We start from the raw sequence: 57,671 nt of genomic DNA on the forward strand, positions 1-57,671 counted from the left end.
CTTGCAGCGCCAGGTTGATCCGCGGCGGTGGCGGCGGTGCGCCATACAGCCGGGCCAACCATGAATGACCAGGCACCGGTGAGGGCATGGCAGAGAGACGATCAGGCATGCGGAGGACTCCTTGGCTGCGCTGCGCCCGGGGCGGCGCGTGATGGAACACAGTATCACCGCCTCGTATTGCAAGCTCTGTGCCTTGCTGGTTCTTGCTTGTATTTGCCAGTGCGGCTCACCATAATGGAAGCGTGCCCTCCAGCACCGGGAGTCTGCCATGTTCAAGCACATTCTGATCCCCACCGACGGCTCAGAACTCTGCAATCTGGCCATTAGCAATGGTGTCAGCTTTGCCAAGGAGATCAACGCCAAGATCACCGGTGTGACCGTCACCATGCCCTTTAATTTTTTCGCACTGGAGGCCACGATGGTCGCCGAATGGATGGAGCGCTATGCCGAAGACTCCAAGACCCTGGCCGCACGCAAGCTCAGTGTGCTGAAGAGCGCGGCCGACCAGGCCGGTGTGGAGTGTGCGCTGGTGCATTGCGTCAGCGAGCAACCGTACGAAGAAATCATCAACACCGCACAAGACCAACACTGCGATGTGATCTTCATGGCCTCACACGGGCGGCGCGGCGTGCGCGGCCTGGTGATGGGGGGCGAGACGCACAAGGTGCTGACCCACACCAAGATACCTGTTTTGGTGTTTCGATAGGAGGCTAGGCGACCGACAAGGCGTTGGCGGGGGCCGGTTGGGTGTTGGCAAAGCCGTCCCAACGGTGGCCTTCGTCGAGGCTCAAGGTGGGAGCCAGGCCCAAGGGCATGGGCAGTGACAGTTCCGACATGAAAAATTTCCTGATTATGTTTTGCGGGCGCTCTGCTTTTTATAGCACCAAGTCTATATATGGCGAGGGCTATCTGCCATTTTTATAGGTATGTTCAGCCAATAACCCCGATTTGGGTAGTTTCACCCACCCAGGGCACCTGCTTACCAGGTCGCCGGAGCTGCCTTGCGCTTGCCGAAGAAGGCTTCGATGGCGTCGACCAGTTCACGTTGCGCGGCGTTCTCGGGCGGCTCCAGGGCGATGGCGGCCTTGACGATGGTCATCAGCGTCTGCTGGTGGTAGTCGCTGAACTTCTCGGCAGACTTCTCCAGCACCGCGGGCACCTCGCGCGCGTCGAGTGCACGGTGGCGCAGCAGGTGGCTGCTCAGAATCCACAGATTATTGGCCTCAGCCGCGTTCATGCTCATGTGCTGGCACAACAGCGCCAAGACGCCTTCCTTTTGCTTGCTGGTGACCACGCCCGAGGTCTGCACCGCGGCCAGGGCCAGCACACCCACCACGTCGACCGGGTGGTCCAGTGCATACAGCGGGGGGATGGTGGACTTTTGCTTCCAACGCAGGCGGTGGAAGAACGTGAAGGGGTTGAGCCAGCCAATGTCCACGCCGTTGCGCTTGAGTGCGCCCAGGGCGACGGTGATTGCGAGTACCAGGCCTAATAGCTCAAGCAAAAGTCCCATGCGGACGCCCCCTTCGTTGAAGAATTTGGGGCGGATTTTACCTGCCCGGTCTGGCAGGGCTTGGGCGACGGCTCCGGTCGCTACCGCGCATGGGGCACTGGCTGGCGCGCGGGCAGCAGCGGGAAGCGCCAGCCACACTGGTGGGCCACCACCGCCAGCAGGATCAGCACCATGCCAGCCACCTGGAGCACCGTCAGAGACAGATCAAATACCGCCACATCCACAGCAATGGCCACCAGCGGGTAGATGTAAGACAGCGCAGCAATGCGGCCCGCAGACAGGCGCTGAAAGGCGGCATACATCAGGTTGTACATCAGCCCTGTGTGCACCAAGCCCAGCGTCAGCAAGGCGGCCCAAGCTTTCCAGGCTAATGCATCGGCCGAGAAGCCAACCCAGGGCAACAGCAGGCCGGCCCCCAGCAGCAGTTGCAGGCCCGCGATCTGCGCTGGTGCAATGCCGCTCAGCTTGCGCGTCGCCAGCGTGGCCACGGCGTACAGCAGGGCCGCGCCCAGCGCCAACGCAATGCCACTGAGCAGTTGCATCTGGCTGCCACCGCCGCCAAAGTGCACACCGGCGGTGAGCGCCACGCCGGCCAGCGCCACCAGCAGCCACGGGATCTTGTGCCAGTCTGGCGCCTCGCGCTGCACCAGCGCCGCCAGCACGATCAGAAAGAAGGGCTGCACGTGGTAGACCACGGTAGACACCGCGATGCCGCTGAGCCGGTATGCGCTGAACAGAAACAACCAGTTCACGATCAGCGCAACCGCGCCCAGCAGCAGCCAACCCCAGGCCCTGCCCACCAAAGGCCGCCAGGCGCCTTGCCAAGCCAGCCACGCCAGCAAGGCGATGGCGCCGATCAGGCAGCGAAACCACACCACGGTCAGCGCACTTTGCCCGCTGGCGACCACGAACAGGCCTATCGTGCCCGACAAACCCATGGCGGCTGCCATGCGCCAGGCGCCGCCGCTGTGTTGCTTTTCCACCGGTCCCATGTTGCTCATGCCACACCTCCATTCGTGAGAGTAGTGTGATTCAATGCTTTTAGTCACACAATCATGCATATTTTCAAATAGCTATTGCTTTAGATTCAACAATAGAGACAGGACCAGCCCTATGGAAATGCTCAACGAAATGGCGGTGTTCGTGCGGGTGGTAGAGAGCGCCGGCTTCAGCGCGGCGGCGCGTCAGTTGCGCTTGACCACCTCGGCCGTCAGCCGCCATGTGAGCCGCTTGGAGGCGCATCTGGGTGGGCGCCTGCTGGTGCGCACCACGCGCTCGCTCAAGCCCACCGAACTCGGTGAGCAGGTCTATGCGGCCTGTGCACGCATGCTCAGCACGGCGCGTGAGGTGCACACACTGGCAGGCAGCTACAGCGCGCGGCCCAATGGCCTGGTCCGCGTGACGGCCCCGGTGGTGTTCGGCCAGGTGTGGCTGGCGCCGCGCCTGCCCGGCTTTCTGACCCGCTACCCGGATGTGTCCATCAACCTGAGCCTGGTGGACCGCACCGTGGACTTGGTGGACGAAGGCGTGGACCTGGCGATCCGCATCGCCCGCGAACTGAGCCCCGGCTTGGCGGCGCGCACGCTGTGCCCCATGCGCTATGTGCTGGTGGCCAGTCCCGACTACCTGGCACGGCAGGGCACGCCGGAAAGCCCGCAGGACCTGCCCCGCCATGCCTGCATCTACCTGGGCTACGGCGCCTTTGGTGACAGCTGGACGCTGCGCCACGGGGCTGAGACGGTGCTGGTCCGCGTGGCCACGCGCGCCCAGGTCAATAACAGTGCGGCCATCCTCGCCATGGTGGAGGCCGATGCCGGCATCGGTCTGGTGCCCGACTTCAGCGCCCACGCTGCGCTGACAGCCGGGCATGTGGTGCAGGTGCTGCCAGACTGGGACTTTGCCGAGCCCTACAGCGGCAGCGTGCACGCGGTCTACATGCCGGGGCCGCATCTGCCGCAGAAGACCCGGGCCTTGATCGACTACCTGGTTGAAAACCAATCGCTATCTTTGTGATAGCACACCAAGCATATTGGACGGGGGCTACTAGGACTGAACGCCCAGCATGGCATCCTTCAGGCGCCAGTCGGCGGGCGTGGGGCCCAGCCAGATGCTGAGAATGCCGTTGAAGAATTCGGGCTCCTTGAAGACCTCGTCCAGTACCTTGCCGCGGCTGGTCAGTGTGGTGCCCACGCCGGGTATCCAGTCGATGGACAGGCTCTCACCGGCCAGATACTTCTTTTGCCCCGACAGCATGCTGCCCAACTTGATCAGGCCCGGCACCAGTTGCGACATCTGGCTCTTGCTGGTGTTGTCGCCCAGGCCCCGGCTGAAAGTCTTGCCGATCTCGGCGCCGTCCACATCGCGCAAGAGCGTGATGCTGACGCGCTTGGGGCCGGGGGCCGCGTAGACCTCTTCCGGCGTGGCCACCTTTTTGCCCAGGTACAGCGCAATCACCGTGACCTTGAAGATGGACTTGTAGCGCACGCCGGCGCCATTGAGCACGAGCTTGCTGCCCGCCACCTCGGTGGTCTCCGGGATCTTGACGCCGGCCAGTTCGGACGGTGCGGCCATGCAAGCCAGCGACAGCATGCCGCTGGCCAGCGCGATGGCGGCCTGTGTTCTCAGGTTCATAGGTGTCTCTCCAGTGCAGTTGGGGTTGTGGGGCAATCAGGGTTCAGGACGTCGCCCAGCGGCTGTTGACCGGCCGCATGGCCTGCGCGGTGGCGACAGACAAGGCCGGCGGCACGGCCACGCCACGCAGGGCCGGCCTGCACAGCAGGTCGACCGCCGCTGCGCCGTGGGATGGGCTGCAGGCCAGCAGCCACTGCCGCACCTGCGCCTGCGCGCTTGCGGGCAAGGCCTGGTGGCGTGCCTGCAGTTGCTGTAAGCACCAGGCCCGGTAAGGGTGGACCGGCGCCGAGAAGGCCTTGCCATTGCACTGCCAGCTGACCGTGCGCTGCCCGGCATGCACGGCAGCGGCGTTGCGCTCCAGGTAGGGCAGGTATTGCGCACAGGCCATGGCCAGCAACGGATACAGCCCCGCCGACACCGTGTTTGGCAGCGCGCAGGCCTGCAGGCGGGCGGCCTGCAAATTCCACATCCGCGCTACCCATGCATGCACGGCAGGCGCCCTGCCGCGAAGGATGCGCGCAGGCGTGGGGTCGCTGGAGAAGTGGCGAAACATGGAGCCGAAGAGCCCAAAGTCCGCCTGCGTGGGGCGATCGCCCATCACAAAAGGCTTGTTGTCCGCCAGCGCGCACTCCATGGCCCCCAGCACCTGGATGTATACCGCCTCCACGGCTGCGGCATTGGCGCGGGTCACGCCTTCGCGAGTCATGAATAGGTGGCGCTGGCGCCATTGGATGAACCAGCGGCGCAGCAGCACCGGCAACCACACATCGCCCAGCATGCCGCGCGCCAGCCGGTCGCCCAGCAGGCGGGCATCGGGCGCGAATGCCCAGCGGTAGTACATGGCGGTCGGCCACAGCCACTCGTCGCCAAAGTCCTCCAGCAGGTGGGCCACAAAGCAGGTGGCCGGGTCGTCCGGGTAGATCTGCGGGCCTATGCGTTGGGCTTCGAAGTGGGCGATGATGGGCGTGGTGTCGGTCAGCCAGCGGCCGTCGGCACATTCGAGCTGCGGCATCTGCGCCACACCGGTGATGCGAGCGCAGCGCGCAAAGGCGCGGCTGTCCATGGCGACCAGCGCATAGGGCAGGCCCTTGGCGCGCAAATAGGCTTCGAGCTTGCCGGTGAAATACGAAAAGTCCAGCCCATGCACGCGCAGGGCCTGCTCCGGTGTCGGTGCCGGCGTCACCTCGAACAGTTCATCCTGCATGCGCTGGTCTCCTCACACTGGCATCCACAGTTACTTCACCTCAAAACATACACATATGTATTGTTTGTGCAATATAGCATGAAAGCTGAAGCCAGGGGAATCGGGACTTTTGAAAGGTGGTGACAGCGCAGAACAGGGGCTTCCACAGCAGCAACTACCAAATTGATAGCGCGATACATCCATTCCACGAGGGCTACCGGCAGTTTTCTCTCGTAAGGTAGAAAATCAGCCTCCAACAAACCCGTTATGGGTATATCGACCCTGCTTAACGGCTGGTGCCGCCATTGCCGCAGTTCGTCGCATGGCGGTGGTGGCCGCGCGGCGGGCTTTGGATACTGCGGGGCTTTGTTGCCTCCCGCTACACAACACCCCTACACGCCGCCATGACACACACCTACCCGCTTTGGACCCGACGCGCCCCGCTGTGGGCCGGCATGCTGCTTGCAATCGCGAGCAGCGCCGTCAGTGCCGCCACCCCCGCTACACCCGCCCCCGCAGCCGCGATAGACCATTACCTGCAGACCGTGTTCAAGCCCGATCGCCCCGGCGCAGCGGTGCTGGTTGTCCCGCACGGCAAGACGCTGTTCAACAAAGCCTACGGCCTGGCCCAGGTGGAGTTGCAGGTGCCCATGCGCACGGACACGGTACTGGCCATTGCCAGTGTCAGCAAGCAGTTCACCGCGGCCGCCATCCTCAAGCTGGCGGAACAGGGTGCGCTGGATGTGAAGGCACCCGTGACCCGCTACCTGCCACAAGCACCTGCGGCCTGGAGCACGGTCAGCATCGAGAACTTGCTGACCCACACCTCGGGGCTGGGCAATCTGTATGACGATGCGGCGTTCCGGGCGCGCGTGCGGGAGGACTTCACACCCGAGCAGTTGCTGTCGGTCGCGGCTGGCAAGCCGCTGCTGTCAGCGCCTGGCACGCAGTTCCGCTATGCGTCCATCAACTACAGTCTGCTGGGCTTGGTGGTGGAGCGCCAAAGCGGCAAGCCGTTTGATGCGTATTTGCAAGAGCAGTTCTTTGGGCCGCTGGGCATGGCGCACACCACGGGTCTGTCGTACACCGGTGTCGTGCCCGGTCTGGCCACCGGCTATGGTGAAGGCCCGTCACCGGTGCCGTATTTCAGCCCCAGCCTGGGGTTCGCGGCGGGTGCGCACCGGTCCACCACGGCGGATCTGGCGCGCTGGAACAAGGCCTTGTACGCCGGCCAGGTAGTCTCCAGCGCCAGCCTGCGCACGATGACGACGGCCTACCGCGTGGCGGATGGCAGCGACACGCACTACGGCTATGGCACGCGGCCCCACACCATGAACGGCCAGCCCTACATCCAAAGCAATGGCGACATACCCGGCTTCCATTCCGAGACGGTTTACCTGCCTACGGACGACCTGTATGTGGCCGTGCTCCACAACGGCGAAGAGGCCCGGCTGGACCCCATTGCCAAACGCCTGGTGCAATTGGCGCTGGGGCAAGCACCCCAGGTGCTGAAGCCCATAGCGCTGACGACCGCGCAAACCCGGGCCGTGCTGGGCCGCTACGCGCTGGATGGCCGCGAGCGAACGATTCGGCTGGACGACGAGGGCCGCATCGTCAGTGACGTGCCCGGCGCCACACCCAGCCCGCTGTCGGCGTTGTCGGACGAAGAGTTCTACTTTGACGAAGACCCGGATGCCCGACTGCACTTTGACCTGCGCGACGGCAAGGCCGCGGCGGTGACGCGCTACAACGTGGACCGTGCGCCCATGGCCGCATTCCCGCGCGCCGACTGATCAGTCTTCGAGGTTCTCGTGGTGCGCCACCGCGCCCTGCTTCCAATAGGCCGCAGCGCGGATGGCGTGGCGGTCATGGCCTTTCTCGTCGACCAGTATCTTGCGCAGCGCGGCCATCGCCGCGGCCTCGCCCGCACACCAGGCATAGCCCTCGCCGCTGGGCAGGGCCAGCTTGCGCACGGCGTCCAGCAGCTCCTGCGTAGTGTTTACCCATTGCAGGCTGAGTGCGGCGGCGGTCTTGAAGCTGCGGCGGTCGGTCGCATCGGGCATGTGCAAGACAGCCATCACGCGGCTGCCGGGCGGTAGTTCTTCCAGCCTGCGGGCAATGGCGGGCATGGCGGTGTCGTCGCCCACCAGCAGGTGCCAGTCGTAATCCACCGGGATGATGAGGGAGCCGCGCGGGCCGGCGATGGTGGCGCGGTGGCCGGGCTGGGCCCCAGCAGCCCATTGCGCGGCAGGGCCGTCGCCATGCAGTGCAAACTCCAGCGTCAGCTCACCGGCACGGGCGTCGAAGTGGCGCGGCGTATAGTCACGGCGCACGGGCTCGGCGTCGCCCACATCCAGCAGCAGCTTGATGTGGTCGTCGAAGGACGCGCTGTTGAAGTCGGCCAGAGATTCACCGGCAAAGGTGACGCTCTTGAAATGGGGGCTGATGGATGCGACGCGGACGACCTGCAGGTCGCGGCGTTTGATTTCGTGGCGCACGCGTTGCACGCGGCTGACAGCAATAGTAGGAGTGCTCATGCTCGTTTTTTGGTCAATAGTTGATAATGTCTTTTAATTATGCGCACATCAGTTGATAATGTCAACCAACCCGCAAACGCGAGTGATGAAGGCGTGCTGGAGATCGTTCACCATGTGATGCACCAGTACCGCGCGCAGCAGTTCCGCGTGCTGCGCGACGGGCCGCACGACATCACGCATATGGACAGCAAGGTGCTGGGCTACTTCGGCCGCAACCCCGGCGCCACGCAGAGCGATCTGGCACAGCACAGCGGGCGTGACAAGGCGCAGTTAGCGCGCTTGATCAAGGGCTTGCGCGACCGGGGCCTGCTGGAGGGCGAACCCGACCCCGATGACCGGCGCAACACGCGCCTGTCACTGACCGATGCAGGACAAGCCGTGCGACGTGCCTTGCAGCAGCAGGGCAAGCGGCTCAATGCCACAGCAGTGGCCGGTATGAACGCCACGGAGCGCGAGCAGTTGACCCAGTTGCTGCTGCGGGTGAGCCAGAACCTGGCGAAGGACTGACTACGCCCAGTCGGCCGCCATGGCCCGCACCGTGTCCAGTACGCGCTGCTTGCTGGCATCCATGCGCTTGCCACTGCGCCAGGCCACCATGACCTCCCACTCCGACACGGGCAGGTCTTGCAAATCCAGCTTGACGAGACGGCCTTCGCGCAGTTCGCGCTTGACGGCGACCTCGGGCATGAAGGTCAAAAAGCCGTGCTCCAGCGCCATCTCGCGCGCCGCGCTGGCAGGCTGCACGGTGTGGATGGGGCCGGGCACGGTGCGCAGGCCGCGCAGCAAATCGATCAACTGGTAGCAGCCATCACCCCACGACTGGGGGGCCAACTGCTCATTGGCAATAGCAGCCAGCGTCTTGGGCTTTGAGCGCGCCAGCCGGTGGCTGCGGTGCACCACGGCCACAATGCGCGAGCGCCAGATGCGTTCCATCTGGATGCCCGCCATGGGTGGGCACTTCAGCACAAAACCCAGTTGTGATTTGCCGGTCAGCAGCTCTTCCATGATGGCGGGCGAATGGTCGGTGCGGCAGCGTATCTCCATCGGCGCCTGGGCCAAAGCCACGAGGATGGGGCCAAACACCACCGAGGCCAATGACGGCAAGCAGGCCAGCGTGACCAGGGGCAAGGGCGGCGTGCGCTGTATGGCTTTGCGGCCCTGGTCTAGCACTGCGATGGCTTCTTTGGCGGCGGGCAGAAAGGCATCGCAGGCGGCAGTAGGCAAAGCGCCGCGGCGGTGGCGCTGGAACAGTTGCGCGCCGATATCGGCCTCCAACTGACTCACCCGCTGGCTTACCTGGGGCTGCGACCACCGCCGACGCGCGGCCGCCTGGCTGAAGCTGCCGCAGTCCACGATATCGACCAAGAGCTGCAAATCATCAACGCTGAGAGACATAAGAAAAATCTATAGCAAGTATTACGAGTTAGCGACTTCCATAATAACTGCCAACACCCCAGAATGGGATCTTTCACGCAGTCGCCGCAGGGCCGCCCCAAGGCGACGATGGCCCCCTCGGGGGGCAGCGACCCGCGTAGCGGCGGAGCGTGGGGGCAATACTTTTTGGGACAACATGGCTGCACAACGCGCGCGAACGCTGGGGCGTCGCTTCATCATGCTCGACAACCTGCTGGTGGTTGCCGGTTTCTTCCTCGTCTTCCCACTGATCAGCTTGCATTTTGTGGACCAGATGGGCTGGGCTGCCGCGGCGGTGGGCCTGGCCCTGGGCCTGCGCCAGATGGTGCAGCAAGGTTTGGGTTTGGTGGGCGGCTCATTGGCCGATCGCTATGGTGCCAAGCCCCTGATCGTGGCCGGCATGCTGTTGCGCGCGGCGGGCTTTGCGGTGATGGGTGTGGCCCACCACCCGGGTGTGCTGGTGTTTTCGTGCTTGCTATCCGGCCTGGGCGGCATGCTGTTTGACCCGCCGCGCAGCGCCATGATCATCAAGCTGACCCGCAGCCATGAACGCAGCCGCTTCTACAGCCTGCTGATGATGCAGGACAGTGCGGCTGCCATGGGTGGCGCGCTCTTAGGTACTTGGCTCTTGGGCTTTGATTTCTTTTGGGTGGCCATGGGTGGCAGCGCTGCGTTTGTGTTGGCGGCCTTGGCCAATGCCTGGCTACTGCCCGCCTACCGCGTGGCATCCACCCGCACGGCGCCCCTGGCCGCGATGCGCACGGTGCTGAGTGACAGGGCGTTCTTGGTGTTTGTGTTCACACTGAGCGGCTACTACGCGTTGGGTGTGCAGATCATGCTGTTGCTGCCGGTGACCATCAAGCAACTGGCGGGCACCGCGCAGGCTGTGAGTTGGATGTATGCGCTGGACGCGGTGTTGTCCCTCACGCTGCTGTATCCGCTGGCGCGTTGGGGCGAACGTTATCTGCGGCTGGAGACCCGCGTGCTGGCCGGTGTATTGACGATGGCCGTCAGCATTGCCGCAATGGCCTGGGTGCACAGCCTGCATGCGGCCTTTGTGATGCTGTCACTGTTCTTTGTGGGGTCGCTGATTGCCGAACCCGCACGCGAGGCCTTGCTGGCGCGGTTTGCTCAGCCCCAGGCACGGGCCAGCTACATGGGCATGGGCCGCTTTGGCCTGGCCATTGGCGGGCTGGTGGGCTACACCGGTGGCGGCATGCTGCTGGACCATGCGCGTGCGCTGAACCTGCCCGCCCTGCCCTGGTTGGTGCTGGCCCTGGTGGGCATGGTGACCTGGTTGGCGTTGTATTGGCAGTTCTCTGCGGCCCGCAGCGGGACAGGCCTCAAACTGCGCACCGCTTAACACCGCACACGGTCAGCGCGTCATGCGCACCGGGTGGATGGTGTCGATGAAGAACAGCACATCCCAGTTCACACCCAGCTTGCCCTGCATGCCGACTTCCAATGGATGCGAGGCGTATTCATACGTGAACTGCGGCAGCTCCACCGGAGCCGTCGCCGTGAAACCGGTCAGCCTGTGGCCCGCCTTGCTGAGACGCGCCTCCAGGCTGTCGGCAGGTATGGCGGGAATGTCCAAGGGCTGCATGGTGATGAAGTCCAGCAGCGTGCCCTTGGCCCCGGTGAACTGCACCACCTTGTAGGCCGGGCCCCAGTGCCGGTGCATGACCTCGCCGGCCTGCAGGTTCTGCGGTCCGCGCTGAAAGCCGCGACCTACGTGCACGGTGTGGGCCCAGACAACGGCCTTCTTGCCGGCAAACAATTGGTCGGCCAGCCAGATGGCATTTGCGCCCATCTGGTTGTCGCGCTGGTAGTCTTTGCCGCCGCTCCAGTAGCTGGTGGCTTGGGATTCCACGCTCTTCGCAATCTGGCACCACCACTGCGCGCCAAAGCGCGTGTTGTCACCACGGTCTGCGCACAGTTCTTTTTGCAAGGATGCGGACAGGCGGTAGAACGCCGCCTGCTTGTCAGCCGCCGGCGCTTCGCGCTGCATCTTGAACAGGGTCTGTGACAGCGCGCTGTAGTTCTGCCAGTCGGCACCTTCGGCCAGCTTGGAGTGGCGGCCTTGCAGGAACTTGGCCAGCCCAGACACCAGTTCATCCTGGCTCAACTGGCCCGAGTGCTGGCTGTCGATACCCGCGAGCAGCAGCGGCGTGCCGGCCGCCTTTTGCTGGTCCAGGTAGCGCAGCATGCCGCGGCCTTCGTCGCTCTTGGAGTACATGAAGAAGATATTGCCGGGCGCCATGTCGTCGATCTTCTGGCCTTGGTCCTGCCCTGCGGCCAGGCGGCCCGTCTCGTAGAAGCCGCTCTCCAGCAGCAGCACGTCAAAGCCCATTTTTTCGTGCAGGTACTTCAGCAGCCGCGTCTTCAGCAAGAACTCTTCGCGCCCGCCATGGGTTTGCTCACCCAATGCGACCACGCGCGCATCGCCAATGGCCGCGGCGAAGGCCTTGAGATCGCTGTCGTCGGTCTGGGCCGGGTCCACGCTGCGCACGGCCCAGGGTCGTATGGGCAGATCGCTTGCTGGCGCCGCCAGCGCGATAGATTGGGCAGCGCAGGCCAGCAGGGTTGCCCCCCAAAGTCTCCATTTTTTCATCGTCACTCCACCTTTTAAAGAACCACATTGATACCACAATGACGCGTATCGCCGTAGAAAGTTCAATTTTGGTGGGATTTTCTTATTTTGGTCCTACCACAATAGGACCAAAATTCAAAATAACTACAAACCGTCAGTCGAAGAACACCGCTTCGATGTTGTTGCCATCGGCATCCAGCAGGTAGGCTGCGTAGTAGTTGGGCGCATAGTCCGGGCGCAAGCCAGGGGCGCCGTTGTCCTTGGCGCCGGCCGCCAGCCCCTGGGTGTGGAAAGCCTGCACGGCTTCGCGCGACGCGGCCCGCAGGGCCACATGCACACTGGAGCGGGCCTGCGCACCGCTGGCGTGCAGCCACAGCGCCGGTGCGCCCTTCGGGCCGAAGCCGGCATAGCCCTCGCCTTCAGATTCCAGGCCGTAACCGAGTGGAGCCAGTAGTTGGCGGTAGAACGCGGTGCTGGTGGCCATCTCTTGCACGCGCAATCCAATATGGTCGAACATGGTGGGGGATCCCTTCGTGGTGTTGGTTGATGAAGGAGTCCATGCTAGACAGCGCGTGCGATGCGCGCTTGGAAAAAATTGCGGTCGCCTTGGGCCGCTTGGCGGTAGCCGCCGGGCGAGGTGCCGGCCGCACGGCCAAAGCTGCGTACAAAGTTGGACAGGTCGCCAAAGCCCACCGTGTAGGCAATCTCGGTGATCGGGATCTCGGGGTGGTGCAGCAGGCGCGCGGCCTCGCGCAGGCGGCAACGGATCAGGTATTGGTGTGGTGTGACCCCCAATACGGCGGAGAACACGCGCAGAAAGTGAAAGGGGCTCAGGCCTGCGCGTATAGCCAGACTTTGCAGGTCGATGGCGTCTGCCGCATGCGCATCGATCCAGGTAGCGGATTCGACTGCGCGCCGCCTGTCTGCCGCCGCGACAGAAGGGGATGCGCGTCGGTTTGCGCCCAGCACCTGCACAAAGCGGGCCGCCAGCGCCAGGCCAATCTCGTCAAACCCTAAAGCATTGCGCCCCAGCACCGCGGCCTGCGCCATCTCACCCAACACGACCAATTCGGGCAGGGCCGGCATGGCACCGGATTGCCAGGCATCTGCCTTACCTGTCAACTCATCCGCCAACTCGGGGGCCAAAAAGAAGGCCAGGCATTCATCGCCGCAAATGTGGTGGTCGTGTGTGCAAAGGTATTCGTCGCCGGGCTGGCCAATCAACAAGGAGCCGGGCACCAGCTCATGCTGCCGCCCGCGCGTATGGCAGCCAAAACTGCCGCGGCGCACATAGGAAATGGACCAGCCGGCATGCAGCTCGGTATAGGGCGCGTCGGCGGGCGTCGCATCACACACATACTCGACGGCAGTCACCGGTCCGGTGGACAGGGTTTGGGTACGGGGCATGGTCGATGCAGTATAGGAAGAAGTGGTTCGCCCGTCAGCCCAGCCGCGACAGCAGGTGCTGGGCATGCTGGCGCACGGCGGAGTTCAACGCTTTGGGTTTGACGATGTCAAAGTCCAGATGCAAGCGCGCCAGTTCGCGCGCGAACCAGTCCAGATCATCGGCCTGCGCATCCAGCCGGATGCGCCCCCGCTCCTGCGTGAGCTTGCCGATGCTGGACGGAATGGCCCTGCGCACCGCGGCCATGTCGGCCTGCACGAAATGCACGACGATGCTGTGCGTGCGCTGCAGCGCGGCGATGGATTCGCGCAGATAGTCGAGCACGCGAAAATCCGCCGGCATGCCAAAGGACTTGGGACAGGCCTGCACACCCTGCACCCGATCCAGGCGAAAGGAGCGCAGGCCGCGGCGCAGGTGGCAGTAACCCACCACATACCAGGCGCCATACAGGTAGCCCAAGCCGTAGGGATCGACCTCGCGCACGGTCACCGAGCCGTCGAGCGCGCAGTAGGTCAATGCGATGGTTTGTGCGGCGCTGGCGCATTGGGTGATCTGGGCAAAGAATTCACTGCCGCTTTGCGCCTGCGGCGGCAACAAGTCCAGTGAGACGACCGCATTCAAATCGCCAATCTTGCGTTTCAGCATCTTGGGCATCACGCGGTCCAGCTTGGCCTGTGCGCTGGCCACGGCCGGCGTCATGTCGCTCAAGCCCAGATCGCGCGCCACACGCAGGCCCACCGACAGCGCCAGCGTTTCGTCATTGTTGAACATCATGGGCGGCAACTTGTATCCCGGCATCAGCGCGTAGTGGCCATCGCGCCCGCGCGTGCTGCGAATGGGCACGCCAAAGTTCTCCAGCTCAACGATGTAGCGGCGCACCGTGCGCCGGTCCACGCCAACCAGCTCGGCCAACTGGGCGCCACTGAGGCTGGCGTGGGATTGCAGCAGTTCGAGCGCGGCCAGCACGCGTTGCAAGGGCTTTTCCATATGCGAATGGTACGCCCGATATAGGACAGATATCGACCTATATCAATCCTAGACTGCAGGCATTCAGCAACCAGCTACCCACGACACAAAGGCACACACCATGGCACCCGATCTCTGGCTCTACTTTTTGGCGGTACTCGCCGTCATCCTGCTGCCCGGCATGGACATGGCCTATGTCATGGCCAGCAGCCTCAGCGCCGGGCGGCCCGGCGCCGTCAGCTCGGTGCTGGGCATTGCCACCGGCGGGGCTGTCCATGTGGTGGCAGGCGCCACCGGCATAGCAGCACTGATGGTGTTATTCCCCCACCTGTCGCGCGGCATGCTGTTGCTGGGCACCGTCTACCTGCTGTGGGTGGGTTGGGGCATTTACCGCAGCGCCGATGCTTCTGCAGCGCCCACACCGAACGATGTAGCGCCGCCACCGCTGTCGGGTGCCACCATCTACCGCCGCGCCGTGACCACGTGCCTGCTCAATCCCAAGGCCTATGCTTTTACGTTTGCGCTGTTCCCAGCGTTTGTTCGCGCCGATACACGATCTTTGGTGGCACAGACGCTGGCCATGTGTCTTATCACCGTTGGTACTCAGATAGCGGTCTATGGTGCTGTTGCCCTGTTAGCCCTCAGGTCTCGCAGTTTCTTGCAAACACGCCAAAGCCTGATGGCGCGCGCCATGGGCTCCATGCTGATGGTGTGCGCCCTACTGACCGCCACGCAAGCCTGGACATCCCGCTAAGAGTTTGGGCGGTAGAGCGTTCTGCGCAGGTAAAGGGGGAGCCCGCGTAGCGGGCGGAGGACACGGAGCAGAACGCTCTGCCGCCCAAACTCCGCCAGGGCAGTCAGCTAGCAGGGTTTTCAACGAGAAGGATCGGGAAACACAACCCCTTGCAGCCCACCCTTGCGCTCGAAAGGCTTCCACTGCCCCTCCGCCTGTGCCAAACGATCAGCCACCGCCCACCAGGCCGTCGGGTTCAAGCCTAAGCCAATGTGGCTGGCATAAACCTCGATGTTCTCGGTGTGCGGATTGGCCTTGCTGGGCGCCTGCAGGCTGGCCTGCCAGGCCACCACGCCATCGGTACGCGTGTAGATGGAGGTCGTAGGCACGGGGGGTGCCGTGGGCAGGTCGAACAGTTCGGTTTCATGCTCAACCTTGCGCCCGCTCGTGAGTTCGTAGACGCGCCAGGCATTGGTGCTCTTGTGCGAACCTGAGAACGGTGTACCCAGCGTGATCACGCTGCGCACGCACTCCGGCAGTTCCTTGGCCAGCTCACGGGCGTATACGCCGCCCAGACTCCAGCCGATCAGGCTGACTTTACGGCCGCTGGCTTCGAAAGCCGCACGCACCTGGCGCCGCGCCTCTTGCAGCACACCGGCGCGAGGGCCGAAGTTGTGGCTCTGGTTCCAACCCGCCACGTCGTAACCCAGGCCTTGCAGGTAGCCGCGCAACGGCAAGGTGGAGGTATCGCTGGCCGACAAACCGGGGAACACAATCACAGAATGCCCGTCGCCAGCGGGCGCACACTGCAGCATGGGCCAAGCCGGAATCAGCGCGCCGAACTCCCAGGGCGCCCGGAGTTCCATGGCCATCAGCAATGCACTGGGGGCCGGAGGGTGGGAAGAAGAACGCTCGGTGTGTCTAGTCTCAGTTGCCATCTCGTAAAAAAGGTCAGGCCAGCTTGGCCTTCTTCCGTGCTGCTGTTGTGGTGGAGACAACAGTAGCAGTTTTTGCCGCAGAGGGCCTGCGTTTGGCAGCAACATTAGAGGCAGGCCTCTTGCTAGCTGTCGCTTTGGAGACTTTCTGCGTCTTGGCTGTACGGGTTACTACCGAGGGTGGCGGCTCTTTTGCGGTGGGAACCGGCACGGGCAACGCGAACAACTCCTTGCCCTGCTCAAATGCGGCCTGCAAGGCATCGGTCAGGTCATGGATCGCCGGGACCGCCTGCTTGTCCCCAATCAGGCCAAAGTCCACGCTGCCAGCATAGGTCTGGATCGTGATGTTCAGCGCCAAGCCGTGCGTGATGATGCTGACCGGGTAAAAGGTCTTCATGCGTGCACCGGCCAGGTACAACGGTACCGGAGGCCCCGGCACATTGCTGATGGCCACGTTGGCCACAGCCGGCAGGCGCTCCACAATGCCACCGATCGACACCGTTTTGAAGGCAATCTTGGCGACCCCTCCCACCAGCAAGGGCGCCAACAAGCCCGGGTAATTGGTCGGCAGCACACTCTTCAAGTTGGCCAAGGCAGTCTTGACCTTGGCGGTGGACGCCATGATGGCCTGCAATCGCTTGACCGGGTTGGCAATGTGCGAGCCCAGGTCGACCAGCGACATGGAGGCTTGGTTGTTCATCTCCTTGTTGCTTTCCTCACGCAAGCTCACCGGCATGGCCGCAATCAGCGGCTTCTTGGGCACGCTGGCGTGCTGTTGCAAGTAGCTGCGCAGCGCAGTCGAACACATCCACAACACGATGTCATTGAAGGTACCGCCTACGGCCTTGGCCATGCTGCGGCACTCCGCAAAGGGCACGCTGACGGTGGCAAATGTGCGGTGGCGTGTGATGGCCACGTTGAAAGGGGTCTTGGGCGCCAAAGACATGGGGGCCTTGGGCTTGAGCCGGGCCAGGCCCTTGGCCCCGGGGGCTGCAAACGATTGGTCGCCAATGGCACTGCGTAGGCTGGACGCGGTCTCAGGCAGGGACCGCGCGATCTTGGCGTATTGCGCCAGCGTGTTCGAGAACGCCGCGCCTATCATTTCGCCGATCTTCAGATCAGCCCGCGTGCGGCCCTTGCGCGCAGGGTCGGGTGGCGCCACCTCGCGCGGCACCGGCCCCAGGTCGAGCATGGCATTGGCCAGTACGGTGCCGCCCTTGCCATCGAGCCCAGCGTGGTGGATCTTGGAGTACAAGCCCACCAGGCGCTTGCCATCGGCGGACTTGATGTTGTCAAAGACATAGAACTCCCACAGCGGGTGTTCCCGGTCTATCAGTTGCCCATGCAGGCGTGCACAGCTTGCCTCCATCTGCCGCATGGTGAGCGCGGTACCCGGTACCTGGCGCAAGTGAAAGTGCAGGTCAAACTTGTCGTCCTCCACCCACAGGGGATGGCCCAGGTCAAACGGCATGAAGGCCAGCTTGCGCGTGAAGATGGGCGCCAGATGGATGCGCTTGGCAAGATGGTCATGCACAGCCTGGTAGAAACTGCCCTTGAAGCCATCGGGCAATTCATAGACAACCATGGAGCCCACATGCATGGGCATCTCCGGCGTCTCCAGGTAGAGAAAGGTGGCGTCCAGGCCGCTCAGGGTTTTCATGGGCAGTGATTCTCCTTGTGACAAGAGTAACTGCCCCCTGGCTGGGGCGCCACTAGGGTTTGTGCGCGTAGTTCATCATCAATGGAAATCTCTGCTGGTCGTGACCAGCTCGCCCAAACGCGGCGTCATGTCCACCAGCCGCTTGGCAATCACATGGCGCACCTGGCCACCGCTCTCTTCGTCGCGCTGCCATACGCCATACACCGCCAGCAGGCGCGAGCGGTAGACCTCGTGTCGAAAGCGCTCCTTGATCGCACGCCACACGATGACATTGACGCTGCCGGTTTCGTCCTCCAACGTCATGAAGATCACACCCTTGGCGGTCTGGGGACGCTGGCGCATGGTGACCAGGCCGCAGGCGCGCACCAGGCGGCCGTGCGGCAACGTGGCCATGTGGGCGGCAGTCAGCAATCGCTTTTGCGTCAACTCTTCGCGCATCAGTGCCAACGGATGCCTGCGCAACGACAGGCCCAGGGCAGCGTAATCAAACACCACTTCTTCGCCCTCTTCGGCGGCCGGTAGCAAAAGTTCGTCTTCATCGATAGGCACGCCCTGCAGCAGCGCGGGTGCGGGCTTCAGGGCCGAGGCATCCCACACCTGCTGGCGGCGGTGGCCGGACAGGGACAACAGGGCATCGGCGCTGGCCAGGGCCTTGAGGTCAATCTCGTTCAAAGCGCAGCGCAGGGCCAGATCCTGGGTGTTCGCAAAGGGGGCCGTGGCACGCTCGGTGGCAATGCGTTCGCCGACATCCTTCTTCAGGCCGCTGACCAGGCGCAGGCCTAGGCGGACGGCGGGTTGCTCCCCGGGTACGGGCTCGCAGCGGGGAGCAGCGCCCCTGCTTTCCAGCGTGCAATCCCAGTCGCTGTGCGACACGTCAGCGGGGCGCACTTCAATCTTGTGGCGCTTCGCATCCTGCACCAGTTGCGAGGGGCCGTAAAAGCCCAGCGGCTGGCTATTGAGCATAGCGGCCAAAAAGCAGGCGGGCTCATGCCACTTGAGGTAACAACTGATGTAGACCAGGAGGGCAAAGCTGGCGGCATGGCTCTCGGGGAAGCCATATTCACCAAAGCCTTCCATTTGCTTGAAGATGGCCTCGGCAAAGTCCTCTGCATAGCCGTTCTTCAGCATACCTTGGACAAAACGGTCGTGGAACTTGTGAACCCCGCCTGAGCGCTTCCAGGCCGCCATGGAGCGGCGCAAGGCATCGGCCTCGCCGGGCGTGAAGCCGGCGGCCAGCACGGCGATCTGCATCACCTGCTCCTGGAAGATGGGCACGCCCAGGGTGCGCTTCAACGCATCCTTCAAGGCATCGCTGGGGTACTTGACGTTATCGCGGTCCTTGCGCGCCTTCAGATAAGGATGGACCATGCCGCCCTGTATAGGCCCCGGCCGTACGATGGCCACTTCCACCACCAAGTCGTAGTAGTCGCGGGGCCGCAGCCGCGGCAACATGCTCATCTGCGCCCGGCTTTCGATCTGGAACACGCCCACCGTATCGGCGTTACAGATCATGTCGTAGGTTGGATCGTCGTCGCGCGGAATGTCCTGCATGCGCAGGGGCTTTGGCAACCCTCGCTTCAGTGTGACCAGTTCCAGGCAGCGGCGGATGGCACTCAGCATGCCCAGGGCCAGTACGTCGACTTTCATCAGACCAACGGCATCCAGGTCGTCCTTGTCCCACTGGATGATGGAGCGGTCTGGCATGGCCGCGTTTTCCACCGGCACCAGACGGGTCAGCGGCCCCTGGGTCAGCACAAAACCACCCACATGCTGGCTCAGGTGGCGCGGAAACTTCTGCAACTGGATAGCCAGCGACATCCATAACTCCAAGTGCTCCACGGGCGGCGGCGCACAGTCCGGGCCCAGGCTGCCTACGGCGTCTTGCAGGCGCTCCACCAGCACCTCACGGTTGTACATGCCGGGATGCTCCTTGGCCAGCTCCGTGATCAGCGCAGCGGGAATCCCCAGCGCATGCCCCACATCGCGCAACGCGCTGCGCGGGCGGTAGCTGATAACGGTGGCGGCAATGGCGGAGCGCTCGCGGCCATACTTGGCATAGATGTACTGGATGACCTCTTCGCGCCTCTGGTGTTCGAAGTCCACATCGATATCCGGTGGCTCATTGCGCTCGCGGCTGATAAAGCGTTCGAACAGCAGCGAAGTCTCCTCAGGATTGGCCTCGGTGATATGCAGGCAGTAACACACCACCGAATTGGCCGCCGAGCCACGCCCCTGGCACAGGATATCCTGGCTACGCGCAAATCGCACGATGTCATGCACCGTCAAAAAATACATTTCAAATCGCAGTTCGGCAATCAGCGATAGCTCCGCCTCTACGCGCTCACGGATGTCCGTGGGCATGCCTTGCGGATACCGCTCCAAGGCACCGGCTTCGGTGTAGTGACGCAGGGTCTGTGCCGGTGTCTGGCCTGGCAGCACGGCCTCCAGCGGGTAGTGGTAGCGCAGCTCTTCCAAACTGAATGCGCACTTGTCGGCAACCAACAAAGTATTGGCCAGCCACTCCGCCGGGTAGAGCGCCGCCAGCCGTGCCCGCGACCGCAGGTGACGCTCGGCATTGGCCTGCAGGGCAAAGCCGCACTCGGTCACCGGCCGGCCCAGGCCCACGGCCGTCAGCACATCGTGCAGCGGTTTGCGTGAGCGCACGTGCATGCGCACGCCGCCCGTGGCCACCAGGGGCAGGCCCGTGCAGTGCGCCAGTTGCTGCAAACGCGCACGCTGCAAGGCGTCGTCCATTCCCAGGCGCAACTCCGCCGCCAGCCAGACGCTTGAGGAAAACAGGGCGCTAGCCCTCGTCGATATTGCATATGCCGCTTCCATATTGATAGCGCCCGAAAACAGCAGTAGCACTTCGCAATCCAGCAGACTGGCCCACAAGGCCTGGTTCTTCGCGCCATGCCAACCCACTTGGTACTGCCCTTTGGGAGCGGAGCAACGGGCCGCACTGATAAAGGCGCACAGATTGCCCCAGCCTTGCAGGTTGCGCGCCAGCACGACTGCAGTGAAGCTGGCTGGGGCTGCAGCGGACCCCGCCTTGGCAGAAGCGGTGTGCAAGGGCACGACAAACTCGGCACCCAGCAGCAGCTTGAGCGTGGGCTCCTGCCCCCCTTTCTCCTTCGCCTCCGCCTTCATCGCCTTCAGCTGCGCATGCGCCCGCACCACGCCGGCCACCGAGCATTCGTCGGTAATGGCCAGTGCGTGGTAGCTCAGAGCTGCGGCGCGCTCCACCAGTTCTTCGGGTTGGGACGCGCCACGCTGGAAGCTGAAATTCGAGAGGCAATGCAGCTCGGCATAGCCCGGCGGGGAGGCGGGGGATTCCATTGATATGCTGTATATTTATACAGTATAGTCGCCCGCCTTAGCTTGTCAAATCGCTGGCGTGCTACCCACGTCCGGCGCCAAGATCACCTTGTTGCGGCCCTGATTTTTGGCCTGGTACATGGCCGCATCGGCGGCTTGCACCAGGCTGGCGGAGCTTTGCCCCTGCTTGGGTACACAGGATGCGACGCCGATACTGATGGTGACCACGCCCGCCACCGTGGCCTTGGCGTGGGGCATGCCCAGGGATTGCACGGCCGCACGTATGCGCTCCATGGCGGCGTAGGCTTCTGCGCCATTCAGACCCGGCAGCACCACCACGAACTCTTCGCCGCCATAGCGGGCCACCAGTTCGCCGGAGCGCTGCACGGAATGGCCCAGGGTCTGGGCCAGCATCTTGAGGCATACGTCCCCTGCCTGGTGCCCGTAGTGGTCGTTGTAAGACTTGAACTGGTCCACATCCAACATGGCGATGGCCAGCGGCAGACCCCGGCGGCTGGCGCGCTGCCATTCGGCCTCCCACTCCTGGTCAAAGCTGCGGCGGTTGGCCAGGCCGGTCAGTCCATCGGTGGCACTCAAGGCCTGCAACTGGCGGTTGGCGGCCTCCAGTTCGGCGGTGCGCTGGTGCACCTTGTCCTCCAGCTCGCGGTTGGACGCGGCAATCTCCTCCCGCAAGCGGGCCTGCTCGGCTACATCCTGGCGCAGCCGGCGCGAGAACATGGCGCCGACCCACAGCAGCAAGAGCAGAGCGCCAATACGCATAGCCTGCGCCAGCAGACGCAGGTGGTCGAAGTAGGCATCGGTGCGGGCCAACTCACCGGTCAGGGCACCTACGGCCGTCTCGGTATTGATCTCGTAGATTTTTTTGGCCAGCACATAGGAGTCGTCAAACAACGACTGACGAGCCTCTTTCCAACGCTCCTGCCGCATCAGCTTCAGGGCAGCCTCTTCGGTGACATGCAGCTTGCGGTGGTCTTCGATCAGGGCCGACACCTCTTCCGACAGGTTTTGCAGCCGGGTCTGCTCGCTGACGGTCTTGAGCGTGGCCTCCAGGTCCGCATTGACGGTGTCATAGCTGGCGGTGCGCAGCGTGTTTTGCTCCAACACCGAGATCACCAGCATGCTGGTCAGCTCCTGGTTGAGGCGCACCATCCGCTCCAGGCCGGTGTTGATCTCCAGGTGGCGGGCGTGCAGCACATCGTCCTGCATGTCTACGTAGGAGCCCACGCCCATGGTCAACACCAGGACCACCACCGCGACATACATATTGGTCGTGGACCGCATCAACGCGCTACTCCAACACCTTGTCCGCCTTCTTCAGCAGGTCTGCCGGCACGCTGACGCCCTGCGCGCGTGCCGCTTTCAGGTTGATGACCAGGCTGAATTTCTCCACCGGCCCCCAGGGAATGTCACCGGGCTTGACGCCCTTGAGCACCAACGCGGCCTTCTTGCCGGCCGAATAGCCCACCAGGAAATAGTCCATGCCATAGGCCGCCACGGCGCCGCGCGGCACGCTGTCCACGTCGCCCGCAAACAGCGCGATGCGGTTCTTGTCGCAGACCCGGGCAATGGCATCCAGTTGGGCCACCGTGGTGTTGTCGGATGTGATGGTGATGGCCTGCACCTTGCCCACCAGCGAGTTGGCAGCCTGCTCCACATCGGCACTGCTGGCCACGTGTACCTCGACCAGCTCCAACCCCAAGGATTGGGCAGCCGTGCGCATGGCCTTGATGTGGGTCACCGAATTGGCTTCGGCCGGGTTGTAGATCGTGCCCCACTTCTTGGCCTTGGGCACGAACTTGGCATAGGTCTCCATCTGCAGCAGCACCGGCCACATGTCGCTGACACCGGTTATATTGCTGCCGGTCTTCTTACCCGGCGCGCTGTCCTTGGGCACCACGCCGGCATCCACGGGGTCGCTGATGGAGGAAAACACCACCGGGATTTTCTCCATCACCTTCACCACGGCCTGGCTGGTGGGTGTGGCGATGCTGTGTACCAGGTCGACCTTGTCGCCCTCAAACTTGCGGGCGATGGCCGTGGCCTTGGCAAGGTCGCCCTGGGCATTCTGGCGGTCGTAGTGGATGTTGACGCCCTCCTTGAAGCCGGCACTGGCCAGGGCGGCTTCAAAGCCTTTCTCATCCGCATCCAGCGCCGCGTGGGACACGATCTTGGTCACGCCGATGCGCACCACGCGCGGGTCCGCAGCATATGCTGGCTGGAAGGCCTGCACCACCAAGACCAATGCCAGCCCTGCGTCACACAGCGCTCTGCGCCACATCATCCAAGCCGCCATAGGGACCTCTTTCATCGTCATGTGGAGGGGCGTTTGTGCTTTTACCTGCCCCTACTGGACAGGGCTGCGTCCATCTTACGCCGCTGTAGCCTTTGCGCAATGACAAATGGGGCCTGCTCGCCTATAGTGCGACTCTCCCCCATACAGACAGGAAAGCCGCCATGACTCCTTCCCACCGCTTGCGCCAGACCATGAACACCTACACCCGCGCTCTGGGCCTCGCTTTGGCACTGGCCTTGCAGGCCGGCAGCGCCTGGGCAGCTACCCCTGCCAACTCCCAACTCACGGCCGATACCAAAGCCGCGCAGGCCCGCTATGAATCCGACAAGAAGCTATGCAACGACGAGACCACGTCCAATGCCCGCCTGCAATGCCGACGCGACGCCAAGGCCGAATACGACCAGGCACTGGCCGCGGCCAAAGCCAAGGCTGGCGCAACACCCACACCTGCTGCGCACGCAGCGGTAGCGGCGCCCACTGCACCGGCGGCCCCTGCCGCACCTGCTTGCACCGACTGCGGCCGCGTGCTGTCCATTGCTGTCACCGAGAAGGCCGGTGAATACAGCGCCGTGGGCGTGATCGCTGGTGGCGCGCTGGGTGCGGTATTGGGCAACCAGGTAGGCGGCGGCTTTGGCAAAGACCTGGCCACGCTGGCCGGCGCCGCGGGCGGCGCCTATGCCGGCAAGGTCATCGAAGAGAAGATCAAGACCCACAAGGTCTGGACCGTCACCGTGGTCTATGCCAACGAAAGCAAGGCGAGCTTTGACTTCACCAACGACCCCGGCTTCCAGGTGGGGGACCGTGTGAAGAACACGGGCAGCACCATCGCCCGCATGTAAACCCGGCTGGCTACCGTTTCGCTTTACAGTCTTTTACACGCCGGGTGCAGAGACGTCGTCAACTACCGGTTTGGCGGTGTCGTTGTGCAGGGGTATCAACTCTCTGCTTCTTCTGAAAGGCACGCCATGCACTACAAAACCCTGACCGCTACCGCCCTCATCGCCGGCCTGTTTTCGGTAGGCGCTTTCGCCCAGACCGCCGCGCCAGCAGCGGCACCCACAGCCGCCGCATCGGCTGCCGCTGCCCCCGCCGCCAAATCCTCGGCGCTGGCTGCCGACAAGGCCGCAGTCAAAGCCGACAAGGAAAAATTGGCCAGTGACAAAGCCGCCAATGCATCCGCAGAGACCCTAAAGGCCGACCGCGCGCAATTGAAGGCCGACAAGGCCCAGGCCCGCAAGGACCGCGCCGCCGCCAAGGCTGCACGGGCCGCAGCCCGCAAGGCCAGCGCACCCAAGCCGGCCCAATAAGCCCTCGCCACAAGCCTCATTAAAAACCCCGCTCCGTTCCCACGGCGCGGGTTTTTGCATCAGGGGTGCCTGTGCCGCGCAGCGCGGCTCGCTCAATAGTGGGGCGGCAACTCGTGACCAGCCTGGCCCGGGTTGGACGCCGCGTGCTCGGGCATCTGCTGATGCAACTGGCGCACTTCACGCATCAGCCAATCAATTTCCTGCTGCTGGCGCACGATGACCTGATTCAACTGGTCCAGCAGGTCTTCGGCAAAGCTGGCCTTGATCTCCAGCTCGGTCAGGCGCTGGTCGGTGGTGTCGTCGTCGGGGGCTTGGTCCATGGTGCTATTGGACACCAAGTGGACGCCGACTTCGCCGACTAGGCTCCGTGGCGGCGCGCCTCGCGCAGCATGTAGAGGTACAGCCCTTCCACCTTGTCGCGCGCCCACGGCGTCTTGCGCAGGAATTTCAGGCTGGAGTTCACACTGGGGTCGTGCGTAAAACAGCGTATGGGAATACGCTGGCCCAGCTCGGCCCAGCCGTAGTGCGCGGCCAACTCCGTGACGATGGCTTCCAGGGTCTTGCCGTGCAAGGGGTTGCGGGGTTGGGCGCTTGTCGTGGTCATGGTGGTGCAGGCGCCATTGTCCTCCAACCGCTGGCTACACACCCCATAGCGCGTGCATGGCAGCGGCAAAGCCAGCATCGCCGCCACACTGTGCGGGGCTGCCAGCCACATAGACGGCGTCCAGGCGCGCATCGGGGCTGGAGAAGACCAGTGCATCCAGCATATGGTCGGCCGGCACGCCAAGGAGTGCAGATGACTGCGCATCCAGCACCGCGAAGTCGGCACGCTGACCCACGGCGATGCCGCCCAGTGCCAAACCGGTCGCATTATGGCCACCGCCGATGGCGCACTCCAGCAAGGCGGCAGCGCTGCTGAGCGGGCCCAGGGTCTGGGCGGCCACGTTGCGTTTACGCTGGGTCAAGCGCTGCGAATACTCCAGCAGACGCAGCTCTTCACTCCAGCGGCGGGTGACATGGCTATCTGAACCTATGGACCATGTGCCACGCACGGCCGCGTAGCCCGGCAGGTCAAACACGCCGTCGCCCAGATTAGCCTCGGTGGCGGGGCAGATGACGATGGACGCGCCGCGCTGTTGAACCCCTGCCAACTCGCCGGCCGTGGTGTGGGTGGCATGCACCAGGTTCCAGCGGGCGTCCACATCCACATGGTTCAGCAGCCATTCAATCGGCCGCTGGTGGGTATGGGCCAGGCAGTCATCCACCTCCTGCGTTTGCTCTGCGATGTGGATGTGCACGGGTAGACCACCGCGCTGTGCGTAGGCAGCCAGCTCGCGCAGGGCTGCGGGGTTGACGGCGCGCAACGAATGGATGGCCACGCCCACATTGATGCGGGCATCGTCCCCGGTGTGGGCTTGCACGGCCTCGACCACACGGGCAATGCTGTCGGGCGTAGAGGCAAATCGGCGCTGGTCTTCGCGCAGGCCGGCGGCGGTGAAGCCCGAGCGCATGTACAGCGTGGGCAGCAGCGTCAAGCCCATGCCCGTGCGCCGGGCCGCACGCACCAGGGCCAGCGACATCTCGGCTGGGTCGGCATAGGTCGAACCGTCCAGCGCGTTGTGCAGGTAGTGGAACTCGCAGACCTGGGTGTAGCCGCCGTTCAACAACTCGGCATAGAGCTGGCTGGCGATGGCTTCCAACTGCGCGGGCGTGACGCGATTGGCGGCCGAGTACATGCGGTCGCGCCAACTCCAAAAATCGTCGGACGCGGCAGCACCGCCGCTGCGCCGTTCGGTCAGGCCCGCAATGGCCCGCTGGAAAGCATGGCTATGGGCATTGACCACACCGGGCAGCACCGGGCCGCTCAGGCGCGTGGCACCAGCCTGTTCTTCGGTGGTGGCGTTGGCCTGCACCCGGCTCCAGTGGCCATCTGCGCCAACCTCCAGCAGCACATCCTTCGCCCAGGCGCCCTGCACCCATGCCTGGGGTGCCAGGAATTGCTTTGCTTCACTTTTCATAGCAATTGACGCAAGCTTCTAGAGAGCTGGAGACCATTTTCTTCAAAACCGGCTGGATACGAGAGGCCTGTGCAGCGTCGTAGGCATAGGGAGACACTTCTTGCATATAGAGGTGCTGGCACATCTCCAGCTGGATCGCATGGATGCCATGGGTAGGTTGGCCATAGTGGCGGGTGATGTAGCCGCCCTTGAAGCGGCCATTGAGCACCGTGCTGATGTGCGGATGGCCTGCGCAGGCTTGCATGGCGGCGTCAGCTATGCGCGCGTCGGCACTGGCACCGCTGGCCGTGCCCAGGCTCAGATCCGGCAGGCGGCCCTCGAACAACCACGGCAGCTCCGAGCGGATGCTGTGTGCATCCCACAGCAGTGCAAAGCCGTGCTGGGCTTTCAGGCGCACCAGTTCACCGGCCAATGCGCTGTGGTAAGGCTGCCAATAGGCTTCGCGGCGGCGCAGGCGCTCCTGTGCATGGGGCTCGTGGCCAGCCTGGTACAGCGGCTCACCGGTGAAGAAGCGCGTGGGGCACAGCTCGGTGTTGGAAGCACCGGGGTACATGGGCGCATCATCCGGCGGGCGGTTCAGGTCGATCACATAGCGCGACGTGGTGGGCATCAGCACGCTGGCGCCCAGTTCACCCAAGAAGTTGTACAGGCGTTGCAAGTGCCAGTCGGTATCCTCCACCTGCAATGCACGCGGCACGTAGTGCGCTTGCAGATCTGCGGGAATATCGGTGCCGATGTGCGGCATGCTGACCAGCAAGGGCACCGTGCCCCGCTGCAAGGTGTAGACCGGGTGTGGTGTGCTCATTGCACTGTTTGTCCCTTGAAAATGGTTTGTAGGCGGGGGTTGCTGCCCAGTGCATAACTCAGCTCGGCCGGGCGTTTCACATCCCACAGCACAAAGTCGGCGCGCTGGCCCGCTGCCAGTACGCCGCGGTCCTTCAATCCCAGGGCCGCAGCGGCGTGGCGGGTCACGCCGGCCAAAGCCTCTTCCGGTGTCAACCGGAACAGCGTGCAAGCCATATTGAGCATCAGCAGCATGGAGGTGCAAGGCGAGGTGCCAGGGTTGCTGTCGGTGGATACGGCCATGGGTACGCCATGCTTGCGCAGCAGCGCAATGGGTGGCAGCCTGGTCTCTCGCAGAAAGTAGAAAGCGCCGGGCAGCAGCACGGCCACCGTTCCAGCCGCGGCCATGGCCTGCGCACCTTCGGGCGACAGCCATTCCAGGTGGTCACAACTCAGGGCCGCGTAGCGTGCAGCCAGCTGCGCGCCGCCGCTGTCGCTCAATTGCTCGGCATGCAGCTTCACCGGCAAGCCCAGCGCCTGGGCCGCGGCAAACACGCGCTCCATCTGCGCGGTGCTGAAGGCAATGCGCTCACAAAAGCCATCTACCGCATCGACCAAGCCCTCGGCATGCAGGGCTGGCAGCATCTGCAGCACGGCCTCTACATAGTCATCGGTACGGCCGGCAAACTCGGGCGGCACGGCGTGCGCGCCCAGGAAGGTGGTGCGCACATCCACGGCGTGGTCGTGCGCCAAAGTGCGCGCCACGGCCAGGCATTTACGCTCATGCTCCAACGACAGGCCATAGCCCGACTTGATCTCGACCGTGGTCACGCCCTCTTGCGCAAGTTTGTGCAGGCGGCGGCCACTGGCGTGCTGCAACTCTGCCGCCGTGGCGGCGCGGGTAGCCTGGACAGTAGAGGCAATGCCACCGCCGGCACGCGCAATGTCTTCATAGCTGGCGCCATTCAAGCGCATCTCGAATTCATTGGCGCGGTCACCGCCATAGACCAGGTGCGTATGGCAATCAATGAAGCCCGGCGTGATGAGCGCACCGCCCGCATCGTGCTGCGCCGTGCTGCGCACCAGCAGGTCGGAAGGCAATGCCGAACGTGGGCCTACCCAGACCAAAGCTTCGCCATCCACGACCAACGCGGCATCGTCCACCAGGCCATAGGGGTGTTCCGCATCGGGCGCCATCGTGGCCACCCGGCAGTGGGTCCAAATCTCTAGACTCATGCCGACAACTCCATCCACAGTGCATGCTCACTCTGGATATGCACCGCGGCGGCTTTGGCCAGCGTGCGCCAGACCAACGTGCCGGCCGGCACGAACAAGTCCTCCGAGTTAAACCGGACGCTAGCCCGCGAATCCACTGCGTATATCGCTATCGTTTTATGAGCATTGGCCAGCACATTCAATTCGCCCCGCACCCGCACCATGCGCGCGGGCAGGCAGTTGTCGGCGACCATCAGGTTGAAATCCTGGGTAGGGCCGTCGAGCAGTTGGCAGTGGGTGCTGGCGCCGCCGTCAAAACACAGCACAGGCTCAGCCAGTGTCAACTGGTGCTCGCACACCACCAGGTCTTCGCTATCGGACGGGGTACGCACCGTCAGCGCCACGCCCGCGCCCTTGAGCACGGCAAACCAGCGCGTGATGCCGTCAAAGCGGGAAAACGGGCCACTGGCCGTGACCTCGGCCACCGACATGCGCCAGCGCCAGGCACCGTCGCCGGGCCAGGCCGCCAGTTCGCGGGTCAGGCCGCCGCCATTGCGCCAAGGGGTGGCCGTCACGTCGGCCAGATGGATGGTGCGCCAGGTCATAGTTGAAAATTCCCACTGAAGCTGTAACGAACACCAGGGTAGATCAAGCGGGCAATGCTGGCAACGCGGGTACCGCTGATAGTGCGGCGCGTCATCACCAGGCAGGGTGCCGTGGCGCTGATGTCCAGGGCCTTGGCTTCGTAGGCACTGGGTAAGGCTGCTTCAATGGAGTAGCTGGCCTCGGTCAGGGGCGCATGCTCCAGCAGGTAGTGGGTGGGGGTGGTCTGGGTCAGGTCGGCATCCAGGTAACCGGGGGCCGAGGCCGGGTTCACATAGCGGTCTTCAAACTGGATGGCCACGCCATCCTCCAAGTGCACCTGCACCGAGTGAAAAACCTTGGACCCGGTACGCACCTTTAGCGACTGCGCCAGGGCCGCATCGGCCCGAACCGTTTCGACCAGCAGCACGGTGGTGCTGTGGGTATGGCCGCGCTCCAGGATTTCCTCATGGATGTCCCGCACAGCCAAGGTGCTGGAGATGCGGTGCAACTGGGCCACCACCGTACCCGAACCCTGGACCCGGGTCACAACGCCTTCTACCGCCAACTCTTTGACCGCGCGATTGACGGTCATGCGGCTCAAGCCAAACTGCTGCTGCAGCGCGGCCTCGCTGGGCACCGCGTCACCGGGGCGCCAGACCCCGTTGTTGATCTGGGCCTTGACGAAGGCCTTGACCTGTTCGTAAGCGGGCAATGGATTCTGGGGCATAGGAGACAAATGGTCTGCTGGATTCAGCGGATTGTACAAGTTGTATAGACAACATGGTGCGGGGCAAACCCTTACTGCGGAATGCGCACCGTGAAGCAGGTGCCGCTGCCCAATTCACTCTCTACCGCGATAGTACCCCCATGGCTTTCCACCGCACGTTTGACAATGGACAGCCCCAGGCCCGTGCCGGGAATGTCGCCCACATTGGTGGCACGGTGGAAGTTGCCAAACAGCTTGGGCAATTCGTCTGCCGGTATGCCAATACCGCGGTCCTGCACCGTGAACACCAGACCCTGGGCGTCTCGGCTGGCGCGGAAGCTGGCCGCCTGGCCATTGGGGCTGTACTTGATGGCATTGGACAGCAGATTGCCCAGGATGTGGCGCAGCAGTTTTTCGTCGGCCGTAGCGGTCTCGGTGCCCAGCGTGTCGTCCAGCGTCAGTCGCTGAGCAGGCTGGCCGTCCGGGGACATGCAGGCCGCCAGCGCCTCGTCCGTCAGCTGCCTGCACAGCAGGGCCAGGTTCATGGACTTGGGCCGGTACTCCAGCAGATTGGCATCAGCCTTGCCCAGGGTCAGCACCTGGTCCAGCATGGCCACCATGCGCCGCGCGGCGGCTTCGATGCTGCCGAGCTTTTCGCTCTTTTCTTCGGCCGACAGGCGGTCGCCGTAATAGGACAGCAACTCATGCGAGGACAGTATCGTCGTCAACGGCGTGCGGAACTCATGCGAGGTCATGGACACAAAGCTGGACTTCAGCGCATTGAGTTCCACCTGCTGTGCCATCGCCAGCTCAAACCGCTGCTTGTCTTCGCGGTTGCGCTGCTGCAGCGCGTCCCGTGCCTCTTTCAGCGACAACTGGGCTTTGACACGGGCCAGCAGCAAGGGTGGGCTAATGGGCTTGGTGATGTAGTCGACTGCGCCCAGATCGAAGCCTTGCTGCTCGCCTTCTTCGTCCGACTTGGCGGTCAGGAAGATCACCGGTATGTCCTGGGTGGCGGGATCGGCCTTCAGGCGCCGGCAGACTTCGTAGCCGTCCAGCCCCGGCATCAGAATGTCCAGCAGAATCAAGTCGGGCAAGGCGGAGGCGGCAATCTGCAAGGCGTGCTCACCGTTGCTGCTGACCTTGACCTTGTACAACCCCCGCAGCAGCGCATTGACCACGGCCAGGTTTTCGGGTGTGTCGTCTACCGCCAGCACGGTCTTCAACATGGAGGAGGAGTCGGGAGATGTCATCGCTTGCTTCTTCCTGGGCGGGCACTCAATCGTTTGCAAGAACAGCCGCAGCCTTCTTGAATTCAAAATTCTGAACTGCCTTCTCCAGCAACGCAAATTTTGCATCACCCAGCGCCTGGCGCAAGGGTTGGGCATGTTCAACGACATACGACAACGCCTCGCCATCGTCTTCGGCCAGGTAGCGGGCCAGTTGGGCGCGCACCTGGTCCGCTGAGGCAGTGGCGGACGGGGCGGTACTGGCCGCTGCGTCGGGCGTACGCGTCGCCAGCGCATCGGCCACCGCACCCAGCCCCGCACGCAATTGGGCTTCAAATGCGGCGATGGCATCCGCCTGGGCAGAGCCCTGCTGTACGGACTGCTCCAGCACTGCAGCATGTGCCGACAGCGCCTGCAAGCCCAGATTTCCTGCAACCCCCTTGATGGTGTGCAACAGGCGCTCGGCACCGGCCTGGTCGCCACGGGCCCATAAGGCACGCAGGGTATCGGCCGCGCCAGTGTGGTGCTCGGCAAACTGGGCCAACACGCCCCTGTAGGCCGCCGCATTGCCGGCCATGCGGCGCAAGCCTGCCACCGTGTCCAGCAAGCCGCCGTCGGACGGTGCAACGCCTGCGGGTTCCACCGCCGGAACTGCTGTAACAGCTGACTGCACCACGCTGCGCCGGCACCAACGCTCCAGGGCACTGAACAGGGTGTCGGGATCGATGGGCTTGGTCACATGGTCGTTCATGCCGACCGCAAGGCAGTTGTCGCGCTCGCTGGCCAGGGCATGGGCGGTCATGGCCACAATGGGCAGGTCCGCAAAGCGGGGGTTTTGGCGCAAGCGGCGTGTGGCCTCGAAACCATCCATGACGGGCATCTGCAAGTCCATCAAGACCAGGTCGTAATACGCGTCATCGGCCTGTTCCAGCATCTGCAAGGCGATGGCGCCGTTGTCTGCCACGTCAACGCGCGCACCTACACTTTGCAGCAACTCGGTGGCGATCTGCTGGTTGATGGCGTTGTCTTCCACCAGCAGCACGCGGGCAGCCTGCAGATCCACATGCTGGGTAGACGCCGCGCGGGCCACAGCTTCGCCTTCGACATAGCCAAATATCTCCAGCAGGCCATCCACCAACGCAGACTGGTGAACGGGCTTGACCAGGAAGCCATCGGCCTGCACCTGCTGCGCAGCCGTGCGCACCTCGTCCAGACCAAAGGCCGTGACCATGACCACGGCAGGCGTCTTGGCCAAGCTGGTGTCGCTCTTGATGAGGCGGGTCGCCTCCACGCCATTGATGCCCGGCATACGCCAGTCCATGAACACGATGTCGTAAGCCCGTGCCGTGCCGGCCGCGCTCTTGACTGCCGCCACCGCCTCAGCCCCCGAGCCCACAGTGTCCACATCAAAGGGAATACCAGACAGCATGCCCAACAATATCTCGCGGGCGGCGGCGTTGTCATCGGCCACCAGAGCCCGCAGGCCATTCAAGGCCTGGGGAATCAACTGCTTCTTGACGGGGGCGCTGCGCGCCAGCGCAAACCAGCAGGTGAAGACGAAGCATGTGCCCTGGCCCGGCACACTGGTGGCAGCAATCTGCCCTTGCATCAAATCGACCAGTTGCTTGCTGATGGACAGGCCAAGGCCGGTGCCACCGTACTTACGCGTGGTGGAGCCATCGGCCTGCGAGAACGCCTGGAACAGCTTGCCCACCTGCTCCTGCGTCATGCCGATGCCGGTGTCTTGCACCGTGAACCGCAGTTGGGCCCGCCCTTCTTCGCGCGCCAGGCATTCGGTGCTGACACGCACCTCACCCGTATCGGTGAACTTGATAGCGTTGTTGATCAGGTTGGTGAATATCTGGCCCAGGCGCAGGGGGTCGCCTACCAGGGCCATGGGCACGTTGGGCGGCGTCTGGAACAGAAACTCCAGGCCCTTTTCATGGGCCTTGTACGAGGTGACGTTGGACACATTGGCCAGCACCTCGTCCAGACTGAACTCGATCTGCTCCAGCTCCAGCTTGCCAGCCTCTACCTTGGAGAAGTCCAGGATGTCGTTGATGATGCCCAGCAGTGAGGTTGCCGCCTTGTGCGCCTTGTTGATGTAGTCGCGCTGCTTGGCGTTCAGGTCGGTGCGCAGGGCCAAGTAGGACATGCCGATGATGGCGTTCATTGGCGTGCGGATCTCGTGGCTCATATTGGCCAGAAACTCGCCTTTCGCCTGGGTCGCGGTTTCGGCCACATCCTTGGCGGCCCGCAACTCTTCCTCCGCCAGGTTGCGACTCTCGTTGACCAACACCATCCACCAGGTCGCAATACTGGAGAACACCGCCAACGAGAAGAACAGGCGGTAGGCATAGTCCGCAATGGCGCCCGTGGCCGTGGGGTCCAAGGCTGCCTTGGCGGACGGCAGCGTGATCCACACCATGACACCGATCAACACCAGCATCACGCCCCACAGCAGCATGAAATTGGATACCCGCAGCGCGTTCTGGCGCGAGACGCCATTCTTGAACACGGTGCCCAAGCCAGTGGCCACCGCTGCGTGGTAGTAAGACAGCACGGGCTTCACCGCGGGCTTGCACTGGTCCTTGCAATTGGTCTCCAGCGTGCAGCACAGCGAGCAGATGGCGCCACCGTGGAAGGGGCAGTGCGCGCAATCGGTCATCACATAGTTCTGGTTGCAGACCTGGCACAACACCGTGTCTTGCGAACTGTGGGCAAAGGCGCTGTTGCGGGCAATGTAGTACTTGCCCTTGGTCAGGTAGGCAATCACCGGAGACAGCACAAAGGCTAGCACCGCAGCAATCAGCCAGGAGTAGGCCTGGGCATAGACGCCAAAGGCGCCGCTGAACGCGATAGTGGACACCACGCTGGCAATGACCATGCTGCCCACGCCCACCGGGTTCCAGTCGAACAGATGCGCCCGCTTGAACTCGATGATGGGCGGGCTCAGTTTCAGCGGCTTGTTGACGGCCAGGTCGGCCACCACGGCGCAGATCCAGGCCACGGCGATATTGGAGTACAGGCCCAGCACATTGTTCATGGCCTCGAACAGGTCCAGCTCCATCAGCAGCAGGGCGATGGCGCTGTTGAAGATCAGCCAGACCACGCGGCCGGGGTGCGCATGCGTGACGCGCGAGAAGAAGTTCGACCAGGCCAGGGATCCCGCGTAGGCATTGGTGACGTTCACTTTGAGTTCAGACACGACCACAAACAGTGTGCCGACCAGCAAGGCCGTACCGGGGTTGTCAAACACATAGCGGAAGGCCAGGTTGAAGAAGGCAATCGGCTCCTTGGCGTCCACAATGGAAATGCCCGCCAGCACTGCCAGGGCCGCCAAGAGCGCACCGCCCAATTGCTTGGCAAAGGCAATGACGATCCATCCCGGCCCACCGGCCAGGGTATTGACCCACCAGCTAGTCTGGTTCTCTTTCGTGCGGTCCGGCATGAAGCGCAGGTAGTCGACCTGCTCACCAATCTGCGCAATCAACGCAAAAGATATCCCCGCCGCGACGCCAAATTGCAAAGCGTCAAACCCCGCACCACCCGACACCTGCCCCTTGATTTGCGCCAGGGAGGCAAAGGCCGCGGGCTCGCGCGTCAGCACAAAATAGAACGGCAAAAACAGCAGCACCAGCCACAACGGCTGCGTCCATTTGTGCAGCCGGTTGATAGCCGTGACCCCATAAAACACGACCGGAATGACAACGACCGAGCAGACGATATAACCGGCCCACAGCGGCAAGCCAAAGCACAGCTTGAGCGCCTGCGCCATGATGGCCGACTCGATGGCCAGGAAGATGAAAGTGAACGAGGCGTAGATCAGCGACGTGAAGGTGGAGCCCACATAGCCGAAACCCGCAGCCCGGGTCAGCAAATCCATGTCGATGCTGTGCCGTGCCGAGTAGTGGCAGATCGGCAGGCTGACCGCGAAGATGATGACCGCAGCGAACACCATGGCCCACATGGCATTGCCAAAACCATAGTCCAGCAGCAGCAGTGCTCCTATGGCCTCGTACGACAGTGCGGAGTTGGTGCCAATCAGCGTGGCGGCCAGCGTGCGCGGCGACCATTTGCGAAAGCTGGCCGGCGAGTAGCGCAGCGCGTAGTCTTCAATCGACTCATTGGCGACCCACTGGTTGTAGTTGCGGCGTGAACGGTTGATGACGTGTTGCGGCATCGGCGCGGGCTCCTTTGTACACCCACAGTGGACCACTTTTTTGGCGGCTCAGGAACGCAAAAAAACCTGGGGTTAACCCTCTATTGCACAAAGTTGTATAGACAACTACACTACAATCACATCGTACCTTCATACTGCCCCGGAGCACCACCATGGCTACACCCTCGCAATCCCCCTTTTCCGACGCCAAAGCCCGCCCCGTGCGCGCACCCCGTGGCTCCGAGTTGAGCTGTGCCAACTGGCAAATCGAAGCGGCCTACCGCATGATCCAGAACAACCTGGACCCCGAAGTGGCTGAGAACCCCAACGAACTGGTGGTCTACGGCGGCATCGGCAAGGCCGCGCGCAACTGGCCTGCCTTTGAAGCCATTCTGGACAGTCTGCGCAAGCTCAAGGCCAACGAGACGCTGATGGTGCAATCCGGTAAGCCGGTGGGCGTGTTCCGCACCCACGAGGGCGCGCCGCGCGTGCTGATCGCCAATTCCAACCTGGTGCCCCAGTGGGCCAACTGGGAACACTTCAACGAACTGGACCGCAAGGGCTTGATGATGTACGGCCAGATGACGGCCGGCAGCTGGATCTACATCGGCAGCCAGGGCATCGTGCAGGGCACGTATGAGACCTTTGTGGAAGCCGGCCGCCAGCACTACAACGGCGACCTGGCCGGACGCTGGGTGCTGACCGCGGGACTGGGCGGCATGGGCGGCGCGCAGCCACTGGCCGCCACGTTTGCCGGTGCCTGTTCGATGACCATCGAATGCCAGCAAAGCAGCATCGACTTCCGCCTGCGCACCCGTTATGTGGATGAGCAGGCCACGGACCTGGACGACGCTTTGGCACGCATTGCCAAATACACGGCCGAGAAGAAGGCCGTGTCCATCGCCCTCTTGGGCAACGCGGCGCGCATACTACCGGCGCTGGCCGAGCGCTGCAAGGCCGGCACGGCCATCCGCCCCGACCTGGTGACCGACCAGACCTCGGCCCACGACCTGATCAACGGCTACCTGCCCACAGGCTGGTCCGTGGAGCAATGGAAGGCCGCGCAAAAGGATGCCACGCAACACGCCGAACTGAAGGCCGCCGCGGCCCGCAGCTGCGCCGACCATGTGCAAGCCATGCTGCAGTTCCAGGCCATGGGCATCCCAACAGTGGACTACGGCAACAACATCCGCCAGGTGGCCTTTGACCAGGGTGTGAAGAACGCGTTTGACTTCCCCGGCTTTGTGCCCGCCTACGTGCGCCCCCTGTTCTGCCGTGGGGTAGGTCCTTTCCGCTGGGTGGCACTCAGTGGCGACCCCGAAGACATCCGCAAGACCGATGCCAAGATGAAGGAGCTGTTCCCGAACAACGCCGGCCTGCACCGCTGGCTGGACATGGCCGAGGAGCGCATTGCCTTCCAGGGCTTGCCCGCACGCATCTGCTGGATCGGCCTGGGCGAGCGCCATCTCGCCGGCCTGGCCTTCAACGAGATGGTGAAGAACGGCGAACTCAAAGGCCCCATCGTCATCGGCCGCGACCACCTGGACAGCGGCTCGGTTGCATCCCCCAACCGCGAGACCGAATCCATGATGGACGGCAGCGATGCCGTCAGCGACTGGCCGCTGCTCAACGCCCTGCTCAACACCGCCAGCGGCGCCACCTGGGTCAGCCTGCACCATGGCGGCGGCGTGGGCATGGGCTATTCGCAGCACAGCGGCGTCGTCATCGTCTGCGACGGCACGCAAGATGCCTCCGACAAGCTGGGCCGCGTGCTGTTCAACGACCCGGCCACCGGTGTCATGCGCCACGCCGACGCGGGTTATGACATCGCGCTGCAGAGCGCCAAAGACAATGGGTTGAACCTGCCCATGCTGAACCCAGCCGCAGCCTGATCTACCCCTGTACCGCGATACGAATGAACGAACGGACCACCATGCAAATCCAACCCGGTCACTTGACCCTGGCGCAACTGCGCGAACTGCACGCCAGCCCCACCACCATCACCCTGGATACCGCCGCCCGCCCCGCCATCCGCGCCAGCGCCGACATGGTGCAGGCCGCCACCCAGGGCGACGCTGCGGTCTACGGCGTGAACACTGGCTTTGGCAAGCTCGCCAACAAGCGCATTGCCCAGGCCGACCTGGAGACCCTGCAAATCAACCTGCTGCGCTCGCACGCCGTGGGCGTGGGTGAGCCCATGGCGGAGCCGGTGGTGCGACTGATTCTGTTGACCAAGGCCGCCAGCCTTGCGCGGGGCTACTCCGGTATTCGCGAGCTGGTGATTGACCGCTTGTTTGCGTTTTACAACCTCGGCATCACACCCGTGATCCCCTGCCAAGGCTCGGTGGGCGCATCGGGCGATCTGGCGCCGCTGTCCCACCTGTGCCTGCCGCTGGTCGGCGAAGGCGAGGTCTTCTTTGAAGGCCAACGCATGCCCGCGGCCCAGGCCTTGGCACAGGCCAAGCTCGAGCCCATACGCCTGTCGGCCAAGGAAGGCCTGGCACTGATCAATGGCACGCAAGTGTCGACCGCGCTGGCCATTGACGCACTGCTGGCCACCGAACGCCTGTTTGAAGCCGCCGTAATCTCCGGTGCCGTCACCCTGGACGCTGCCCGCGGCAGCGACGGCCCATTCGACCCCCGCATCCACGCCGTGCGCGGCCAGCCCGGCCAGATCGCCTGCGCTGCGGCCTACCGCGCGCTGGCCGTTGGCAGCGCCATCCGCAAATCGCACCTGGAAGGCGACGACCGCGTGCAAGACCCCTACTGCCTGCGCTGCCAGCCCCAGGTCATGGGCGCCTGCCTGGACCAGATGCGCTATGCCACCGATGTGCTGCTGCGCGAGGCCAATGCCGTCACCGACAACCCGCTGGTGTTTGCGGACAGTGGCACTATGTTGTCGGGCGGCAACTTCCATGCGGAGCCCGTGGCCCTGGTGGCCGATGCGCTGGCCTGTGTCATTGCCGAGATTGGCGCCATCGCCGAGCGCCGTATCGCGATGCTGGTGGACACCGTGGTGTCGCGCCTGCCGGCCTTCCTGACCCCGGAGCCGGGCCTGAACTCCGGCTTCATGATCGTGCATGTGACGGCCGCCGCACTGGCTTCGGAAAACAAATCCCTGGCCCACCCCGCCAGCGTCGACAGCCTGCCTACGTCCGCCAACCAGGAGGACCATGTCTCCATGGCCACCTTCGCCGCGCGGCGCCTGCAGCAGATGCTGCGCAATACCGAATACATCGTCGCCATCGAGTTGCTGTCTGCTGCGCAGGGCATCGAGTTCCTGCGTCCGCTGCAAAGCTCGCCCGTGCTGGAAGGCATTCTGGAACTGGTGCGCTCCGTATCCCCCGCCATGATGGTGGACCGCAGCCTGGCGCCGGATATGGAACGGGTACGCGGACTGATCACGCAGGGCCGTGTCGGGCTGGCGGGTGAGGCACAGATCCACGAACTGACGGCGTTGCGTCTGGGATAGGCGCTGTAAGGGTCGTGCCCACCTCGGCCCCGCATTCTTGCCTGGCAAAGTCTCCACAAACGGGAGTCAAGGGAAATCCCCAGTAGGCGTAATTTTCATATTAATTAACAATTAATTAATACAAGCCACGTAACCCTTTCGGTCCGCGACGGCTAACGCTTGGGGAGACAGAATGTTGACACTTGCCTACGGCAGGGATATTTGTGCCCGCTGCGCTTTGGCATGCATTGCGTTGCTGCTCTGCTCGGCCAGCCATGCGGGCGAAGTGGAGGTCTTGCACTACTGGACATCGGGCGGGGAGGCCAAATCGCTGGCCGAACTCAAGGGCATGATGACCCTGCGCGGCCATAGCTGGAAAGACTTCACGGTCACCGGCGGTGGCGGTCAAAACGCCATGGCCGTGCTCAAGCAACGCGTGCTGGGCGGCTCCGCACCCGCTGCGGCCTTGATCAAGGGGCCGACCATCCAGGAATGGGCCGATCTGAATGTGCTGACCAATCTGGACGCCATGGCGGCGTTTGAGAAGTGGGACGACCTCTTGCCCAAGGTCATCGCCGACCAGATGAAGCACAAGGGCCGTTATGTAGCGGTGCCGGTGAACGTACACCGCGTCAATTGGCTGTGGGCCAACACCGCGGTGTTGAGCAAAGCCGGGGTCACCGCCCTGCCCACGACCTACGACGCCTTTTTTGCCGCGGCCGACAAGATCAAGGCCGCCGGCTTTATCCCCATCGCCCACGGCGGCCAGGACTGGCAGGATTTCACGGTGTTCGAGTCCGTGGTGCTGGGCGTGGGTGGCGCCTCGTTCTATAGCAGCGCCCTCGTCCAGTTGGACAAGCGCGCTCTGACGGGCGACACCATGCGCCAGTCCCTGGAAGTGTTCCGCCGCCTCAAATCGTATGTAGACGACAAATCCACCGGGCGCGACTGGAATGCGGCGACCGACATGGTCATCAAGGGCAAGGCCGGGTTCCAGTTCATGGGTGACTGGGCCAAGGGCGAGTTTCTGGCGGCCGGACAGCAACCCGGCGTGGATTTCAGTTGCTCCGCCGCGCCAGGCACGGCCAACGCCTACACCTTCAACGTGGATTCATTCGCGATGTTTCAGCTCAAGGCCTGGGAGGCGCAAAAGGCCCAGGGCTATCTGGCCTATCTGCTGATGGGCCAAGACTTCCAGGAGAAGTTCAATCTGCGCAAAGGCTCGATTCCCGCGCGCCTCAACATGGACATGGAGAAATTCGACGCTTGCGCCAAGACTTCCAGCAAGGATTTTGCGGCCGCGTCCAAGGCTGCCACCCTGGTGCCATCGGTGGCCCACGGCATGGCAGTTTCCACAGCGGCACAGGCCGCGCTGCGTGCAGCTGTCAGCGAGTTCTGGAACAACGACAAGATCGCGGCTGACGACACCATGGCCAAGCTGGCACTGACCGCGGAGCCGAGGCAGAGCCGCAAACTACCCTGAGCGCATATCGATGGGTTGTCATTTTCACCATCACCGAACAAACGCTACTAAATATATAGCATCACACCCAACACAGACGAGGGCCAGTTCCAATATTTCCTGTGGACAGCCATCAAATAACCCAAAATAGGTTTTTAATACAAAATTAGGATGACAACAAAAAGTGCTCCGATTGCACCTGATAGCGCGGAGATTTTTCGTCGAGTTGCTGCAAATAGAAATGCACACTCAGCCGCCACTGTTCGTCTGCGAGGCGATCGACATGGATATCGGCAAACCCTTGTCCATCGCGAGCCCTTGCAGTCACTGCGACGGTCTTTCGCTTGGCCCCTTTCCCAATTGCAATAGATTCGGAGTCCAGAACCTCGCTAGCCAGAGTATTCGCACCTGGAAGAGGTGCATAAAGCGGCGGCGTGACGATTGCATATGCCCGTAGATCGGCGCCGAAAGCCAAGGTTGCGGTGGCGCTGCAATGGTAGTCACCGGACAGGAAAACCACGTTCTTCACCCCAATAGCCGCAATCATTTCCAGCACCGCCGCCCGCTGCTGCGTAGCCATTTGCCATGACTCGGCCATGGGGTCCGTCAGTCCCTTTGCGACTTGCCATTTGCGCAAACCGGGCGCCAGCACTGAGCCGCTCACAACGAATTTCGGCCTCGCGTCCTTCGGGCTGATTTTCTGCAGCCATTCCTCCAAAGCTTTGAGTTGTGCTTGCGCGCAAACCCGAGGGCTTCCTTTGAAGCGGGTTCGTTGAGTCCTGGTATCCAGTACAAAAAACGGAATTTCTTTCTCTTCAAACGAATAGTTAAACCCAGGCGCGTCCACATTTCTGGGGGAGTGAGCCCATTGATAGGCCGTGAACGAGGTGTATCCCGCTTCAAAGAGCGCCTTCGCCTTTCTTTTGGTGCCGGGACTTCGTGATCGCAGATCGTCACAGGACCAGTTGTCGCCAAGTTCATGGTCATCAATCACCATATAGGTGGGGAGCTGCGAAGTCACGCGGTTGAACCCGCTAGTGCTGAAGGCCTTGCGATTGCGCAAGGCAATTTTCTCGATGGGAGAAGGGCTATCAATAATGCCGGCGCTCGCATCGGCATAAATCTGGTCACCCAACATGAACATGAAGTCGCGGAAACCACCCGCATCGCTGTTCAGCAACTCGCTAATCTTTTCAAAACTAGCATCCGCGCGCAGATCCTCAAAGGCAAGTCCCGGATAGCGGCAGCAAGCAGCGACAAAGCGCAGCCCGCGCCATGCACGCGCACTATCCAGCAAAGCGGAATGGATTCTTGCAGTGTAGGGATACGGCTGACTGGAAGGCACCTGTCTTGCCTTGCGTGACAGAGTATGCGGATCACCACGCAGCGCAGTATCGCGGCGCATTGCGTCTTTGAACGTCAGCGTCTCCCATAGTGCGTCGGCGTCCTTTTTACTGATTGGGGCGGCCAACGCTTGAGCGCCATTGCGGGATGCGAACAGTTGGGTTTGTGCAGCTTTGGACGGGTCAACACTTCGCTCAACGCCAGTCAGACCCTGCCAAACGCTAGCAAACTGCGAGTACAGATCGGCATTCCTCAACCCGGCCTTAGGAAACCTGATGTAGTTATAAGGAAGGCCCCCAAAACCAGGACTGCGATCCAGTTTATTGGCAATAACAAGTTCTTTAGCAGTGATGGGGCGTCCCATCGCTCCAGCGCCATTCGACATGCTGGACTGAGAAGCTGCGGATGCTCTACTTGCGGCGGTGGCCGGTGCATTTGCACGCCGTTGGCTATTTTCAACCAGGTCATCCAATGGGTTAAATCTGAATGGATGCACACTGAACATCGATACGTGGATGTTGTGTGGATCCTCAGAGGGTTCAAAACCCAAATCGGCAATGGCGATGGCTACGTATGGCGTGTCGCTGTCCAGAGGGGGGTATGTGAGGTCCGGACTTTGCACGCCAGATACCTTAACCAACGGAATGCGGATGATGGGCCACTGCGTAGCGGCAATGAAATGACCCGTACGGATATCCCTTGCTATTGTGACAACATACTTTGCGGGGTCTGCCTCGGTTTCATCCACTTCGATCCAAACCCTGAAGACACGCCTCTCCTGCCCGTCCACCTTCTCTGTGCGCGTCCAGCCAACTATGGGGCCAGCAAGCGGTGCCTTTCCTTGAATGCGAACACCGTTTACCGGTGATTCGGCGGGCGCAATCTTGACGGTCTCCGGGCGAGAGTCCCACGCTTTGCGGTAGAAGTCTTTCAGTGGCGTCAGGATCTGCTTATGCATGTCCGGACCAAAGCCGATCGTGCAATCGAAATGCGCGTAGCCCTTCGCAATGATCCGGTGATAAACGCCAGCAGTCTTCAAGTCCAGATTGACGCGACACAGTTGGTCAAAGGTCCTGTGCGCGGACTCCACATTGAACAAGGCGTTTTCATCGCCATGCAAGATTGCAATCGGCAGGCGCAAGTACTTTTTGATGTTTTCGTCCGTAACGTAGACATTTTGTCCGTCGGCGTTGACCAAGCGCTCGTTCTCGACGCAACGCCCACCATGGACCAGCAGGCTGGTATTCGCACGCCCAAAATAGATCGGCAGTCGGTCGTGTGTTTCCTCTTTGATCCTGTCGTGCTTGAGCAGCCGAGAAATCGTGCCGCTCATGCGTTTGCAGGTGCAAATACCGGGGCGAGGAATGTAGCGTTCGTTTTCATGCGGGCAGTGCTCACCTGGATCCACCGGGAGGCTGGCAAACACGCGGTCCAAAAGCGACTCAAAGGGCGTGGCTTGCCGCTCGGCAGCCGACAGTCGCAAATACTCCATTCCCAAAGTGTCCCGCAACAGTCCGCCAACCTGTAAGCGCAACTGCGCTGTCTTGCTTCCAACAAGGAAAGCCTGCATTTGCGAGAAAGTGACGCCGGCCAACTTGCCAATTCCCTTATCAGAATCATTCTGCAGGTAACCACCCAGCAGAGACATTGCCAAGGAAGCCGCGCCCACACAATGGGCAAATGCGTAGATCTGTACCGGCTCGTGGCCTTCAAGACGTTTTGCGTCGACAAGTTCCTCGCGCAAGGTGTCCAGCATGCGATTGACTGCGGCGGGAATGTCAAATTCGGCAATGTCATCCATGGTGCAAGGCAGCTTGGACGCATCCAGTATGGAACTGGTGCGGTAGTCGAACAACCAGATATCAAAGCCCTGCTCATAGAAGAACTCAGCCAGCCCTGGTTCATCAATGCCGTGGCCTTTTGGCCGCCTCTTATGCTCCTGCGGCACAAAGCCCAGTGTCGACTGGGCAAACCCGTTCAGCATCAACATGGCCTTCACGCGTATCGGTTGACCTACAACGCTCTGCTCAGTAAGCAGCGCCTCTTGTCGGTACCGCGTCAGTTTAAGTTTCACCGTCTTGCTCGACGTCCTCGACTGCGGCACTTCGAAGCCTGGCAAGTCCTGCGCAAAAATATTGATGGTCCTTGCCGCATCTGCCGTTGGAAAAACCCGCAAAGGTGGCAGTTTGGGCCACGGTGTAGGGACATCTTTGGTGGGAACCTCGGGCCGACCAGCATTGAACTCCGCCGGAACCCTTGCCGGATAGTCCGGCAACCGAAAATCCCACAATCTGGTTTTGACCAGCAGCCGGGCAAACCATAGCGGATATCCAGCCAGCATCAGTAAGTTGTTTGGCGTGTCACGCTGCAAACCCAGCTGCGGGGCGTGCATGCGTGTCATGTCCAGCAGATCGAGATTCAGGACTCCGTGACCCACTTCGTTGCCATTTGCCTCAATGATGCGCACCGTCAACTCGCCAAATGATGCCCAAACATTGGGTCTGTCCAAGTGGGCATCGATTGCAAGTGCCTTCCTTAACAAGGCCCCCCACTGCGCTGGGTAGCCCACTTGTTTCGTTCCAATCAAGGTGTAGGTTTTGTAGGGCTCGGCACCTTGCGAATACTCGTCAATCAGGTTGAGTCTGTACTCCATGTGCCGGCTTTCGCTGGCATGCTTGGCCAGCTTGAAAAATCCGGCGACTCGTTCCACTAGACCGGCCTCTGACTGGCTCTTCGGGTGCTCGGTGAAGTAATCGGTGAACGCACGGGCAATCTCGTCAAGTCCCCGGTCCAATAGCCAGGTCAGGCCGGTCCTGGCTACTTGCGACGCGGCGCGATCCAACCGCGCATGAACCACCGGGAGAATAGACACCACTCCCGAAGTGATGACCAGGTTGCGCGTGGATATGATCGCCCCTCTCTCATCTTCTTCATCCAATCTGAGGCCTGCCGGGAGTTCCTCACGGTCGCCTGGAGCAATGTCGCGCTGGGAGGGAATGACAATCTGGTGTGACCGATCAGCCCAGAACAGAGCCATATCGTCAATCGGCATATGCAGCAGCAGGTGCGCCTTATGGGTCGAATCAGCAAACTTCAATTCGCCGCGCATCGCCTCAGTGAAGTTCACTTTGACTTCTTGCGTGTATGGATAGTACGGGGCGATGCCGGGCAAGTACTGCCGAGTATCCTTAGGCGCACGTCTGCGTTTGGTTGGGGGAGTGGCACCAACCTCATCGGCAATTTCTTGCGCCAATGTATGCATGGCCCGCTCGGCCAGCGCAGTAATTGTTAGCAGTGGATTGACGCCCAGTGAAGTGGGAACGATAGAACCATCCAATACATACAATCCATGGTGCCAAGCTGTTTCACCGGCACGCCCTGATCGGTTGAAGACCCTTCCGCAGTCGTCGACGACGCCCGCTTCGACTGAATCTGACATGCAGCACCCGCCCAGCGGGTGTACTGTGAAAACAGCATTGCCGGGAACGGGCGCATCCAATACTCTGCGCAACTGGTCGGGTAAGGGACTCAACACCGGGTTTTGGATGAAGATCGCACCTTGGGCGACAATTTTGCTTAGGTGCTTTTCCTGCAACCGGTATACAGACTCCGGGGACTTCTGTGCGTAGCTGGCTGCCACGCGATCCTTGTCGCGGTCATACAGAATAGAACCCAACGAGCGATCATGCCCCATGGCCAGTAGCGTCTGGGATCGGGCCAATCCTGCGGGCTGCAATGCTGCCCAGTCAGTAGCACAGTCGGGGTTGCCGCCGCCGATGCCCCCTCGAAAACTCCAATTGTCCAACTGCGCGAAGGTTGCACTGGCGCTGATCATCTCGTGGAACAAACCCGCAATCGCTCCGGGAATTGCCCCCTCCTCAATCAAGATGCTCTTCTCCACATCCGTAGGGTGGTCAATCCTGATCGCGCCCGTGATTGTCGGCCCTACCCCCGTCTTAGTGCCAGAAAGCTCCCTACTCCCGATACCAATTCCATTCACGGGCTTGTCCAGCATGTAGCCAAACGCCAGGGAGTCTCCGTTGGTAGAAAGCCGTTTCCCCAGTTGCTCCGAAACCGCCAGTTTGCGGACCTGCTTCGATCGCTTCGAGAGTGCGGACGATCGCAACAATATCTCGGTGCTACCGAATGTTCCGGCCGAAAGTATAACGTGCCTGGCATGCAAGCTAAGCGTCCGAGTGGCAACACCGTCGCGTTGTCTCGCCCGTGTTTGCGTCCGCACAAACCGAATGATCCAATGCCCGTCGGCTGCTTGCTTGACGGTCAAGACCGAGACACCGGTAAACATGCGCGCCCCAGCAATATAAGCCTGGTAGAGGTAGGTCGTATTCAGCGATTTCTTTGCGTTCTGATTGCAACCTGACACGCAATCACCGCATCCCACACAAGTGTCCAAAAGCGAGTAGTTGCTTTCATTGCCCTGGGCGCCACCCAGTGCCACCGCCAAGGACACGGGCTCAAATGTGACTGAACACTTTGAGTCTTTGTGTCGCGCAATCTCATGCCCAAGCTCTTGCAAGCGCAAGTGCTTTTCCGGCTTCATCGGGGCCGAGGAAATACTCCCTTTTTCGTCAATGCCAGTGCATACATCAACGGTGTCAAACTGCTCGGCACCAAGGCATTGTTTCGCCTGTGCAAAGGCATTGGCAAGCTCTTCGGGGAGTGTGCCATTAACCAGTTGCAGTGCGTTTGGCCAGGCTGGTCGCTTGCCATCCCCTGCGGCGGCAAGCATCTTGTCAAATACTCGTATGTCAGGTGGCATGACCACGCCTGCATTGATCAGACTAGTGCCACCCAGGCCGTTGCCCACTAGGGCTCCAATACCGTCGCCGGCGCGAAAGTCATACAAGCCCGACTCGCTACCAGTAATGTTGGTGGCCGATTGTCTATCCATGCGCACTGCGCCAAACGCATTGCCAATGTCATTGGGGAATTCACCACTGACCCATTCTTCGCCACGCTCCAGCACAAGAACCTTGACCCCTTTCTCCGCCAGGCGCAAGGCGCTAACTGCGCCACCATAACCTGAGCCCACGACGATTGCATCATGAACAATGGGCTTACCCTTTCCATCGTGCAGCCCACCGGCAATAAGTTCCTCCACACTGCGTGACAACCATTTCATTACGCGCTCCCCGTAATTTGCTTGTTTTGGCGCTGGGAACGCGCTTCAAGCAATGTTTTTGAATACTTCAAGCAGTCCCTTGAGCTCCTTCGCCGGTACGGGCTTGCGCAACACTGGGTACTCCAATTCGCCCAGCTTCTCCAGTTCGATAGCAGACACATCACCAGTCAAGATAGCGGCGGAGACCGCGCCAAAGCGGTTGCGAATGGACTGAATGACATCAAGGCCCGTTACACCGTTTTCAAGCGAAAAATCGGTCAATATGGCGTCCGGTGCGTCGTCATCGGCCAGCAGCTTCGTTAATTCAGACAGCGTTTGCGCCATCACAAAACGACAGCCCCAGTCGTCAAGCAGTAACGCCAAGGCGTCTCTAGACGATGCGTCGTCATCCACATACGCTACAAAATAGCCAGACAGCACCGGCGTCCGTTCCTCCAAGGGGTCATCGTAGGAAGCGTCGGTGGGAGAGCGCACCATGGACGCAGGCACAAAGATGTCAAATTGACAGCCCTGGGGCGTGGCATCGTGCAACTCCACCCGCAGCCCAAGCAGTTCACTCAAGCGGCGGACAATGGCCAGACCCAAGCCCAAGCCCGATGTCTTTGCCCCAGAATCCACTTGGTAGTACTCCTTGAAAACCTCCTCATGCAGGTTGGTGGCAATACCCCTCCCCGTGTCGCTGACGCGAATCACCAAGGCCTGGTCCAGCCACAAAGCCTCAACAGAGACTGATCCTAGGTCTGTAAATTTCAGAGCGTTGTCAAGGAGGTTTCGCAGCATGCGCTCCAACAGATCAATGTCGGTATGCACTGCTACGTTCATATCCGTGAAGGCAAGTGCTACGCCTTTGTCCGTTGCCTGCGATGTATAGCTCGTGTTGAGCACCGCAAAGAGCCGCGACAGATCGTGCCAACCGAGATCGGGCTTTACCTTGTCGGTATCAATCTTTGAAAAATCCAGTACCGAGTTGAACAAACGTTCCAGGGTCGACAAGGCGCGACCCATTTGGCGAGAAATCTCAGCAATCCGCTCTGGTGATTGGGGGCGTGCAAGCAAGCCATTGAGCAGGGTTACGGCGTGCAGCGGCTGGCGCAAGTCATGGCTGGCTACCGCCAGAAATCGCGACTTGGCCGCACTGGAATCTTCTGCCGCAGCGCGAGCGGCTTTTAGGCTCTCGACAAGCTGTTCATTGGCATAACGTATCTCAATGCTTTCATTGACTTGCGCCGCAAAACTGCGGGCAAAGCCACTGGTGATGGCGACGAACAGCAGGAGCATGAGCAGGACTTCGTACCGGTACTCACTGCCTACAACAAACCAGGCCGCAGCCAAACCGGACACGAAAACGATTCCGTAAGCGGTATACAGGCGCGGTCGAGCACCCAGGGAAGACATGGCACCGGCCAGCCAGCCGCAGTAGATCATGGAGATATACATGCGCGCTGTGTCGGAGATTGGAGGAAACAGCATGAGCGCACCAGAAGTCGCGATAGCACCACAGCCTAATGTCGATAGATTGAACAGGCGCCGCCAGTGTTCGGGGGAAGTCTCCAGGACTGATAGATTTTTGCCAGCAGACACTAGGCGATTGCGCGCCGAAAACGCTAGTCCGACTGCGAGCACCCAAATCCAGGGAAGCCACGGCGCTTGGTCGCGCCAAGTTGAGACGGCAATGAAAAACGCCAGCAGCCAAACCGAATACGTATTTTTGACCGCCTGATTTAATGTGAAGTGCAGGTTGTGCACCTCCCGCCGTTTATCGGCTGCATCGCTCGGCATCGCCGCGCGATGTGTGAACTTAGGGGATTCACTCATGGCATAGCCGTGCGCAGATGGAACTAGATGGGCTCGCCGAGATGCGCCACGCAATACAAGGCTTCTGTCCGATTGCGTACGTTGAGCATTCGAAAGGCCGTGGACAGATGCGACTTCACTGTGCCCTCCGAGATGTCCAACTGGCGAGCAATGATCTTGTTGGGTGCCCCCTTGAGCGCCAATTTCAACACTTCCGTTTGGCGGTTGGTCATGCCAGCCAATACCTTTGCATGCGTTGGAACGGATAGCCATGCGTTCCCAGACGTTTCGGGAGTAGTCGGATCGGAGGACTGCGCCGATAGAACCTGACGCGGCAAGTAGATACCCCCCTCCAAAACCAGTTGTAGCGCCTTGATCATAATTTCAGGAGTAGATGTCTTCGGTATGAAACCCGCAGCCCCTTGATCTATGGCCACGCGCACGGTTTTTGAACTCTCCTCGCCCGATACCACGACTACCAATGCCGTGACAAAAGCCTGCCGGATGCTGGCCAGGCCGTCGAGCCCATTGCGCCCCGGCATATTGATATCCAGCAGCACCAAGTCGAATGGATCGCCTTCAAATGCCAAGGCTTCGGCGCAATTGGACGCTTCGCTGATATCGAGGTCGGCAGCCAAATCGTTCAGCATCAGGCGCAGGCCCCGGCGGAACAGATTGTGATCGTCAATCAGCAGGACTCGCAAGCCGGCACTCCTTGAGCGTCAGAAACAAACATTTCAGGTGGGCTTGAGCATACGCGAAGGATCGCTAGGACCAATCAGCAAAAGTACTAAACGAAAGTTCAGTTGCAGAGGCCTGCGGCGGTGGGTTACCTCTAGCCCTTGGCTATGACTTCAGTCCAATTGCCGGTGACGTCGGCGTTTCACAGAATGCATCAAGGCCCTGAACCCAGTGGCTATTGAACAGGCCGGTGTACTGACGGTACGGCATAGGAGGTGATTGCAATGAGATTTCCATGCACCACAGGTTGCTTTCTCTGCGTGCTGTCCTGTGCATTGACGCCACACATAGCCGTTGCGCAGGTCGAAGGGAACTGTCCTTTGCCTCAACAACCCATGCTGAGCAATACCCTCAGTCAGATGATTCAAGCCAAGCAAGGGGACACCGCTATGCAGTGCATTATCGAAATTGCCGACAGAGAGTCAAACTCCCCAGATGAGTATCCGGATGAAGTCCGGTACCAGTTGGCCAAGCAGGCGAGTGACGCACTGGAGTCGCTGGAAGCAGAGGGGATGAAAGCCTATCAAATGCGGGCTACCAAGCTGTGGGAATCCTATTTATCCAGAATATCCGAGCCCTTGGATCGAACCAGGCTGCCATTTGGAATTACCAAGATCATGCAGCACGCTCGGTCAGGCGCCTTTGAAAGCTACCTCCCCGTCATTGCCAAATCCATGAATAAGGCGCGCGCTTGGATCACGCCATCGCAAGCCGACCAACTCTTTGCTACCCTTAAACGCTGCCCTCAGTGGTCGGCTGCCAAGCCGGCAGCGACGATGCCCTGCCTTAATCCCTGTGGCGCCATTGGCAAAACATTTCTTGCAACGCTTTCTAATGAGTTTGGCGCGACGCCTTGGAAAGGCTCAAACGGTGTCAATAGGCTCGCTGTAAATGCCCGGGCAGTTGCGGGGGAGTTGACATGCTCCCAATAACGCGATTGCTTACTACTACGCTGTTGATCGCCGCACAGGCGCAGCTTGCTTTGGCTGGAGATGCGGACGATAAGCAGACCGCGCTTAGTCTACAAACGGGAGGGGCCGTCAGAATTGAATTGATTGCCCAACCCAGAGAAGTGGAGCTGCCCACCCGCTTTCATATCGCCTTGCGGTTGATCAATACCACGGCAGAACCAGTCATATTCAAATCCTTCGACCTCAAGCCATTGGAAGAGCCCGGTGGTATGGAGATATCCAAGGACTGCGCAAAGGTTGAGCAGACTACGGTTGCGTCCAACCAAAGTGTCACAGTGACCTGTGAACTGCACAGCAAAGGTTTTGACGATTCGGTGTTCAAGTTCTGGAGCGTCATGCTAGGGAGTTGGAGTCTGTTGACATTGCAACCTGGTGAGTACGGCTTCGTTGCGATGGCGGAAGTCCGCATTGAGGAAAAGTCGGTTATGGCTATCAGCAAGACCTTTCAAGTCAAGTTACGGCCAACGGTGTGGCAAATTTGTCTCGGCGCAGTGCTCGGCTCTCTGCTGTTGGTTCTATTTTCCTTCTCGTCGCCCAAAGCCCGTGCTTTGGTGTTGCAGCAAGACCGCTTGAAAGCACTCTCGGGGTGGCGTCTGTGGCTGGTCGAGCCCTTGATTCTGTGGGGTGGCGCGAGCATGTCCGCCGCCGTCTTCATACTCCTCACTTACCGGATGAAAGATGTGTCTGGCCCATTCACTATTACCGTCAACGACTTCTATGGCGGAGTAGTGATTGGATTGTTCGGTCTGTTCATTGCAAACAGCCTAGCCGACAAGCTTGCAGGAAATAGTGAACATGAGGCCCTGGCACTTTCCGCTACCGGCACACAAGTCGAAGCAGTGCCAACTACTCAACAAGGCCTGGAAATACATGCTCACATGGAAGGTGATTCCGTCGACGGCTGCTCTCTACAGATTACAGATCCGACACCCGACGCATCACTGCCACCGGCAAAGGGAGGAGTGGCAACATGATCTACTCACTGACATGGCTCTCAGCGGCGCTCAAGAGCGCGGGCCTCAAAGTCGCTGAGGTTGACGGATGGGAAAGCCGGGGCAATGGCGACATGGGACAAATCGCCGGAATCATTTGCCACCACACGGCAGGGCCGAAGCTTGGAAATATGCCGAGCCTCACCACATTGATTCGCGGGCGCTCAGACCTCCCTGGACCTCTGTCGCAACTAGGTTTGGGCCGTGATGGGACCTTTTATGTGATCGCGGCAGGCCGTTGCAATCATGGGGGTATGGGGGAATGGAAGGGCGTAAGCGGCAACGCTCGCTTCATTGGGATCGAGGCCGAGAATACCGGCACGGCAGATGACTCACCTTGGCCAGCGGTGCAATTGGACGCGTACAAGCACGGTGTGGCCGCGATCCTACGCCACATAGGAAAGACTGCCGAGGATTGTGTGGGTCACAGGGAATATGCGTTGCCCAAAGGCCGCAAGGACGACCCTAGTTTCGATATGTCCGTCTTTCGACAGGATGTGGCAGCGATCCTGTCGGGAGCAGTACCTCCACCGGCGCTGATTCCAGCGATCACCCCATCCCGCGAACCCGGGAAACCGGATCTCCCAACCCTCCGTCGAGGTGATACCGGTGCCAATGTGCGCCATTTACAAGAAGTGATTGGCTGCGAAGTCGACGGCTACTTCGGCGCCAAAACGGAAGCAGCCGTACGCAATGTACAGCGGGACAACAGGCTCGTCCCAGATGGCATTGTGGGTCCAAAGACTTGGAGCGTGCTGTAGCTTGCTTGCAATGACTTTTTTAACTCATCAAGGAGATTCGTATGGCAACTAAAGGCCCCCAAAAAGCACCAGAAGACTATTGGAACAAATCAACTCTGGCGTGCGTAGCCACGTACAACATTCTGGGAAGCCCAGACTTGATGAGTCAATTCGAAAAAATATTGGTCTCCTTCAATGACGCCAGCAAGTTCCCCTTGAAAGACTTGGCCAGCTTGATGCAAACAGGCCTGACCAGCGCAGACAACCAAGGGCGTGCGTCGCAAATGGCCAGAAGCTTTCTTAAATACATACTGACCCTCTACACCACGCGCACAGAGCACGGCACAACCAGTGTCACTGACGTCTTGGTCACCCTGCAGAATCTGCTTCTCAATGCAACAGCAACCATGGCAGACCTGGCCTACTGCATTGATGAATTCATGATCTTCAAGGGAGAGGACAAATGAAGAAGAGTACTGATCCGGTGGTGAACGGGCTCCTGATATGCGTTTGCTGCTTTGCAGCTACTGTGAATGCACAAACGGAGACTCCGGCTACTCCGGCGGCGTCTGGTGCGAAAGAGGCCCCGAACAATGTTCCACCCGATGGGTTTGTCTTTAAGCCCGTGCTGTTGGACACCAACACCTCCACAGGCAACACCATCGGACTCGACTACAGCTACAAGCGGAAAATAGTCTTCGGGGGCATGCACAGCGCGAAGGGGCCCGACGAGCAGTCGGGTCCGCCAGGAGTCCTCACTCCCCAAGACTTAGACAAGACTGTGGTATCCGGCGGTGTTATTGATCTGCTGGCGCGCGGTACCCTGGCAAACTCCGACGCGAAGACATCCAACAAAGTGCTGGACTTCTCCATAACCGGGTCGTTTGCCCGTGACTCAGCAAATGGATACTCGAGCCTCGGTGGCTTGCTAACATTTGAGACAGATCAAGGGGGCGACAACAAACAAACGATGTATGGCCTTAGTGCCTCGTACACCAAGGCAGATGTTTTGGCGAAGGGCGCATACCTTACATTGCAGTTAGGCTATGGGACGGTTGATCCGACGGCCGACGTGCAGCGCAAGAAGTTGCTAGGAAGTCTCACCCCTTATCAACGAGGAAATCTGGAACTCTCTTACAACTACCCGGTGCACGGTACGCAAGTAAGAGGGTTGGAATTCAACTATCGCCTCTACCAAGAGCCTTCTGCACCCCCGGCCATCAAAGCTGCCGGTTTGAATGAATCGCAACTTTGGTTGGTACGTGCGAACTTGCCACAAGATTTCTTTTTAGAGTATTCAAGCGGCTCGCTCCCTTTTGACCAGCAGAGTGTGCGCGCGGTAAAGATTGGATGGTCTATCAAAGTCCAATAGCCTAAGAGTGGGACTCGATACAAGGTTTCGGTCTGTATAAGCAAACTTTTCTTTGGACATATTCGTTCAATAACGCAGAAAGCAACGGAGGGCAAATGGCATTCAACAACTATCTGATTGAGTCAGACACTCAAACCATTTCCGCAACTCAGGAAGCTATCAGACGCTTGCTTCTGGGTGGGCTGGATGTTCGCTTAACCGCTGTAAGCAGAAACAAGGCTTTACTGCCGAAGCACATCGTTGATGCCATTGCCGCGCAATACAAAATCGACCCTTGGAAGTACATAGCCCAACAAGCGGGCATCCAGTTTGATTCAATCTACCCCATTTCGGATGGGGATGCGCTTGCGCTGGTCATGCATCGCTCCGAGGCAGAGTTGGATGAGCGACCAAATATTGTTGTCCCACCAGCGAACGGTATTCAGTGGCACCTGAACAATATGAATCTACCAAGCGCATGGCAATTACTTGGCGGTGCCGATAACATCGCTTGGTCATCCAAAGTTGGGCAAATAGACACGGGATTTACTAGGCACCCAGCACTCGGGTTCCTACCCGGAAAACCCTCGTGGATCATTGAGTCAGAGTGTCGCAATTTTTTCACCGTCGGGGAGTACTCCACCCAAGAAGTGGGGCCGCCTACAGGTGAGGATCCGTGCTCAGGGGCCTTCTGGGGACACGGGACACGGATTGGAGCAACCATTTCCGGCTGGCATGAAAATGGGGATCAAGGAAAAACCTTCTACGGTTGCGCGCCCAAAGTTCCGCACGTTGTTGTTCGCATTTCAAATTCGGTCGCAATCAACGACCAGCTCCCCGCCTTTTCGGAAGCGCTGAACTATTTGGTGGATCAAGCCAAGGCAAGCGTTGTCAACCTGAGCATGGGAACGTTTCCTCCCATTCTCACCTCCCAGGCGAAAAGGGCCATTGATCACGCATATGAGCGTGGCGTAATTCTGATTTGCGCAGCTGGTCAGCATGTCAGCCCCGTCGTAGCGCCGGCATCCTACGGGCGAACTATTGCTGTTGGTGCAACCAATAACCTGGATCAAGTATGGGCGAAAGCAAGTCGGGGACCACAAATTGACTGGTCAGCTCCGGGAGTTGACCTGCGCCGGGCCACCCTCGAAAAGAAGAGTGGGCCTTTTGTTTACAAAAATAATGGCGATGGGACCTCCTATTCGACGGCATTGACCACGGGCGTAGCTGCGCTATGGCTGACATTTAGAGCACAAGACATCAAAGCGGCGTACGCAGAGCCCTGGATGCGCGTGGCTGCTTTCAAGGAAATTGGCAGACGCACTGCACGTCGACCAGCGATATGGGGAAACGATGTTGCAGGTGCAGGTATTCTGGATGCATATGCGGTATTGACTCAACCTCTACCGCCTTCGGGCGCATTGGTCAAAGAGCCGCCCATTCAATAGGATTGGGTTTGGAGCGGGTCGCGCAAGGCCTGATCCGCCCTACGCCGCGGATGCAGCGACGGTGAAGGCCTCCGTGAACGCATGTCGGTGGCTTCACATTCAACAGCGTCGAGCGAGATGCTATTAAATACGTAGCATTTCATTCAACACCTACGAGGGCTCCCGCCAGAATTTTCATGAGCCAACATCAAATAACCCAAAATAGGTTTTTAACGATTTGGCACCACCCATGCTCACGAAGCATTGATTGTTTGGTACAGCTACCTCAGCCAAACATTGCACTGGTTCTTGCCCTCAGGAATCACGATCGCGCGTGGCAGTTCGGCGCCCGCGCCGCATGCACCGCCGGACTGTGCGTCCTCCAGGTCTAGCGAGATGTGTTTGCCTACCGTGACTTTGATCTGATCCGGTTGATCCGCGTTGAATGGGGCGGCGTTTTCCACAACGACCGCTGCAGCACCCCCGGCATCCCGCCACTTGGAGCCTCCATCGCCCCGCCCATACTTCACGACGCAAGAGTACCCGGGGGTTCCTTTGCGGCCACACCAGAAGACATCCACAGCCACTTTGCTGGGTATGCCGCCGCTCAAGGTGACGCTGGCTTCGCCAGAGGCACAGCGCGACTTCACGTTGAAGGTGCAGGAGCGCACAAGCTCCTGGGCGGACAAACCTTGATTCGCCACCAAGAACGCAAAGACTGCCAGGGTAAATGTGCAGGTTGAGACTTTCATTGCACTTGAATGTTGAGTCGAGCGCTAGAGCGTTTAGGCCTCAATGCACAGTTCCCACCGGCGGCCAAGTCAAGCTCTTGGCCTCACCTCCGGTATCGGGCATCAATTGGTGTACGGCCTTGCCAGCAAACACGGTCTCGCGCAACTCTTTCAGAACCTCAGCGGCACCGCCAAAGGGCGTCAGCAGGTCGATGATCCAGACTTGGTCGCCAGACTTCCAATCCGCTGCCATCAAGTGGTGTGGCGCTTCCCGGTAGCGCTGGGCTGCGGTGTCCGACAGCTTGGCCCACGACACATAGGCAATGGGTGCACTGTCACGCATATAGAGCTTGGCCTGCTCCAGCACCAACGCAGGCATAACCCGCCAGTCCAACTCGCTCAGCAGCGTGTGGCGCGCACCGGCCTGTTGCATCATCAGCCAGACTGTTGATTTCCGCCGAAATCTGACCCACTTATGGAGTGAACCCCTCGGGCTGGGCCACGGGGTCATCAGAACTAAGCCGCCTCCTGAGCGAGTTGTGATTCAAATTCGTTTGGTGGCCGATAGCCCAGTGCCGAGTGAAGCCGCTTGGCGTTGTAGACCTCTTCAATAAACCTTGGCAGACGGTCCGCTACGTCGGCAAAGGTCTCGTAGCCCGCAATATAGACCTCTTCGGTTTTTAGCGTCTTCATGAAGCTCTCGGCCTGAGCATTGTGATATGGGTTGCCAGGTAAGCTCATCGAGCCTCGCAGACCTGCCTCCTTAAGTGCACGGCGGTAGGTCTCACTGGCGTACTGGCTGCCGCGGTCGGTGTGATGAATGCAGCCTAGCGGGGGCTTTCGACTTTGAACTGCGGATTGGAGTGCTGCCAGCGCCAAGGGGGTGTCGATCCTGCGCGAGATGGCATAGCCCACAACTTTGCGACTGCACGCATCCAGGATGGCCGCCAAGTAGCAGAAGCCAGTACCGATGCGGATGTAGGTGAAGTCCGCGACCCAAACTACGTCTGGCCGGCTGGGGATCACGTTGCGATAGAGGTTCGGGAAGATCGGCGAGTCGTGGTTGCTGTCGGTCGTGCGAGCAAACTGGCGGCGCGGTTTGATACCCAGGCTATGCGTCTTCATCAGGCGCGCCACTCGCTTGTGATTGACGACATGACCCCGCCGACGAATCTCGTGTGTGACACGCCGATAGCCGTAGCCGGGCAGCTCGTCTTGAATGGTCTGGATGAGATCGACCAATTGAGCATCGGCTAGGCACCTTGTGCTGGCCATGGCTTGGTAGTAGAAGGTGCTGCGCGGTAGCTCAATCACTTCACACCCCCGTCGGATGGAACAGGCTTGGGGCCGGTGATGATCGAGGAGTTCTCGCTGTTGCTCACGAGGTGCAGGCGTGGTGTTTTTTTAACCAAGTCCAACTCCATGGTGAGCTGGCCAACCTTGCGCTCCAACGCTGCGATCTTGGCTTCGTACTCTGCGATGACATCCGCCTCGGCCTCTTCGGTGGTGAGCTCACCGCGGTCGAACTGAATCAGCCAGGTCTGGATGAGATTGGCTGATAGTGAATACTTCTTCTGCGCGTCACGACGCCCAAGTGCGCCTGAGCGAATGTCGCTGCACAGCTGCAGTTTGAACTGTGCGGTGTGCCTACGGTATGGGCCTCTTGATGATATAGACCTGCTCCTTCTATGAAGGCCCAGCAAGCGTATCAGTTCGTTAGCCCCCAGTGGTCCAGCCCGAGGGGTTCACTCCAAGGTTGGGTCAGGGTTCAGCGGAATTCAACAAAGTTGGCTCAGCGCGAAGGAACCGACTGGTTGAGTTCAGCTTTGTGCTCGAAGTTTTGAATAAGGTAGCGAACACTCTGTTGGATTTCTTTCCATTGAGGAAGCATGCCTCGCCGATAACGAACCGATACAGCTGCCGCCATGACTGGCTCCATACTGAAGTCATGTGAGCAGCCAGGGTTCACACTTCGGTTGTCACATTGAATTGCTGCAATCACTCTTCCTTCCGCGTTACGCATCACATACAAATCCTTGGCATTCTGATGCTCTCTATATGGCTTCTGCGTTTTTGGGTCCTGACCAACTGGTGCATACACTGTCAACCCGAACTCGGACTCTTGCAGCCTGCCATATTTCTGATAGGCCAACGCGGGAAAACGCTCTCCCGGATCAAACTTGAGTGTAGAGTCGACAAATCGATTCAAGAATCCATCACCGTAATAGTGCTGACCCGTGGTTACTCCTACCCCTAGCCAAGAGGATTCACGTCTCGGTTTGCTTCTGAAGTCTTGCCACAGCTCCGGGCTGGTACGC

51 protein-coding genes (2 of these 51 only partly in view) are annotated in these 57,671 nt (G+C 61.0%); 17 read left to right on the plus strand and 34 right to left on the minus strand.

Translation table 11 applies throughout. The features are described 5' to 3' along the window. A protein-coding gene (locus tag AC07OO_RS05255; RefSeq protein WP_495080997.1) for a patatin-like phospholipase family protein crosses the window boundary here: on the minus strand, positions 1-109 show its beginning. The gene continues 974 nt to the left of window position 1, outside the view; only the first 109 of its 1,083 coding nucleotides appear in the window; it begins with the start codon at positions 107-109; its stop codon lies off the left edge, out of view. A 159-nt stretch (positions 110-268) separates the two neighbouring features. Between AC07OO_RS05255 and AC07OO_RS05260 the strand changes: the two genes are divergently transcribed. Beyond that, positions 269-706 carry a universal stress protein gene (locus AC07OO_RS05260; RefSeq protein ID WP_495080998.1) on the plus strand — a complete coding sequence of 146 codons (438 nt, stop codon included), beginning with the start codon at positions 269-271 and terminating at the stop codon, positions 704-706. A 4-nt stretch (positions 707-710) separates the two neighbouring features. Here AC07OO_RS05260 and AC07OO_RS05265 read toward each other — a convergent pair whose 3' ends face one another. The 3 genes from AC07OO_RS05265 to AC07OO_RS05275 form a co-directional block, all read right to left on the minus strand. Next, positions 711-836, minus strand: a complete 126-nt coding sequence (locus AC07OO_RS05265) for a hypothetical protein (protein ID WP_495080999.1) — start codon at positions 834-836, stop codon at positions 711-713. Positions 837-979: 143 nt separating this feature from the next. Beyond that, positions 980-1,513 (minus strand): phenylacetic acid degradation protein, encoded by a 534-nt coding sequence (locus tag AC07OO_RS05270; RefSeq protein ID WP_495081000.1) that lies wholly within the window; start codon positions 1,511-1,513, stop codon positions 980-982. Positions 1,514-1,593: 80 nt separating this feature from the next. Next, on the minus strand, positions 1,594-2,514 hold the full coding sequence (locus AC07OO_RS05275; protein ID WP_495081001.1) for a DMT family transporter: 921 nt from the start codon (positions 2,512-2,514) through the stop codon (positions 1,594-1,596). Positions 2,515-2,626: 112 nt separating this feature from the next. Between AC07OO_RS05275 and AC07OO_RS05280 the strand changes: the two genes are divergently transcribed. Next, positions 2,627-3,526 (plus strand): LysR family transcriptional regulator, encoded by a 900-nt coding sequence (locus tag AC07OO_RS05280; protein WP_495081002.1) that lies wholly within the window; start codon positions 2,627-2,629, stop codon positions 3,524-3,526. Between the two features lie 30 nt (positions 3,527-3,556). Here AC07OO_RS05280 and AC07OO_RS05285 read toward each other — a convergent pair whose 3' ends face one another. Together AC07OO_RS05285 and AC07OO_RS05290 are read right to left on the minus strand one after the other, a co-directional pair. Further along, entirely contained in the window at positions 3,557-4,144 is a 588-nt protein-coding gene (locus tag AC07OO_RS05285) for a chalcone isomerase family protein (protein ID WP_495081003.1), read from the minus strand. Between the two features lie 43 nt (positions 4,145-4,187). Beyond that, positions 4,188-5,348 carry a glutathione S-transferase family protein gene (locus AC07OO_RS05290; RefSeq protein WP_495081004.1) on the minus strand — a complete coding sequence of 387 codons (1,161 nt, stop codon included), beginning with the start codon at positions 5,346-5,348 and terminating at the stop codon, positions 4,188-4,190. Between the two features lie 383 nt (positions 5,349-5,731). On the opposite strand from AC07OO_RS05290, the gene AC07OO_RS05295 reads away from it, so the two are divergent. Beyond that, positions 5,732-7,120, plus strand: coding sequence for a serine hydrolase domain-containing protein (locus AC07OO_RS05295; protein ID WP_495081005.1), 1,389 nt, complete (start codon positions 5,732-5,734; stop codon positions 7,118-7,120). On the opposite strand, the gene AC07OO_RS05300 is transcribed toward AC07OO_RS05295, so the two are convergent. Then, positions 7,121-7,864, minus strand: coding sequence for a siderophore-interacting protein (locus tag AC07OO_RS05300; protein ID WP_495081006.1), 744 nt, complete (start codon positions 7,862-7,864; stop codon positions 7,121-7,123). It abuts the gene before it with no gap. Between the two features lie 39 nt (positions 7,865-7,903). Between AC07OO_RS05300 and AC07OO_RS05305 the strand changes: the two genes are divergently transcribed. Beyond that, the gene (locus tag AC07OO_RS05305; protein ID WP_495081007.1) at positions 7,904-8,371 is read left to right on the plus strand and encodes a MarR family winged helix-turn-helix transcriptional regulator; all 468 of its coding nucleotides are present in this window, start codon (positions 7,904-7,906) and stop codon (positions 8,369-8,371) included. Here the strand turns inward: AC07OO_RS05305 and AC07OO_RS05310 are convergent, their stop codons facing one another. Next, positions 8,372-9,259 carry a LysR family transcriptional regulator gene (locus AC07OO_RS05310; protein WP_495081008.1) on the minus strand — a complete coding sequence of 296 codons (888 nt, stop codon included), beginning with the start codon at positions 9,257-9,259 and terminating at the stop codon, positions 8,372-8,374. 175 nt (positions 9,260-9,434) lie between these two features. Here AC07OO_RS05310 and mdtH point away from each other — a divergent pair, with 175 nt between their 5' ends. Further along, entirely contained in the window at positions 9,435-10,640 is a 1,206-nt protein-coding gene (gene mdtH / locus AC07OO_RS05315) for a multidrug efflux MFS transporter MdtH (protein ID WP_495081009.1), read from the plus strand. Between the two features lie 12 nt (positions 10,641-10,652). On the opposite strand, the gene AC07OO_RS05320 is transcribed toward mdtH, so the two are convergent. From AC07OO_RS05320 to AC07OO_RS05335, 4 genes are all read right to left on the minus strand, one after another. Further along, entirely contained in the window at positions 10,653-11,891 is a 1,239-nt protein-coding gene (locus AC07OO_RS05320) for an erythromycin esterase family protein (protein ID WP_495081010.1), read from the minus strand. A gap of 133 nt (positions 11,892-12,024) precedes the next feature. After that, positions 12,025-12,387 (minus strand): VOC family protein, encoded by a 363-nt coding sequence (locus AC07OO_RS05325; RefSeq protein ID WP_495081011.1) that lies wholly within the window; start codon positions 12,385-12,387, stop codon positions 12,025-12,027. Between the two features lie 44 nt (positions 12,388-12,431). Then, a complete protein-coding gene (locus AC07OO_RS05330) occupies positions 12,432-13,277 on the minus strand; it encodes a helix-turn-helix transcriptional regulator (RefSeq protein ID WP_495081012.1) in 846 nt (281 codons plus the stop codon). A gap of 34 nt (positions 13,278-13,311) precedes the next feature. Further along, on the minus strand, positions 13,312-14,262 hold the full coding sequence (locus AC07OO_RS05335; RefSeq protein ID WP_495081013.1) for a helix-turn-helix transcriptional regulator: 951 nt from the start codon (positions 14,260-14,262) through the stop codon (positions 13,312-13,314). A gap of 100 nt (positions 14,263-14,362) precedes the next feature. Here AC07OO_RS05335 and AC07OO_RS05340 point away from each other — a divergent pair, with 100 nt between their 5' ends. Next, positions 14,363-14,995 (plus strand): LysE family translocator, encoded by a 633-nt coding sequence (locus tag AC07OO_RS05340; protein WP_495081014.1) that lies wholly within the window; start codon positions 14,363-14,365, stop codon positions 14,993-14,995. 119 nt (positions 14,996-15,114) lie between these two features. On the opposite strand, the gene AC07OO_RS05345 is transcribed toward AC07OO_RS05340, so the two are convergent. The 5 genes from AC07OO_RS05345 to AC07OO_RS05365 form a co-directional block, all read right to left on the minus strand. Beyond that, the gene (locus tag AC07OO_RS05345) at positions 15,115-15,846 is read right to left on the minus strand and encodes an esterase/lipase family protein (RefSeq protein WP_495081015.1); all 732 of its coding nucleotides are present in this window, start codon (positions 15,844-15,846) and stop codon (positions 15,115-15,117) included. A gap of 79 nt (positions 15,847-15,925) precedes the next feature. Next, positions 15,926-17,569: a wax ester/triacylglycerol synthase family O-acyltransferase gene (locus tag AC07OO_RS05350; RefSeq protein ID WP_495081016.1), complete on the minus strand. Its 1,644-nt coding sequence runs from the start codon at positions 17,567-17,569 to the stop codon at positions 15,926-15,928. Between the two features lie 78 nt (positions 17,570-17,647). Then, positions 17,648-20,908 carry an error-prone DNA polymerase gene (locus AC07OO_RS05355; protein WP_495081017.1) on the minus strand — a complete coding sequence of 1,087 codons (3,261 nt, stop codon included), beginning with the start codon at positions 20,906-20,908 and terminating at the stop codon, positions 17,648-17,650. Positions 20,909-20,953: 45 nt separating this feature from the next. Continuing rightward, a complete protein-coding gene (locus tag AC07OO_RS05360) occupies positions 20,954-22,189 on the minus strand; it encodes a GGDEF domain-containing protein (RefSeq protein WP_495081018.1) in 1,236 nt (411 codons plus the stop codon). Between the two features lie 7 nt (positions 22,190-22,196). Further along, a complete protein-coding gene (locus AC07OO_RS05365) occupies positions 22,197-23,216 on the minus strand; it encodes an ABC transporter substrate-binding protein (RefSeq protein WP_495081019.1) in 1,020 nt (339 codons plus the stop codon). Positions 23,217-23,362: 146 nt separating this feature from the next. Here AC07OO_RS05365 and AC07OO_RS05370 point away from each other — a divergent pair, with 146 nt between their 5' ends. Further along, entirely contained in the window at positions 23,363-24,040 is a 678-nt protein-coding gene (locus tag AC07OO_RS05370) for a glycine zipper 2TM domain-containing protein (RefSeq protein ID WP_495081020.1), read from the plus strand. Between the two features lie 126 nt (positions 24,041-24,166). Beyond that, the gene (locus AC07OO_RS05375) at positions 24,167-24,508 is read left to right on the plus strand and encodes a hypothetical protein (protein ID WP_495081021.1); all 342 of its coding nucleotides are present in this window, start codon (positions 24,167-24,169) and stop codon (positions 24,506-24,508) included. 92 nt (positions 24,509-24,600) lie between these two features. On the opposite strand, the gene AC07OO_RS05380 is transcribed toward AC07OO_RS05375, so the two are convergent. The 9 genes from AC07OO_RS05380 to AC07OO_RS05420 all read right to left on the minus strand — a co-directional run bounded on the left by AC07OO_RS05380 (position 24,601) and on the right by AC07OO_RS05420 (position 35,227). Then, positions 24,601-24,828, minus strand: a complete 228-nt coding sequence (locus tag AC07OO_RS05380) for a SlyX family protein (RefSeq protein ID WP_495081022.1) — start codon at positions 24,826-24,828, stop codon at positions 24,601-24,603. Positions 24,829-24,866: 38 nt separating this feature from the next. Beyond that, the gene (locus AC07OO_RS05385; protein WP_495081023.1) at positions 24,867-25,112 is read right to left on the minus strand and encodes a VF530 family protein; all 246 of its coding nucleotides are present in this window, start codon (positions 25,110-25,112) and stop codon (positions 24,867-24,869) included. Positions 25,113-25,146: 34 nt separating this feature from the next. Continuing rightward, positions 25,147-26,526 (minus strand): formimidoylglutamate deiminase, encoded by a 1,380-nt coding sequence (locus AC07OO_RS05390; RefSeq protein ID WP_495081024.1) that lies wholly within the window; start codon positions 26,524-26,526, stop codon positions 25,147-25,149. Then, positions 26,516-27,331 (minus strand): N-formylglutamate deformylase, encoded by an 816-nt coding sequence (gene hutG, locus AC07OO_RS05395; protein WP_495081025.1) that lies wholly within the window; start codon positions 27,329-27,331, stop codon positions 26,516-26,518. Before hutG ends, AC07OO_RS05390 begins: the two co-directional genes overlap by 11 nt. Then, positions 27,328-28,545, minus strand: a complete 1,218-nt coding sequence (gene hutI, locus AC07OO_RS05400) for an imidazolonepropionase (protein WP_495081026.1) — start codon at positions 28,543-28,545, stop codon at positions 27,328-27,330. The genes hutG and hutI overlap by 4 nt, the downstream gene beginning before the upstream one ends. Further along, complete coding sequence (locus tag AC07OO_RS05405) at positions 28,542-29,129, minus strand: HutD/Ves family protein (RefSeq protein ID WP_495081027.1); 588 nt, start codon at positions 29,127-29,129, stop codon at positions 28,542-28,544. The genes hutI and AC07OO_RS05405 overlap by 4 nt, the downstream gene beginning before the upstream one ends. Beyond that, a complete protein-coding gene (hutC, locus tag AC07OO_RS05410; RefSeq protein ID WP_495081028.1) occupies positions 29,126-29,836 on the minus strand; it encodes a histidine utilization transcriptional repressor HutC in 711 nt (236 codons plus the stop codon). The genes AC07OO_RS05405 and hutC overlap by 4 nt, the downstream gene beginning before the upstream one ends. 71 nt (positions 29,837-29,907) lie before the next feature. Then, complete coding sequence (locus tag AC07OO_RS05415; protein WP_495081029.1) at positions 29,908-31,068, minus strand: hybrid sensor histidine kinase/response regulator; 1,161 nt, start codon at positions 31,066-31,068, stop codon at positions 29,908-29,910. A gap of 25 nt (positions 31,069-31,093) precedes the next feature. Next, entirely contained in the window at positions 31,094-35,227 is a 4,134-nt protein-coding gene (locus tag AC07OO_RS05420; protein ID WP_495081030.1) for a response regulator, read from the minus strand. A 152-nt stretch (positions 35,228-35,379) separates the two neighbouring features. On the opposite strand from AC07OO_RS05420, the gene hutU reads away from it, so the two are divergent. The 3 genes from hutU (at position 35,380) to AC07OO_RS05435 (ending at position 40,140) form a co-directional block, all read left to right on the plus strand. After that, entirely contained in the window at positions 35,380-37,098 is a 1,719-nt protein-coding gene (gene hutU, locus AC07OO_RS05425) for a urocanate hydratase (protein WP_495081031.1), read from the plus strand. 23 nt (positions 37,099-37,121) lie between these two features. After that, the gene (gene hutH / locus AC07OO_RS05430; protein WP_495081032.1) at positions 37,122-38,678 is read left to right on the plus strand and encodes a histidine ammonia-lyase; all 1,557 of its coding nucleotides are present in this window, start codon (positions 37,122-37,124) and stop codon (positions 38,676-38,678) included. Positions 38,679-38,850: 172 nt separating this feature from the next. Further along, positions 38,851-40,140, plus strand: a complete 1,290-nt coding sequence (locus tag AC07OO_RS05435; protein WP_495081033.1) for an ABC transporter substrate-binding protein — start codon at positions 38,851-38,853, stop codon at positions 40,138-40,140. Positions 40,141-40,285: 145 nt separating this feature from the next. On the opposite strand, the gene AC07OO_RS05440 is transcribed toward AC07OO_RS05435, so the two are convergent. From AC07OO_RS05440 to AC07OO_RS05450, 3 genes are read right to left on the minus strand one after another with little or no spacing between them, the layout of a single operon-like run. Then, positions 40,286-46,606 (minus strand): alkaline phosphatase D family protein, encoded by a 6,321-nt coding sequence (locus AC07OO_RS05440; protein WP_495081034.1) that lies wholly within the window; start codon positions 46,604-46,606, stop codon positions 40,286-40,288. A gap of 45 nt (positions 46,607-46,651) precedes the next feature. Continuing rightward, positions 46,652-48,421 carry a sensor histidine kinase gene (locus tag AC07OO_RS05445; RefSeq protein WP_495081035.1) on the minus strand — a complete coding sequence of 590 codons (1,770 nt, stop codon included), beginning with the start codon at positions 48,419-48,421 and terminating at the stop codon, positions 46,652-46,654. A 23-nt stretch (positions 48,422-48,444) separates the two neighbouring features. Then, positions 48,445-49,104 carry a response regulator gene (locus tag AC07OO_RS05450; RefSeq protein ID WP_495081036.1) on the minus strand — a complete coding sequence of 220 codons (660 nt, stop codon included), beginning with the start codon at positions 49,102-49,104 and terminating at the stop codon, positions 48,445-48,447. A 372-nt stretch (positions 49,105-49,476) separates the two neighbouring features. On the opposite strand from AC07OO_RS05450, the gene AC07OO_RS05455 reads away from it, so the two are divergent. The 6 genes from AC07OO_RS05455 to AC07OO_RS05480 all read left to right on the plus strand — a co-directional run bounded on the left by AC07OO_RS05455 (position 49,477) and on the right by AC07OO_RS05480 (position 54,643). Further along, on the plus strand, positions 49,477-50,073 hold the full coding sequence (locus AC07OO_RS05455) for a hypothetical protein (RefSeq protein WP_495081037.1): 597 nt from the start codon (positions 49,477-49,479) through the stop codon (positions 50,071-50,073). Further along, positions 50,061-51,086: a hypothetical protein gene (locus tag AC07OO_RS05460; RefSeq protein ID WP_495081038.1), complete on the plus strand. Its 1,026-nt coding sequence runs from the start codon at positions 50,061-50,063 to the stop codon at positions 51,084-51,086. Before AC07OO_RS05455 ends, AC07OO_RS05460 begins: the two co-directional genes overlap by 13 nt. Further along, positions 51,083-51,865: a peptidoglycan recognition protein family protein gene (locus AC07OO_RS05465; protein WP_495081039.1), complete on the plus strand. Its 783-nt coding sequence runs from the start codon at positions 51,083-51,085 to the stop codon at positions 51,863-51,865. Before AC07OO_RS05460 ends, AC07OO_RS05465 begins: the two co-directional genes overlap by 4 nt. A 41-nt stretch (positions 51,866-51,906) precedes the next feature. Next, complete coding sequence (locus tag AC07OO_RS05470) at positions 51,907-52,311, plus strand: hypothetical protein (protein ID WP_495081040.1); 405 nt, start codon at positions 51,907-51,909, stop codon at positions 52,309-52,311. Continuing rightward, on the plus strand, positions 52,308-53,216 hold the full coding sequence (locus tag AC07OO_RS05475) for a hypothetical protein (protein ID WP_495081041.1): 909 nt from the start codon (positions 52,308-52,310) through the stop codon (positions 53,214-53,216). The genes AC07OO_RS05470 and AC07OO_RS05475 overlap by 4 nt, the downstream gene beginning before the upstream one ends. 95 nt (positions 53,217-53,311) lie before the next feature. Beyond that, positions 53,312-54,643 carry a S8 family peptidase gene (locus AC07OO_RS05480; protein ID WP_495081042.1) on the plus strand — a complete coding sequence of 444 codons (1,332 nt, stop codon included), beginning with the start codon at positions 53,312-53,314 and terminating at the stop codon, positions 54,641-54,643. A gap of 260 nt (positions 54,644-54,903) precedes the next feature. On the opposite strand, the gene AC07OO_RS05485 is transcribed toward AC07OO_RS05480, so the two are convergent. The 5 genes from AC07OO_RS05485 to AC07OO_RS05505 form a co-directional block, all read right to left on the minus strand. Then, positions 54,904-55,374 (minus strand): hypothetical protein, encoded by a 471-nt coding sequence (locus tag AC07OO_RS05485; protein ID WP_495081043.1) that lies wholly within the window; start codon positions 55,372-55,374, stop codon positions 54,904-54,906. Between the two features lie 40 nt (positions 55,375-55,414). Beyond that, a complete protein-coding gene (locus tag AC07OO_RS05490) occupies positions 55,415-55,789 on the minus strand; it encodes a toxin-activating lysine-acyltransferase (RefSeq protein WP_495081044.1) in 375 nt (124 codons plus the stop codon). Between the two features lie 80 nt (positions 55,790-55,869). Then, the gene (locus AC07OO_RS05495) at positions 55,870-56,667 is read right to left on the minus strand and encodes an IS3 family transposase (protein ID WP_495081045.1); all 798 of its coding nucleotides are present in this window, start codon (positions 56,665-56,667) and stop codon (positions 55,870-55,872) included. Further along, positions 56,664-57,056 carry a transposase gene (locus AC07OO_RS05500; protein ID WP_495081046.1) on the minus strand — a complete coding sequence of 131 codons (393 nt, stop codon included), beginning with the start codon at positions 57,054-57,056 and terminating at the stop codon, positions 56,664-56,666. The genes AC07OO_RS05495 and AC07OO_RS05500 overlap by 4 nt, the downstream gene beginning before the upstream one ends. Before the next feature lie 89 nt (positions 57,057-57,145). Beyond that, positions 57,146-57,671 carry the 3' portion of a hypothetical protein gene (locus AC07OO_RS05505; protein ID WP_495081047.1) on the minus strand. 356 nt of this gene lie beyond the right edge of the window, so only the last 526 of its 882 coding nucleotides appear in the window; its start codon lies off the right edge, out of view — the gene reads right to left on this strand; it ends in the stop codon at positions 57,146-57,148.

Source organism: Rhodoferax sp. GW821-FHT07G04, from assembly GCF_059418585.1.

Coding starts and splice junctions, on each gene's coding strand:
- AC07OO_RS05260 (WP_495080998.1), top strand. CDS start 269: ATGTTCAAGCACATTCTGATCCCCACCGACGGCTCAGAACTCTGCAAT.
- AC07OO_RS05265 (WP_495080999.1), bottom strand. CDS start 836: ATGTCGGAACTGTCACTGCCCATGCCCTTGGGCCTGGCTCCCACCTTG.
- AC07OO_RS05270 (WP_495081000.1), bottom strand. CDS start 1,513: ATGGGACTTTTGCTTGAGCTATTAGGCCTGGTACTCGCAATCACCGTC.
- AC07OO_RS05275 (WP_495081001.1), bottom strand. CDS start 2,514: ATGAGCAACATGGGACCGGTGGAAAAGCAACACAGCGGCGGCGCCTGG.
- AC07OO_RS05280 (WP_495081002.1), top strand. CDS start 2,627: ATGGAAATGCTCAACGAAATGGCGGTGTTCGTGCGGGTGGTAGAGAGC.
- AC07OO_RS05285 (WP_495081003.1), bottom strand. CDS start 4,144: ATGAACCTGAGAACACAGGCCGCCATCGCGCTGGCCAGCGGCATGCTG.
- AC07OO_RS05290 (WP_495081004.1), bottom strand. CDS start 5,348: ATGCAGGATGAACTGTTCGAGGTGACGCCGGCACCGACACCGGAGCAG.
- AC07OO_RS05295 (WP_495081005.1), top strand. CDS start 5,732: ATGACACACACCTACCCGCTTTGGACCCGACGCGCCCCGCTGTGGGCC.
- AC07OO_RS05300 (WP_495081006.1), bottom strand. CDS start 7,864: ATGAGCACTCCTACTATTGCTGTCAGCCGCGTGCAACGCGTGCGCCAC.
- AC07OO_RS05305 (WP_495081007.1), top strand. CDS start 7,904: ATGCGCACATCAGTTGATAATGTCAACCAACCCGCAAACGCGAGTGAT.
- AC07OO_RS05310 (WP_495081008.1), bottom strand. CDS start 9,259: ATGTCTCTCAGCGTTGATGATTTGCAGCTCTTGGTCGATATCGTGGAC.
- mdtH (WP_495081009.1), top strand. CDS start 9,435: ATGGCTGCACAACGCGCGCGAACGCTGGGGCGTCGCTTCATCATGCTC.
- AC07OO_RS05320 (WP_495081010.1), bottom strand. CDS start 11,891: ATGAAAAAATGGAGACTTTGGGGGGCAACCCTGCTGGCCTGCGCTGCC.
- AC07OO_RS05325 (WP_495081011.1), bottom strand. CDS start 12,387: ATGTTCGACCATATTGGATTGCGCGTGCAAGAGATGGCCACCAGCACC.
- AC07OO_RS05330 (WP_495081012.1), bottom strand. CDS start 13,277: ATGCCCCGTACCCAAACCCTGTCCACCGGACCGGTGACTGCCGTCGAG.
- AC07OO_RS05335 (WP_495081013.1), bottom strand. CDS start 14,262: ATGGAAAAGCCCTTGCAACGCGTGCTGGCCGCGCTCGAACTGCTGCAA.
- AC07OO_RS05340 (WP_495081014.1), top strand. CDS start 14,363: ATGGCACCCGATCTCTGGCTCTACTTTTTGGCGGTACTCGCCGTCATC.
- AC07OO_RS05345 (WP_495081015.1), bottom strand. CDS start 15,846: ATGGCCATGGAACTCCGGGCGCCCTGGGAGTTCGGCGCGCTGATTCCG.
- AC07OO_RS05350 (WP_495081016.1), bottom strand. CDS start 17,569: ATGAAAACCCTGAGCGGCCTGGACGCCACCTTTCTCTACCTGGAGACG.
- AC07OO_RS05355 (WP_495081017.1), bottom strand. CDS start 20,908: ATGGAATCCCCCGCCTCCCCGCCGGGCTATGCCGAGCTGCATTGCCTC.
- AC07OO_RS05360 (WP_495081018.1), bottom strand. CDS start 22,189: ATGCGGTCCACGACCAATATGTATGTCGCGGTGGTGGTCCTGGTGTTG.
- AC07OO_RS05365 (WP_495081019.1), bottom strand. CDS start 23,216: ATGAAAGAGGTCCCTATGGCGGCTTGGATGATGTGGCGCAGAGCGCTG.
- AC07OO_RS05370 (WP_495081020.1), top strand. CDS start 23,363: ATGACTCCTTCCCACCGCTTGCGCCAGACCATGAACACCTACACCCGC.
- AC07OO_RS05375 (WP_495081021.1), top strand. CDS start 24,167: ATGCACTACAAAACCCTGACCGCTACCGCCCTCATCGCCGGCCTGTTT.
- AC07OO_RS05380 (WP_495081022.1), bottom strand. CDS start 24,828: ATGGACCAAGCCCCCGACGACGACACCACCGACCAGCGCCTGACCGAG.
- AC07OO_RS05385 (WP_495081023.1), bottom strand. CDS start 25,112: ATGACCACGACAAGCGCCCAACCCCGCAACCCCTTGCACGGCAAGACC.
- AC07OO_RS05390 (WP_495081024.1), bottom strand. CDS start 26,526: ATGAAAAGTGAAGCAAAGCAATTCCTGGCACCCCAGGCATGGGTGCAG.
- hutG (WP_495081025.1), bottom strand. CDS start 27,331: ATGAGCACACCACACCCGGTCTACACCTTGCAGCGGGGCACGGTGCCC.
- hutI (WP_495081026.1), bottom strand. CDS start 28,545: ATGAGTCTAGAGATTTGGACCCACTGCCGGGTGGCCACGATGGCGCCC.
- AC07OO_RS05405 (WP_495081027.1), bottom strand. CDS start 29,129: ATGACCTGGCGCACCATCCATCTGGCCGACGTGACGGCCACCCCTTGG.
- hutC (WP_495081028.1), bottom strand. CDS start 29,836: ATGCCCCAGAATCCATTGCCCGCTTACGAACAGGTCAAGGCCTTCGTC.
- AC07OO_RS05415 (WP_495081029.1), bottom strand. CDS start 31,068: ATGACATCTCCCGACTCCTCCTCCATGTTGAAGACCGTGCTGGCGGTA.
- AC07OO_RS05420 (WP_495081030.1), bottom strand. CDS start 35,227: ATGCCGCAACACGTCATCAACCGTTCACGCCGCAACTACAACCAGTGG.
- hutU (WP_495081031.1), top strand. CDS start 35,380: ATGGCTACACCCTCGCAATCCCCCTTTTCCGACGCCAAAGCCCGCCCC.
- hutH (WP_495081032.1), top strand. CDS start 37,122: ATGAACGAACGGACCACCATGCAAATCCAACCCGGTCACTTGACCCTG.
- AC07OO_RS05435 (WP_495081033.1), top strand. CDS start 38,851: ATGTTGACACTTGCCTACGGCAGGGATATTTGTGCCCGCTGCGCTTTG.
- AC07OO_RS05440 (WP_495081034.1), bottom strand. CDS start 46,606: ATGAAATGGTTGTCACGCAGTGTGGAGGAACTTATTGCCGGTGGGCTG.
- AC07OO_RS05445 (WP_495081035.1), bottom strand. CDS start 48,421: ATGAGTGAATCCCCTAAGTTCACACATCGCGCGGCGATGCCGAGCGAT.
- AC07OO_RS05455 (WP_495081037.1), top strand. CDS start 49,477: ATGCTGAGCAATACCCTCAGTCAGATGATTCAAGCCAAGCAAGGGGAC.
- AC07OO_RS05460 (WP_495081038.1), top strand. CDS start 50,061: ATGCTCCCAATAACGCGATTGCTTACTACTACGCTGTTGATCGCCGCA.
- AC07OO_RS05465 (WP_495081039.1), top strand. CDS start 51,083: ATGATCTACTCACTGACATGGCTCTCAGCGGCGCTCAAGAGCGCGGGC.
- AC07OO_RS05470 (WP_495081040.1), top strand. CDS start 51,907: ATGGCAACTAAAGGCCCCCAAAAAGCACCAGAAGACTATTGGAACAAA.
- AC07OO_RS05475 (WP_495081041.1), top strand. CDS start 52,308: ATGAAGAAGAGTACTGATCCGGTGGTGAACGGGCTCCTGATATGCGTT.
- AC07OO_RS05480 (WP_495081042.1), top strand. CDS start 53,312: ATGGCATTCAACAACTATCTGATTGAGTCAGACACTCAAACCATTTCC.
- AC07OO_RS05485 (WP_495081043.1), bottom strand. CDS start 55,374: ATGAAAGTCTCAACCTGCACATTTACCCTGGCAGTCTTTGCGTTCTTG.
- AC07OO_RS05490 (WP_495081044.1), bottom strand. CDS start 55,789: ATGATGCAACAGGCCGGTGCGCGCCACACGCTGCTGAGCGAGTTGGAC.